Origin of the sequence: Afipia sp. DC4300-2b1 (genome assembly GCF_049895725.1) — a bacterium.
GTDB lineage: Bacteria > Pseudomonadota > Alphaproteobacteria > Rhizobiales > Xanthobacteraceae > Afipia > Afipia broomeae.
In genome coordinates, this window is sequence record NZ_JAFCSX010000001.1 from 1233064 (window position 1) to 1289338 (window position 56275).

General features: G+C 62.2%; 55 protein-coding genes (2 of these 55 running past the window's edge). 27 read left to right on the forward strand and 28 right to left on the reverse strand.

Features of this window, described 5'->3' with window-relative positions:
* Positions 1-559, forward strand: partial view of a 30S ribosomal protein S1 gene (gene rpsA, locus ACP7AL_RS06125; protein ID WP_006023246.1) — the 3' portion only. 1142 nt of this gene lie to the left of the window's left edge; only the last 559 of its 1701 coding nucleotides appear in the window; its start codon lies off the left edge, out of view; its stop codon occupies positions 557-559.
* A gap of 113 nt (positions 560-672) precedes the next feature.
* Here the strand turns inward: rpsA and ACP7AL_RS06130 are convergent, their stop codons facing one another.
* Entirely contained in the window at positions 673-1422 is a 750-nt protein-coding gene (locus tag ACP7AL_RS06130) for an RluA family pseudouridine synthase (RefSeq protein WP_425989817.1), read from the reverse strand.
* Between the two features lie 52 nt (positions 1423-1474).
* Between ACP7AL_RS06130 and ftsY the strand changes: the two genes are divergently transcribed.
* Together ftsY and ACP7AL_RS06140 are read left to right on the forward strand one after the other, a co-directional pair.
* Complete coding sequence (gene ftsY / locus ACP7AL_RS06135; RefSeq protein ID WP_425989819.1) at positions 1475-2422, forward strand: signal recognition particle-docking protein FtsY; 948 nt, start codon at positions 1475-1477, stop codon at positions 2420-2422.
* Positions 2423-2424: 2 nt separating this feature from the next.
* Entirely contained in the window at positions 2425-3036 is a 612-nt protein-coding gene (locus ACP7AL_RS06140; protein ID WP_006023243.1) for a septation protein A, read from the forward strand.
* 153 nt (positions 3037-3189) lie between these two features.
* On the opposite strand, the gene ACP7AL_RS06145 is transcribed toward ACP7AL_RS06140, so the two are convergent.
* The 6 genes from ACP7AL_RS06145 to ccmA all read right to left on the reverse strand — a co-directional run bounded on the left by ACP7AL_RS06145 (position 3190) and on the right by ccmA (position 6573).
* Positions 3190-3570, reverse strand: coding sequence for a ComEA family DNA-binding protein (locus ACP7AL_RS06145; protein ID WP_006023242.1), 381 nt, complete (start codon positions 3568-3570; stop codon positions 3190-3192).
* 125 nt (positions 3571-3695) lie between these two features.
* Positions 3696-4286 carry a DsbE family thiol:disulfide interchange protein gene (locus ACP7AL_RS06150; protein WP_006023241.1) on the reverse strand — a complete coding sequence of 197 codons (591 nt, stop codon included), beginning with the start codon at positions 4284-4286 and terminating at the stop codon, positions 3696-3698.
* On the reverse strand, positions 4283-4474 hold the full coding sequence (gene ccmD / locus ACP7AL_RS06155; RefSeq protein WP_425990037.1) for a heme exporter protein CcmD: 192 nt from the start codon (positions 4472-4474) through the stop codon (positions 4283-4285). Before ccmD ends, ACP7AL_RS06150 begins: the two co-directional genes overlap by 4 nt.
* Before the next feature lie 5 nt (positions 4475-4479).
* The gene (locus ACP7AL_RS06160) at positions 4480-5211 is read right to left on the reverse strand and encodes a heme ABC transporter permease (RefSeq protein ID WP_425989822.1); all 732 of its coding nucleotides are present in this window, start codon (positions 5209-5211) and stop codon (positions 4480-4482) included.
* A 94-nt stretch (positions 5212-5305) separates the two neighbouring features.
* Positions 5306-5974, reverse strand: a complete 669-nt coding sequence (ccmB, locus tag ACP7AL_RS06165; protein WP_425989824.1) for a heme exporter protein CcmB — start codon at positions 5972-5974, stop codon at positions 5306-5308.
* Entirely contained in the window at positions 5971-6573 is a 603-nt protein-coding gene (gene ccmA, locus ACP7AL_RS06170) for a heme ABC exporter ATP-binding protein CcmA (protein ID WP_425989825.1), read from the reverse strand. Before ccmA ends, ccmB begins: the two co-directional genes overlap by 4 nt.
* A gap of 240 nt (positions 6574-6813) precedes the next feature.
* On the opposite strand from ccmA, the gene acnA reads away from it, so the two are divergent.
* The 3 genes from acnA (at position 6814) to ACP7AL_RS06185 (ending at position 11190) form a co-directional block, all read left to right on the forward strand.
* Positions 6814-9534, forward strand: a complete 2721-nt coding sequence (acnA, locus tag ACP7AL_RS06175) for an aconitate hydratase AcnA (protein WP_425989827.1) — start codon at positions 6814-6816, stop codon at positions 9532-9534.
* 126 nt (positions 9535-9660) lie between these two features.
* A complete protein-coding gene (locus tag ACP7AL_RS06180) occupies positions 9661-10431 on the forward strand; it encodes a DUF1223 domain-containing protein (RefSeq protein ID WP_425989829.1) in 771 nt (256 codons plus the stop codon).
* Positions 10432-10821: 390 nt separating this feature from the next.
* Positions 10822-11190 (forward strand): DUF2794 domain-containing protein, encoded by a 369-nt coding sequence (locus ACP7AL_RS06185; RefSeq protein ID WP_006023234.1) that lies wholly within the window; start codon positions 10822-10824, stop codon positions 11188-11190.
* Here ACP7AL_RS06185 and ACP7AL_RS06190 read toward each other — a convergent pair whose 3' ends face one another.
* The 4 genes from ACP7AL_RS06190 to ACP7AL_RS06205 all read right to left on the reverse strand — a co-directional run bounded on the left by ACP7AL_RS06190 (position 11191) and on the right by ACP7AL_RS06205 (position 16160).
* Positions 11191-11721, reverse strand: a complete 531-nt coding sequence (locus ACP7AL_RS06190; protein WP_006023233.1) for a GNAT family N-acetyltransferase — start codon at positions 11719-11721, stop codon at positions 11191-11193.
* Between the two features lie 125 nt (positions 11722-11846).
* Positions 11847-12638, reverse strand: coding sequence for a Bax inhibitor-1/YccA family protein (locus tag ACP7AL_RS06195; protein ID WP_006023232.1), 792 nt, complete (start codon positions 12636-12638; stop codon positions 11847-11849).
* A gap of 208 nt (positions 12639-12846) precedes the next feature.
* Positions 12847-15417: an ABC transporter permease gene (locus ACP7AL_RS06200; RefSeq protein WP_425989833.1), complete on the reverse strand. Its 2571-nt coding sequence runs from the start codon at positions 15415-15417 to the stop codon at positions 12847-12849.
* Positions 15414-16160 carry an ABC transporter ATP-binding protein gene (locus tag ACP7AL_RS06205; protein ID WP_425989835.1) on the reverse strand — a complete coding sequence of 249 codons (747 nt, stop codon included), beginning with the start codon at positions 16158-16160 and terminating at the stop codon, positions 15414-15416. The genes ACP7AL_RS06200 and ACP7AL_RS06205 overlap by 4 nt, the downstream gene beginning before the upstream one ends.
* Here ACP7AL_RS06205 and ACP7AL_RS06210 point away from each other — a divergent pair.
* The 12 genes from ACP7AL_RS06210 (at position 16159) to ACP7AL_RS06265 (ending at position 29973) form a co-directional block, all read left to right on the forward strand.
* The gene (locus tag ACP7AL_RS06210) at positions 16159-16878 is read left to right on the forward strand and encodes an arylesterase (RefSeq protein ID WP_425989837.1); all 720 of its coding nucleotides are present in this window, start codon (positions 16159-16161) and stop codon (positions 16876-16878) included. The genes ACP7AL_RS06205 and ACP7AL_RS06210 overlap by 2 nt on opposite strands.
* A 106-nt stretch (positions 16879-16984) precedes the next feature.
* Positions 16985-17521, forward strand: coding sequence for an RNA 2',3'-cyclic phosphodiesterase (gene thpR, locus ACP7AL_RS06215; RefSeq protein ID WP_006023228.1), 537 nt, complete (start codon positions 16985-16987; stop codon positions 17519-17521).
* Positions 17522-17581: 60 nt separating this feature from the next.
* Entirely contained in the window at positions 17582-18766 is a 1185-nt protein-coding gene (gene zapE / locus ACP7AL_RS06220) for a cell division protein ZapE (protein ID WP_425989839.1), read from the forward strand.
* A gap of 192 nt (positions 18767-18958) precedes the next feature.
* The gene (gene mdh / locus ACP7AL_RS06225; RefSeq protein WP_425989841.1) at positions 18959-19927 is read left to right on the forward strand and encodes a malate dehydrogenase; all 969 of its coding nucleotides are present in this window, start codon (positions 18959-18961) and stop codon (positions 19925-19927) included.
* 108 nt (positions 19928-20035) lie between these two features.
* Positions 20036-21232: an ADP-forming succinate--CoA ligase subunit beta gene (gene sucC, locus ACP7AL_RS06230; RefSeq protein WP_425989843.1), complete on the forward strand. Its 1197-nt coding sequence runs from the start codon at positions 20036-20038 to the stop codon at positions 21230-21232.
* Between the two features lie 4 nt (positions 21233-21236).
* Positions 21237-22121, forward strand: coding sequence for a succinate--CoA ligase subunit alpha (sucD, locus tag ACP7AL_RS06235; protein ID WP_006023224.1), 885 nt, complete (start codon positions 21237-21239; stop codon positions 22119-22121).
* A 135-nt stretch (positions 22122-22256) separates the two neighbouring features.
* Positions 22257-25208 (forward strand): 2-oxoglutarate dehydrogenase E1 component, encoded by a 2952-nt coding sequence (locus ACP7AL_RS06240; protein WP_425989846.1) that lies wholly within the window; start codon positions 22257-22259, stop codon positions 25206-25208.
* 101 nt (positions 25209-25309) lie between these two features.
* Complete coding sequence (gene odhB / locus ACP7AL_RS06245) at positions 25310-26554, forward strand: 2-oxoglutarate dehydrogenase complex dihydrolipoyllysine-residue succinyltransferase (protein ID WP_425989847.1); 1245 nt, start codon at positions 25310-25312, stop codon at positions 26552-26554.
* 4 nt (positions 26555-26558) lie between these two features.
* Positions 26559-27200, forward strand: a complete 642-nt coding sequence (locus tag ACP7AL_RS06250) for a LysE family translocator (protein ID WP_425989849.1) — start codon at positions 26559-26561, stop codon at positions 27198-27200.
* A gap of 24 nt (positions 27201-27224) precedes the next feature.
* A complete protein-coding gene (locus ACP7AL_RS06255) occupies positions 27225-27968 on the forward strand; it encodes a glucose 1-dehydrogenase (RefSeq protein WP_425989851.1) in 744 nt (247 codons plus the stop codon).
* 29 nt (positions 27969-27997) lie between these two features.
* A complete protein-coding gene (gene lpdA, locus ACP7AL_RS06260) occupies positions 27998-29401 on the forward strand; it encodes a dihydrolipoyl dehydrogenase (protein WP_425989853.1) in 1404 nt (467 codons plus the stop codon).
* A 44-nt stretch (positions 29402-29445) separates the two neighbouring features.
* Positions 29446-29973 carry a hypothetical protein gene (locus tag ACP7AL_RS06265; RefSeq protein WP_425989855.1) on the forward strand — a complete coding sequence of 176 codons (528 nt, stop codon included), beginning with the start codon at positions 29446-29448 and terminating at the stop codon, positions 29971-29973.
* Between the two features lie 63 nt (positions 29974-30036).
* Here ACP7AL_RS06265 and ACP7AL_RS06270 read toward each other — a convergent pair whose 3' ends face one another.
* Together ACP7AL_RS06270 and ACP7AL_RS06275 are read right to left on the reverse strand one after the other, a co-directional pair.
* Complete coding sequence (locus ACP7AL_RS06270) at positions 30037-30627, reverse strand: DUF4337 domain-containing protein (protein ID WP_006023215.1); 591 nt, start codon at positions 30625-30627, stop codon at positions 30037-30039.
* A gap of 122 nt (positions 30628-30749) precedes the next feature.
* Positions 30750-31736, reverse strand: a complete 987-nt coding sequence (locus ACP7AL_RS06275; protein ID WP_425989857.1) for a tyrosine recombinase XerC — start codon at positions 31734-31736, stop codon at positions 30750-30752.
* A 99-nt stretch (positions 31737-31835) separates the two neighbouring features.
* On the opposite strand from ACP7AL_RS06275, the gene ACP7AL_RS06280 reads away from it, so the two are divergent.
* On the forward strand, positions 31836-34010 hold the full coding sequence (locus ACP7AL_RS06280) for a primosomal protein N' (protein ID WP_425989859.1): 2175 nt from the start codon (positions 31836-31838) through the stop codon (positions 34008-34010).
* Positions 34011-34099: 89 nt separating this feature from the next.
* Here the strand turns inward: ACP7AL_RS06280 and ACP7AL_RS06285 are convergent, their stop codons facing one another.
* A complete protein-coding gene (locus ACP7AL_RS06285; RefSeq protein ID WP_006023212.1) occupies positions 34100-34552 on the reverse strand; it encodes a septal ring lytic transglycosylase RlpA family protein in 453 nt (150 codons plus the stop codon).
* Positions 34553-34921: 369 nt separating this feature from the next.
* Positions 34922-35995: a methyl-accepting chemotaxis protein gene (locus tag ACP7AL_RS06290; protein WP_425989862.1), complete on the reverse strand. Its 1074-nt coding sequence runs from the start codon at positions 35993-35995 to the stop codon at positions 34922-34924.
* Positions 35996-36580: 585 nt separating this feature from the next.
* Here ACP7AL_RS06290 and ACP7AL_RS06295 point away from each other — a divergent pair.
* The 5 genes from ACP7AL_RS06295 to ACP7AL_RS06315 all read left to right on the forward strand — a co-directional run bounded on the left by ACP7AL_RS06295 (position 36581) and on the right by ACP7AL_RS06315 (position 41525).
* Entirely contained in the window at positions 36581-37141 is a 561-nt protein-coding gene (locus ACP7AL_RS06295; protein WP_006023210.1) for a F0F1 ATP synthase subunit delta, read from the forward strand.
* Positions 37141-38673 (forward strand): F0F1 ATP synthase subunit alpha, encoded by a 1533-nt coding sequence (atpA, locus tag ACP7AL_RS06300; protein WP_024920216.1) that lies wholly within the window; start codon positions 37141-37143, stop codon positions 38671-38673. Before ACP7AL_RS06295 ends, atpA begins: the two co-directional genes overlap by 1 nt.
* 89 nt (positions 38674-38762) lie before the next feature.
* Positions 38763-39638: a F0F1 ATP synthase subunit gamma gene (locus tag ACP7AL_RS06305; RefSeq protein ID WP_425989865.1), complete on the forward strand. Its 876-nt coding sequence runs from the start codon at positions 38763-38765 to the stop codon at positions 39636-39638.
* A 40-nt stretch (positions 39639-39678) separates the two neighbouring features.
* A complete protein-coding gene (gene atpD / locus ACP7AL_RS06310; protein ID WP_006023207.1) occupies positions 39679-41109 on the forward strand; it encodes a F0F1 ATP synthase subunit beta in 1431 nt (476 codons plus the stop codon).
* Positions 41110-41114: 5 nt separating this feature from the next.
* Entirely contained in the window at positions 41115-41525 is a 411-nt protein-coding gene (locus ACP7AL_RS06315; protein ID WP_024920217.1) for a F0F1 ATP synthase subunit epsilon, read from the forward strand.
* A 66-nt stretch (positions 41526-41591) separates the two neighbouring features.
* On the opposite strand, the gene ACP7AL_RS06320 is transcribed toward ACP7AL_RS06315, so the two are convergent.
* From ACP7AL_RS06320 to obgE, 10 genes are all read right to left on the reverse strand, one after another.
* Complete coding sequence (locus ACP7AL_RS06320) at positions 41592-42092, reverse strand: RNA pyrophosphohydrolase (protein WP_425989867.1); 501 nt, start codon at positions 42090-42092, stop codon at positions 41592-41594.
* A 103-nt stretch (positions 42093-42195) separates the two neighbouring features.
* Positions 42196-43389, reverse strand: coding sequence for a divergent polysaccharide deacetylase family protein (locus ACP7AL_RS06325; protein ID WP_425989869.1), 1194 nt, complete (start codon positions 43387-43389; stop codon positions 42196-42198).
* Between the two features lie 157 nt (positions 43390-43546).
* Positions 43547-44890, reverse strand: coding sequence for a S41 family peptidase (locus ACP7AL_RS06330; protein WP_425989871.1), 1344 nt, complete (start codon positions 44888-44890; stop codon positions 43547-43549).
* Positions 44887-46251: a murein hydrolase activator EnvC family protein gene (locus ACP7AL_RS06335; RefSeq protein ID WP_425989873.1), complete on the reverse strand. Its 1365-nt coding sequence runs from the start codon at positions 46249-46251 to the stop codon at positions 44887-44889. Before ACP7AL_RS06335 ends, ACP7AL_RS06330 begins: the two co-directional genes overlap by 4 nt.
* 77 nt (positions 46252-46328) lie before the next feature.
* On the reverse strand, positions 46329-46811 hold the full coding sequence (gene rlmH, locus ACP7AL_RS06340; protein WP_006023201.1) for a 23S rRNA (pseudouridine(1915)-N(3))-methyltransferase RlmH: 483 nt from the start codon (positions 46809-46811) through the stop codon (positions 46329-46331).
* A gap of 55 nt (positions 46812-46866) precedes the next feature.
* Complete coding sequence (gene rsfS, locus ACP7AL_RS06345; RefSeq protein ID WP_024920221.1) at positions 46867-47223, reverse strand: ribosome silencing factor; 357 nt, start codon at positions 47221-47223, stop codon at positions 46867-46869.
* 200 nt (positions 47224-47423) lie between these two features.
* Positions 47424-48044, reverse strand: coding sequence for a nicotinate-nucleotide adenylyltransferase (locus ACP7AL_RS06350; RefSeq protein ID WP_425990040.1), 621 nt, complete (start codon positions 48042-48044; stop codon positions 47424-47426).
* 44 nt (positions 48045-48088) lie between these two features.
* Positions 48089-49381: a glutamate-5-semialdehyde dehydrogenase gene (locus ACP7AL_RS06355; protein ID WP_425989875.1), complete on the reverse strand. Its 1293-nt coding sequence runs from the start codon at positions 49379-49381 to the stop codon at positions 48089-48091.
* Between the two features lie 160 nt (positions 49382-49541).
* The gene (gene proB / locus ACP7AL_RS06360) at positions 49542-50687 is read right to left on the reverse strand and encodes a glutamate 5-kinase (protein ID WP_006023196.1); all 1146 of its coding nucleotides are present in this window, start codon (positions 50685-50687) and stop codon (positions 49542-49544) included.
* A gap of 48 nt (positions 50688-50735) precedes the next feature.
* Entirely contained in the window at positions 50736-51812 is a 1077-nt protein-coding gene (gene obgE / locus ACP7AL_RS06365) for a GTPase ObgE (protein ID WP_006023195.1), read from the reverse strand.
* A 222-nt stretch (positions 51813-52034) separates the two neighbouring features.
* Between obgE and ACP7AL_RS06370 the strand changes: the two genes are divergently transcribed.
* The gene (locus ACP7AL_RS06370) at positions 52035-52949 is read left to right on the forward strand and encodes a DMT family transporter (protein ID WP_425989878.1); all 915 of its coding nucleotides are present in this window, start codon (positions 52035-52037) and stop codon (positions 52947-52949) included.
* Positions 52946-53872: a DMT family transporter gene (locus tag ACP7AL_RS06375; protein WP_425989880.1), complete on the forward strand. Its 927-nt coding sequence runs from the start codon at positions 52946-52948 to the stop codon at positions 53870-53872. The genes ACP7AL_RS06370 and ACP7AL_RS06375 overlap by 4 nt, the downstream gene beginning before the upstream one ends.
* A 45-nt stretch (positions 53873-53917) precedes the next feature.
* Here the strand turns inward: ACP7AL_RS06375 and ACP7AL_RS06380 are convergent, their stop codons facing one another.
* The 3 genes from ACP7AL_RS06380 to rplU all read right to left on the reverse strand — a co-directional run bounded on the left by ACP7AL_RS06380 (position 53918) and on the right by rplU (position 55457).
* Positions 53918-54505, reverse strand: a complete 588-nt coding sequence (locus ACP7AL_RS06380) for a GNAT family N-acetyltransferase (protein WP_006023192.1) — start codon at positions 54503-54505, stop codon at positions 53918-53920.
* A 134-nt stretch (positions 54506-54639) separates the two neighbouring features.
* Positions 54640-54909 carry a 50S ribosomal protein L27 gene (rpmA, locus tag ACP7AL_RS06385; protein ID WP_006023191.1) on the reverse strand — a complete coding sequence of 90 codons (270 nt, stop codon included), beginning with the start codon at positions 54907-54909 and terminating at the stop codon, positions 54640-54642.
* 56 nt (positions 54910-54965) lie between these two features.
* Positions 54966-55457: a 50S ribosomal protein L21 gene (gene rplU, locus ACP7AL_RS06390; RefSeq protein ID WP_006023190.1), complete on the reverse strand. Its 492-nt coding sequence runs from the start codon at positions 55455-55457 to the stop codon at positions 54966-54968.
* 375 nt (positions 55458-55832) lie between these two features.
* Between rplU and ACP7AL_RS06395 the strand changes: the two genes are divergently transcribed.
* Positions 55833-56275 carry the 5' end (the start) of an ROK family protein gene (locus ACP7AL_RS06395; protein ID WP_425989883.1) on the forward strand. 634 nt of this gene lie beyond the right edge of the window, so the window shows 443 of its 1077 coding nt (coding positions 1-443); its start codon is at positions 55833-55835; the stop codon falls past the right edge of the window.

Sequence of the window (56275 nt, forward strand, 5' to 3'; positions counted from 1 at the left end):
CAAGAACAAGACCGAGTTCGGTCTGTTCCTCGGCCTCGACGGCGAAGTGGACGGCATGGTCCATCTGTCCGACCTCGACTGGAAACAGCCGGGCGAGCAGGTCATCGACAACTTCAAGAAGGGCGACATGGTCAAGGCCGTGGTGCTCGACGTCGATGTCGAGAAGGAGCGTATCTCTCTCGGCGTGAAGCAGCTTGAGGGCGACCCGTTCGCAGAACCAGGCGACGTCAAGAAGGGCGCCGTCGTGACCTGCGAGATCATCGAGGTGAAGGAAGCCGGTATCGAAGTTCAGATCACCGGCACCGACTTCACCACCTTCATCAAGCGTTCTGAACTCGCCCGCGATCGCGGCGACCAGCGCGCCGAGCGCTTCGCAGTTGGCGAAAAGGTTGACGCCCGCGTCATCCAGTTCGACAAGAAGGCGCGCAAGGTGCAGGTCTCGATCAAGGCGCTTGAAGTCGCTGAAGAGAAGGAAGCCATCGCGCAGTACGGATCTTCGGATTCGGGTGCGACGCTGGGCGACATTCTCGGCAACGCGCTCAAGAAGCGCGACAAGTAAGATCGCGAGCGCGTCTCGCGGCTGCTGAAACAACGAAGGGCTCCGGAATTTCCGGAGCCCTTTTTGTTTGTTCTTCGTCATTGCGAGGAGCGCAGCGACGAAGCAATCCAGCTTTATTCAAGAATGGATTGCTTCGCTTCGCTCGCAATGACGGGAGGCGCCGCTTCCTCGCCATTCCATCCGCAGGCCTTGAGCCGCTCATGCAGATGCGCTGGCACCGGCGCGACCACGCGCACCGGCGCCTTGTTCTTCGACAGTGGAATCACGATCTCGCGCGCGTGAAGATGCAGCGACGGTTCGCCGAAGCGCGGCCCGTTGCCGTAGATGTTGTCGCCGACGATCGGCCAGCCGCTCGCGGCGCAATGCACGCGCAGTTGATGCGTGCGCCCGGTGATAGGTTCCATGGCAAGCCAGGTCAGGCCGTCGCCACGACCCATGACCTTCCACGTCGTCCTCGATGGCAGCCCATTCGGGTCCGGCTTTTGCCACCAGCCGCGTTCAGCGTCCAAACGTCCCAGTGGAATATCGATTTCGCCTTCGTTTGCATCGGGGCTACCTTCGACAACGGCCCAATAGGTCTTGTCGATCTTGCCGTGCTTGAACAGCAGGCCGAGCGATGCGGTCGCCTTGCGATGGCGTCCCAGCACGAGGCAGCCCGACGTATCGCGGTCGAGCCGGTGAGCCAGCACCGGCGGGCGCGGGAGGCCGTAGCGCAGGGCATCGAACGAGGCTTCGAGATTGGGGCCGCCTTTCGGGCCCTTGTGCACGGCGATCCCGGCCGGCTTGTCGATCACCAGCATCAAGCCGTCGCGGTGAAGCACGCGGGCCTGTATTTCTTCCGGTGTCGGTTGCGGCGTATCCATTGGTATCGAGCGACTTTCGTTTGTAGCCTGAACCGGGTAACACACCCTCCTCATGAGTGACAGTCCGCAGGATCAACCGAAACAAAGCTGGTGGAAGCGGCTTTCCGCCGGCCTCAAGCGCACGTCGAGTTCGCTCGGCACGGCGGTGGCCGATCTCGTCACCAAGCGCAAGCTCGACCGCGCCATGCTCGATGACATCGAGGATGTGCTGCTGCGCGCCGATCTTGGAACCGAGGTTGCAGCGCGCATCTCGGAGGCCGTGGGCAAGGGACGCTACGACAAGTCGGTGTCGGCGGAAGACGTGACCAATATTGTCGGTGCCGAGGTCGAGAAAGTTCTCGCGCCTGTTGCCAAGCCGCTGGTGATCGACGCCGCGCAGAAGCCGTTCGTCATTCTCGTGGTTGGGGTCAACGGCTCCGGCAAGACCACGACCATCGGCAAGCTCGCCGCAAAGCTCACCGCGGAAGGCCGCAAGGTGATGCTGGCCGCGGGCGATACCTTCCGCGCTGCGGCCATCGAGCAGTTGAATGTGTGGGGCGAGCGCAACAAGGTTCCGGTGGTAGCCCGCGCGCAGGGCTCGGATTCGGCAAGCCTTGCGTTCGAGGCCGTGGAAGCCGCGAAAGCGCAGGACATCGATGTGCTGCTGATCGATACCGCCGGACGGTTGCAGAACAAGACCGAACTGATGGTCGAGCTTGAAAAAGTCCGGCGCGTGATCGGCAAGGTCGACGCCTCTGCGCCGCATGCCGTGCTGCTGGTGCTCGATGCGACGGTCGGTCAGAACGCGCTGTCGCAGGTCGACGCATTCCACAAAGCCGCGGGCGTCACGGGTCTGGTCATGACCAAGCTGGATGGCACTGCGCGCGGCGGCATCCTTGTGGCGCTGTCGGACAAGTACAAGCTGCCGGTGCATTTCATCGGCGTCGGCGAAGGGATCGACGATCTCGCGCCGTTCACCGCGCGCGATTTCGCCCGCGCGATTGCAGGACAGGACAACTGACCATGGCCGTCTCGGACAAACCCGCGCCGCATCCGCTGTTCAAGCTCGCGACCGAACTCGGCCCGCTGGTGATTTTCTTCGGAGCCAACGCGAAGTTCGGGCTGTTCGTCGCCACCGGTGCATTCATGGTTGCGATCGTCGCGGCGATTGCCGCGTCCTACATTGTCACAAAGCATGTGCCGTTGATGGCAATCGTCACAGCCGTCATCGTGCTGGTGTTCGGCGGGCTGACGCTGTTCTTCCACGACGAAATGTTCATCAAGGTCAAGCCGACCATCATCTATGCGCTGTTTGCCGCCACGCTTGGGATCGGATTGTTGATGGGCCGTTCCTTCATCGCGATCATGTTCGACCAGATGTTCAACCTCACGCCACCCGGCTGGCGGCTGTTGACCATCCGATGGATGTTTTTCTTTGCGGGCATGGCGGTGCTGAACGAGATTATCTGGCGCACCCAAAGCACGGATTTCTGGGTGTCGTTCAAGGCGTTCGGCGTGATCCCGATCACCGCGATCTTTGCCATGGCGCAGACGCCACTGATCAAGCGCTTCAGCATCGCGCCTGCGACCGACGAGGCCAGCGACATCGAGCGCGGCGATATTACGAAGGGTTAGTATAATCCGTCATTGCGAAGAGCGTCAGCGACGAAGCAATCCAGCTTTGTTTCCAAGAGTGGATTGCTTCGCTTCGCTTGCAATGATGAAAAAGAAAAACGCACCGGCATTGCCGCCGGTGCGTTTCGCTGGATCGTGTCACGAAGAGCAGGATTACTTCTGCTTCGCGATGATCTTGTCCTTGATTTCGGCGTAGGTCTTCTCAGGCACGATCTTCTTCTGCACGAGTTCGTCCTTGCCCTTGTACGGGCGGCCCTTGATGATCGCGGCCGAGTAAGCGTCGCCGATGCCCTTGAGCGCCTTCAGTTCATCCGCGCTTGCCGAATTGATGTCGAGCAGGTCGGCCTTCGGGGCTGCCTTGGTTTCCTTTGCAGCCGGAGCCATCTTGTCGGCCTTCGGTGCGGGAGCCATTTTCGCGGGCGCCATCTTGTCGGACCCGGCCGGCTGGGTCGCCTGCGAGAACGACGGCGAGGACGCGAGCAGGCCGAGCGCAAGGGTCGCGGCAGTCAATGAAGCAAGTTTCATATAACGCATGGGTGTCCCTCCAGGACAGTGATTGAAACACGCATAGCGTATGTTCGAATTCGTGGCTGCGCCATGGCTCCAAAATGAACGGCAGATAAAAGCGCAAGATTATTTTCGGTGGCTGCCGACCCCAATCAGGGTCTGGCGCGCAGTGCTTTCTCGATCTCTGCCTTCAGCAACCGCTCGAAATTCTCCGGCGTCACCGGTCCAATCAGCTTGTAGGAAATGGTCCCGTCGCGGCCGATCACGAACGTCTCCGGCACGCCGTAGACGCCCCATTCGATCGACGCCCGGCCATTGGCGTCGACGCCGACGGCATTGAACGGGTTGCCGTAGCGCCCGAGGAAGCGCCGGGCGTTGTCCTGCGCATCCTTGTAGTTGATGCCGATCATGCGGATGCGCTTGTCCTGCGCGAGCTGCAGCAGCAGCGGCGCTTCATCGTGGCATGGCACGCACCACGAGGCCCAGACATTGACGACACTGACCTGTCCCTTGAACGCCGCGGGATCGAGGCCCGGCACCTGTGCGTCGCCGGCGATCAGCCCTTCGAGCGGAGGGAGACTTGTCTGCGGCGCGGGGCGGCCAATCAAAGCCGATGGAATCCGTGCGGGATCGCCCGACCCGAGCCTGAACCAGAACAGCCCGGCCAGCACGACGAAGGCGACCAGCGGCAGCGCCACGAGCCATGAGCGGGATTGCCGCCGCTTTGCGCCCTCATTGCTCACGATGGTTTGCCGGGCGGTTGCGCCGAGCGGCGGGTGATGCCGCTGGCTTCGAGTTGACGCAACGTCTGCGTCTGGCGCCGGAAGTCGAGCGCGATCCAGACGATGAGGGCCACGACCACGAACGCGACCAGCGCATAGGACGTGACGATGAAGGAGGCGTATGGACCGAGCGACGTGAGAAGGGACATCGTGGTCACGCCGCCTGCCGGCTGGCTTGCATCATCTGCAAGGTGCGCACCCGCCGCCGCAGCACTTCATTGCGCATCGCCGCCAGATGCAGCGTCAGGAACAGCAGTGAAAAGGCGACGGCCATGATCAGCAGCGGGATCAGAAACACGCGGTCCATGCTCGGACCTCCGGCGCGGATCACCGACGCCCCCTGGTGCAGCGTGTTCCACCAGTCGACGGAAAACTTGATGATCGGAATATTGATCGCGCCGACCAGCGTGAGGATCGCGGCGGCACGCGCCGCGCGCGAGGGGTCTTCTACCGCACGCCACAGCGCCATGATGCCGAGATACATCAGGAACAGGATCAATACCGAAGTGAGCCGCGCGTCCCATTCCCAGTAGGTGCCCCACATCGGACGGCCCCACAGCGAGCCGGTGACCAGCGCGAGAAATGTAAAAGCTGCGCCAATCGGAGCGGCAGCCTTCGCGGCAACATCCGCCAGCGGATGCCGCCACACCAGTGTGCCGAGCGCGGCCACGCTCATGACGCCCCAGACGAACATTGACAGCCACGCGTTCGGCACGTGGATGAACATGATCTTCACCGTCGCGCCCTGCTGGTAATCGTCAGGCGCCATGGCTGATTGATAAAGGCCTATTGCGAGCAGGACCGCGGTCGCTGCGGCCAGCCAGGGCAGCACGCGCTCGGTCAATGCGAGGAACCGTGTGGGATTGGCGAGGTCGATGATGCTCATGGCGTTCCTGATAATCGTGACAAGCGCGGCAGGCAATGCGCGCAAGTGTTACCGCAGCGCAGTTCCGCGAGAGTTGATCGGGCGCAACATCGCATCAGTCGAGGCCCTGCCGCAGGCTGGCCGCGGCGGCGAACGGGCCAACCACAAGGCTGACCAGCGACAGCGCGCACAGGATCGAGAACGGCGTGCCGAATGCACCAGGTTTGTCGATGGCCGCATTCGAGGCCGCGACGCCGAAAATCAGCACCGGTATCGACAGCGGCAACACCACCACCGCAAGCAGCAATCCGCCGCGCCGCAGGGTCACGGCGAGCGCAGCACCGATCATGCCGGTAAATGTCAGCGCGGGTGTTCCGACCAGCAGCGTCAGCGCGACCGCGAATGTGGCATCGGCGTCAAGATTGAGCAGGATGCCGATGATCGGCGTCGCCACGATCAGCGGCACGCCGGCCGCCAGCCAATGCGCCAGCGCCTTCGCCGCGCAGCTCAATTCCAGCGGTGTGCGGCTCATCACGATCAGATCGAGCGACCCGTCGTCCTGATCGGCGGTGAACAGCCGATCCAGTGTCAGCAGGCTTGCCAGCATTGCGCCGAGCCAGAGAATGGCGGGGCCGATGCGCTTGAGCAAAGCCAGATCGGGGCCGAGGGCGAACGGCATCACCACCACGACCGAGACGAAAAACAGCACGCCGATCAGCGCGCCGCCGCCGGCGCGCAGCGCAACGGCGATGTCCCGGCGAACGAGTGCAGCCAGAGCGCTCACGCGTCACCGCCGATCCGCAATTCGTGCGTGGGAATGCCGAGCGGTCCATGGGTTGCGGCGAGAATGATGCCGCCGCTGCGCAAATGAGCGCCCATCAGATCGGCAACCATGGCCTGACCGGGGGTGTCGAGCGCGGAGGTTGGCTCGTCCAGCAGCCAGACGGGGCGATTGACCGCGATCAGCCGGGCAATCGACAGGCGGCGTCGCTGTCCGGCCGACAGAAATGCTGACGGCAGATGGGCGGCATGGCCGAGGCCGACGGCCTCGAGGCTGGCGGTGCCATCGATGGCCTCGCCGCCGAGGAAATTCCGCCAGAAATCGAGATTTTCCAGCACCGTAAGAGACGGCTTCAGCGCGTCGCTGTGGCCGAGGTAATGCGCCTGCTCAGGCAGCCTCAACTCTGCCTCGCCCCCCTCCAGCGTCATCGCACCGCCTGCGGCCGGAAGCAGCCCCGCGATGATCCGCAGCAGCGACGACTTGCCGGCTCCGTTGATTCCGGTCACCGCCAGCGCCTGCCCCGCAGGAACCTCAAAATCGAGACCGGAAAAGATGCTTCGCCCGCCCCTGACGCATTCCAGACCCTGACCTGTAAGCCTCATAATGGGGTGACCGATGGCTTGTGACAGGGTGCTGCGGTTCCAGTCGTGGCAGGCATGAGAAGCGGACAATCCATAGCGGGTGTGGTGGACAGACTGGAAAGATTCTATAAAACCGGAACTTGGTGCAGCACACAATCAGCCGCCGGAAACAGCACGGTTCAACCCTGATTCCCTCGCTCTTGACGGTGTCCCGATACCTTTTGCCGGGTGTCTCTAACTTTTTGAACTGGGATCGTTCACATGCCCTCACTCGACAGCTTTAAGTGCCAGAAAACCCTCAAGGTCGGCGCCAAGACGTACGTGTATTACAGCCTGCCTGCCGCTGAAAAGAACGGCCTCAAGGGCATTTCGAAGCTGCCGTACTCGATGAAGGTGCTGCTCGAGAACATGCTGCGAAACGAAGACGGCCGCACTGTCACCAAGGCGGACATCGTCGCGTTCTCGAAGTGGGCGAGCAAGAAGACCCTCGAACACGAAATCGCATTCCGCCCCGCCCGCGTGCTGATGCAGGACTTCACCGGCGTGCCTGCGGTGGTCGATCTCGCCGCCATGCGCAACGCAATGAAGTCGCTCGGCGGTGATGCGGAAAAGATCAACCCGCTGGTCCCCGTCGATCTCGTGATCGATCACTCGGTGATCGTGAACTTCTTCGGTGACAACAAGGCCTTCGGCAAGAACGTCGCGGAAGAGTACAAGCAGAACCAGGAACGTTACGAATTCCTGAAGTGGGGCCAGAAGGCGTTCTCGAATTTCTCCGTTGTGCCGCCCGGCACCGGCATCTGCCATCAGGTCAATCTCGAATATCTGGCCCAGACGGTCTGGACCAAGAAGGAGAAGATGACCGTCGGCAAGAAGACCGCCACCTTTGAAGTTGCCTATCCGGATTCGCTGGTCGGCACCGACTCGCACACCACCATGGTCAACGGTCTTGCGGTTCTCGGCTGGGGCGTCGGCGGCATTGAAGCCGAAGCCTGCATGCTCGGCCAGCCGCTCTCCATGCTGCTGCCGGATGTGGTCGGCTTCAAGCTCGAAGGCCAGCTCAAGGAAGGCGTCACCGCGACCGACCTCGTTCTCACCGTCACCCAGATGCTGCGCAAGCTCGGCGTGGTCGGCAAGTTCGTCGAGTTTTTCGGCGCCGGCCTCGATCATCTCTCGGTTGCCGACAAGGCCACCATCGCGAACATGGCGCCGGAATATGGCGCGACCTGCGGCTTCTTCCCGGTCGACAAGGCCGCGCTCGATTATCTCAAGACCTCGGGCCGTGCTTCGGCGCGCGTCGCCCTGGTTGAAAAGTATGCCAAGGCGCAGGGCCTGTTCCGCACATCGAAGTCGCCGGATCCAGTGTTCACCGAGCTGCTGACTCTCAATCTCGCCGATGTGGTGCCCTCGCTTGCCGGTCCGAAGCGTCCGGAAGGCCGTGTCGCGCTGCCGACGGTTGCCAGCCTTTTCGACGATGCACTGACCAACGAATACAAGAAGCCGACGGATCACAATGCGCGCTTCCCGGTCGATGGCCGCAAGGAAAATCTGGGCCACGGCGATGTGGTGATCGCCGCTATCACCTCCTGCACCAACACCTCCAACCCCAGCGTGCTGATCGCTGCGGGTCTTCTGGCGCGGAAGGCCGCTGCAAAGGGTCTCAAGGCGAAGCCATGGGTGAAGACCTCGCTTGCGCCGGGCAGCCAGGTGGTTGCCGGGTATCTCGCGGATTCCGGTCTGCAAAAGGATCTCGACAAGGTCGGCTTCAACCTTGTCGGCTTCGGCTGCACCACCTGCATCGGAAATTCCGGCCCGCTGCCGGAAGAGATATCAAAGGCTATCAATGACAACGGCATTGTTGCCGCGGCCGTGCTCTCGGGCAATCGTAACTTCGAAGGCCGCGTCTCGCCCGACGTGCAGGCGAACTATCTCGCCTCGCCGCCGCTGGTTGTCGCGCATGCACTGGCTGGCACGGTGACGAAGAATCTCGAGGTCGAGCCGATCGGCACCGGCAAGGACGGCAAGCCCGTTTATCTGAAAGACATCTGGCCCACCACGAAGGAGATCAATGCCTTCATCAAGAAGTACGTCACTTCGACGATTTTCAAGAAGAAGTATGCCGATGTGTTCAAGGGCGACGCCAACTGGCGCAAGATCAAGACCGTGACCAGCGACACCTATGCCTGGAACATGAGTTCGACCTATGTGCAGAACCCGCCGTACTTCGAGGGCATGAAGATGGAGCCCGAGCCTATCAAGGACGTGCTCGATGCGCGCATCCTTGCGATGTTCGGCGACAAGATCACCACCGACCACATCTCTCCGGCCGGTTCGATCAAGCTAACCTCGCCCGCCGGCAAGTATCTGTCCGAGCATCAGGTGCGGCCCGCCGACTTCAACCAGTACGGTACGCGCCGCGGCAACCACGAAGTGATGATGCGCGGCACTTTCGCCAACATCCGTATCAAGAACTTCATGTTGAAGGGGGCCGACGGCAACGTCCCTGAAGGCGGTCTGACCAAGCACTGGCCCGACGGCGAGCAGATGTCGATCTACGATGCCGCGATGAAGTATCAGGCCGAGCAGGTGCCGCTCGTGGTGTTCGCCGGCGCCGAATACGGCAACGGCTCGTCGCGCGACTGGGCGGCCAAGGGCACGCGCCTGCTTGGCGTGCGCGCCGTGATCACCCAGAGCTTCGAGCGCATCCATCGCTCGAACCTCGTCGGTATGGGCGTGCTCCCGCTGACGTTCGAGCAGGGCGAGTCGTGGCAGTCGATCGGTTTGAAGGGCGACGAGAAGGTCACGATTCGCGGCCTTCAGGGTGATCTCAAGCCGCGTCAGAAGTTAACGGCGGAGATCGTGTCTTCGGACGGCTCGCAGAAGCAAGTGTCGCTGCTTTGCCGTATCGATACGCTCGATGAGCTTGAATACTACCGGAATGGCGGCATTCTCCAGTACGTGCTGCGCAATCTGGCCGCGTAATGTGCGGTCTGGAAACGCATCCGTGAACAGCCTCACCGCGAAGTGAGTAGCGAGCTACCAGGGGGCGGCCTATCAAGGGGCCGCCTTCTTGGTGAGGAGGCATCATGCATCGTGGGGGCAGACGGGATGTCTGATTTGCCAGTTTCGATACCGACAAGGGCCGGTGCAATCGCCTCGCGGCTGTCGCGTACGCTGGGCGTTTGCGCGATCTTTACCGTCATCACACCGGTATGCGCAGATCCGCGCGCAGTCGTTGAACTCTTCACCTCGCAGGGATGTTCGTCTTGTCCGCCCGCGGACAAGGTGCTCGGTGAGCTGGCGCAGGATCCCTCTGTGATCGCGCTCAGTTTGCCGATCGATTATTGGGATTATCTCGGCTGGAAGGACACGCTGGCGGATTCGCGGTTCAGCGCGCGTCAGAAAGCCTACTCGCATGCACGCGGCGACCGCGGCGTCTACACGCCACAGGCCGTCGTCAACGGCACGACAAACGTTCTTGGCAGCGATCGCGCGGCAATCGAGAACGCCACGAAGAGGACGCAGAACAACGACGGCGTGATGTCGGTCCCTGTGACGATGACGCTGTCTGGCGGACAGATCAAGGTATCGGTGGCGGAAGGTAGCGGCAGGAGCGGCGAGATCTGGATTTGCGCCGTGTCGAAAGCGGTTCCGATCACCATCTCACGCGGTGAGAATCGCGGACAGCAGATCACGTATCACAACGTGGTGCGTAACGTGCTGAAGGTCGGTGACTGGAACGGCAAGGCGGGCAGTTGGTCCGTACCGCTCGAAAACATCACGCGCGATGGCGTCGATGCCGCAGCGGTCTACATTCAGGACGGCAATCGCGACAAGCCCGGCCCGATGCTCGGTGCGGCCTTTACGTCGCTGAACTGATTCAAAAAATTTTGGATGATGCGCTGCCGGCAGCGATTGCTCGCGGCTGCACGGTCGTCTCTCAACGAGATCGCCAAAACAAAAACGGCCAGCTTGCGCCGGCCGAAGGATTGGGGATCCAGTTTACTGCGAAGAGTTAGACCCGATCCTGACGACCCCGGGGGGCTGGGGGCTGAGGAATCCGGTGCCGAAAGGACCGGGTCAACGCAGTTTCCTTTTGATCGCAGCCCAGCACGGCGGGGGATGGGCCGAATTCGGGCGGCATTATGATTTTGCCTGACGTCCGCGTGATGCCTTTGCTCCTGAAACGGACAGCGGATACGCCTGAAATCAGACTTGCAGGCGTGGCCAGACGGGGCGATCATGTCACCTGCGTGACAGGAGGCGCCGATGAGTTCAATGTCGGGCGATATCGATCCGAGCGAGAGCAGGGGGCTGGAGCGCAGCACTGCGCCGCTCCCGCCCCAGACCGTAACGTTCAATCGCGTCGAACTTAATCGCATTCTCAATCTCTACGGACGCATGGTCGCCGACGGTGAGTGGCGCGACTATGCGATTGATTTTCTGAAAGACCGCGCGGTGTTTTCGATTTTTCGCCGCGCGTCGGAGGTCCCGATCTACCGGATCGAAAAGGACCCGCGGCTCGCCCGCAAGCAGGGTGCGTACAGCGTGATTGCCGCCAGCGGACAGATTCTGCGCCGCGGCCATGAGCTTGATCGCGTTCTGCTGGTGATCGATCGCAAGCTCGCGCTGGTTTGATTAATCTTTTGGCGTCGTCTCGCCGCCCTCGCCCAGGGCGCGCTGCATCATCACCGTGTCGAGCCAGCGGCCGAACTTGAACCCGACGCTCGGGTGCGTGCCGATCATTTCGAATCCGGCGCGGGCATGGACGCCAATCGAGGCGGCGTTGGCGGAATCCCCGATCACCGCGATCATCTGCCGGTAGCCGCGATCTTCGCACGCGGCAATCAGGTCCTGCATCAGCCGCGTGCCGATGCGACGTCCCTGCGCCGCAGGATCGAGATACACGGAGTTTTCGACTGTGAACCGATAGGCCGGACGGGGCCGGTAGGGTCCGGCATAGGCATAGCCGACGACGATGTCTTCCATGACCGCCACCAGATACGGGAAGCCGGCCGCCGCCAGTGCTTCGTAGCGTCGTGTCATTTCGGCAAGATCAGGCGGGTCGAGTTCGAAAGTCGCGGTGCCGTGGAGAACCGCATGCCGATAGATCGCCGTGATCGCGGGGAGGTCGGTGACGGCGGCGGGCCGGATATGAAGCTGGGGCATGTCGATCGCAGAGAATGGTGCCGGAGCGGTGAAGCCCCGCAGTCCTATCAGCGAAGGACCGCAAAACAAAAGCCCCGGCTTTTGGCCGGGGCTTTCAAGAGTTCACTGATCAGCCACGATTAGATCTAATCGCGCTGTCCAAGGAGCTGCAGCAGCAGCGTGAACAGGTTGATGAAGTTGAGGTAGAGCGACAGTGCGCCGGTGATTGCCGCTCGCTCCGCCACGTCGCCACCCTGGCTGGCGTAGCCGTAGATGTAATCGTTCTTCAGGCGCTGGGTGTCCCAGGCGGTGAGGCCGGCGAACACCAGCACGCCGATCACCGAGACGATGAACTGCAACATCGTGCTAGCGATGAACAGGTTCACCAGGCTGGCGAGGATGATGCCGAACAGGCCCATCATCAGGAACGATCCCATCCCGGTCAGGTCACGTTTGGTGGTGTAGCCGTAGAGGCTCAGCGCACCGAACGAGGCCGCCGTGATGAAGAACACCCGCACGATCGAGGTGTGCGTGTAGACCAGGAAGATCGACGACAGCGAGATGCCCATCAGCGCCGCGAATACCCAGAACAGAAGCTGAGCGGTTGCGGGCTTCAGGCGGTTGATGCCGAACGAAATGGCGAACACCATCACGAGCGGCGCGAGGATGAACACCCACTTCAACGGGCTGACAAACATCGCGACGCCGAATGACGTCAGGTACTGCTTGCCGATCCGGCCGGCGGCTGCAGAAGCGTCGGGCGTGACGGCGCCCATGTACACGCCGAGAGCGGCAAGGCCAGTGATGGCCAGGCCGATCGCCATGTAGTTGTAGATCTTAAGCATGTACGAGCGCAGACCGGCATCGACGGTCGCGGCGTCAACGCGCCCGGCGGCCCGGCCGAAAGGTGACGTATAGTTGCGGTCCAAGTCCGACATGGTCGAAACCCCATGGTTGTCTGGCGAAAGCGAAGGGTCTGCGCCGCCAGCTATAAGTTTGTCCCAGAACCCCGATTATGAGCCCATCCCTGGATGGTATCAATTCGGATTCTGAACCCGCTCGGTATGTGGGAAACTAACACACTCGACGCAAGCATGGGCGCGCGGCTGAATGTCGCAAAACCCGCTATTTCGCTGCTACAAATTGTCATAAGTTTCGCAGCACGGTAGCGGGTTTTTGGTTAAGCGCGAGTAATGTTCCAGCCAGCCCGAGCCCCACGGTGACGGCAAGCGCCGCCAGCACCACAACGGCGGCGCTGCCCGCCTGCCAGACGAAGCTCAGGGTCATCAGCCGGGTCACGATCTGCCAGGCTGCGATCGATCCGGCCGCTACTCCGAACACCGCCGTGGCCAGGCCGATCAGCAGATATTCCAGCGCATAGGCCCCCAGCAGCCGCGCCCGGGTGGCGCCGAGCGTCTTGAGAATCACTGCGTCATAGACCCGATGCCGATGCCCTGCGGCGAGCGCGCCGCCCAGCACGAGGATGGCCGATACGAGGGTCACCGAACTGGCGCCCCGGATCGCCAGCACGAGATTGGTCACGACCTTTCCAATTGAATCGAGTGCCTCGCGCACCCGGACGCTGGTCACCATCGGAAACGCGGCAGCGACCTCCTTGATGAGCTTCGCATCGCTTGCGGGTGTGGAGGTGGCCTCCGTCAGGGTCGCGATATCGGTATGGGGTGCGCCGGCGAAGGCTTTCGGCGAATAGACCAGGACGAAATTGATGCCGAGACTTTGCCAGTCCACTGTCCGGAGATTGCTGATCTTCGCGGTAATGTCGCGGCCGAGCACGTTTACGGTGATGTCGTCGCCGACCTTGATGCCGAGACCGTCGGCGATCTTCTTTTCCAGCGAGACCAGCGGCGGGCCGCTGTAGTTTTCGTCCCACCAGGTGCCTTCGACGACTTTCGAGCCGCGTGGCACTTCGCCGGTGTAGGTCAGGCCGCGGTCGCTTTGCAGCACCCATGCGGCATCGTTCGAGGGCTTGAGGTCTTCGGCCTTGATCCCCTTGGCGGCGACGATGCGTCCGCGCAGCATCGGCACGGTTTCCACGTTGGCTTGCGGGGCTCTCTGTTTCAGGAAGTCGCCAAAGCGGGTGGCCTCCGCGGTGGGAATATCGATGAAATAGAACGAGGGCGCGTGCTCGGGCAGCGCCGCCATGAACTGCCGCCGCAGGTTGCCGTCGATCTGGGTGATTGTGACCAGCACAGCGAGGCCGAGTCCGAGCGACATCACGACCGAGGGCGTCAGAGCGCCGGGGCGATGAATGTTGGCGATGGCAAGCCGCAGCATCGTCAAGCGCGGACGCGGCAGATTTTTTGCCAGCGTCATCAGCAGCGACGCGATGACGCGCAGCACGGCGAACACTGCGACCGACGAGACGACGAACACGGTGGCAACACGCTTGTCGTAGGCGAGGCCGATCGCAACCGACACCAGTGTCGCGATGACCGCAGCCATCAGCACGAGATAGCGCCGCCGCGGCCAATGGAATTCCGATGTCACGCCTTCGCGGAACAGCGCGGCGACCGGCACGTCATGGACACGGCCGAGCGGCCATAGTCCGAATGCGAGCGCGGTCAGGAGGCCGTAGAGAAACGACAATGCCAGTTCGCCGATATGGAATGTCGCTTCCACCGGAAGCGGCAGGATCTTTCCGAACACGCCGACGATGATGAAGGGAAGCGCCGCGCCGATGGCGAGGCCGATCAGCGATCCAAGGATCGCCAGCACCATCACCTGCGTCAGGTAAATCGTGAACACCTCGCGGCCGGTGGCGCCGAGGGCCTTGAAAGTCGCGATCACATCGCGCCGCTCATCGAGATGGCTCTTGATCGCATTGGCGACGCCGACGCCGCCGACCAGCAGAGCCGCGAGTCCGACCAGGGTGAGGAACTGCGTGAAACGGGTGATGCTGCGCTCGAGCTGCGGCGAGGCATTGCCGCGGCTGCGGACCTCCCAGCCGGCTTCCGGGAGGACTTTCTGCGCTTCGTCGATCAGGGATTGCGTTGCACGATCGTCGACCGAGGTATCCGGGAGCTTCACGCGATAGGTCCAGCGCACCAGCGTGCCGGGTTGCAACAGACCGGTGGCGCGCAGCGCGTCTTCGCTGATCAGGAATCGGGGACCGAGGCCGACGCCGCCCGAGAGTTTGTCCGGCTCGGCTTCCACGACGCTGCGAATGTCGAACGTGGCGTTGCCGACAGTCACCCGGTCGCCGACCTTGAGGCCAAGCCGCGCCAGCATGATGGCGTCGGCGCCGGCACCGAATGCGCCGTCACGCTGCGCCAGCAATTCGCTCATCGGCATGTTCGGCGCGAGGGTCACGTCGCCGAGCATCGGATAGTTCGCATCGACTGCTTTCAGATCGACCAGTGCGAACTCGCCTTTGGCCGAGCGCGCCATCCCGCGCATGATCGCCGCGACCGAAATCTTGCCGCGCGCATCAAGGAAAGCGCGTTCCTCCCTGGAGGCCTCGCGCTGAATGAGTGCGAAGGAAACGTCGCCGCCGAGCAGCGTGCGGCCCTGATGGTCCAGTCCTTCGCTGAGGCTTCCGGCCACCGATCCAACGCCGGCAATCGCCATCACGCCGAGCGCAATGCAGGCCACGAAAACGTAAAAGCCGCGCAGGCCGCTTCGCAATTCGCGCAGCGCATAACGGATCGCCAGTGCCAGGGAGCCGCTGCGCGGTGCGGTGTCCGCGATTTCGCTCATCGCGATGCCGTCTCGATCCAGTGCCGGTCTGTGGCTGGTCCGTCGATGCGGCCCGAGCGCAATCGCACCACACGGTCGCAGCGCTGCGCCAGCGCGGCGTCGTGTGTCACCAGAACGAGGGTCATGCTGCGCTCGAGATGCTTGGCGAACAGAAGATCGACGATCTGTTTGCCGGTGGACTCGTCCAGATTGCCGGTGGGTTCGTCGGCCACCAGGATGGCGGGATCGGGCGCCATCGCGCGCGCCAGTGCGACACGCTGCTGTTCGCCACCCGAGAGCTGCGAGGGATAGTGGTGCAGTCTCTCGCCGAGACCGACGCCTGCAAGTTCCTGCGCGGCACGCGCATTCGCGTCGGCGCGGCCTGCGAGTTCAAGCGGCACCGCGACGTTCTCAAGCGCGGTCATGGTCGGGATCAGATGAAACGACTGGAACACAATGCCGACATGGCGGCCACGGAATCGTGCGAGGCCGTCTTCGTCGAGGGCATTGAACGAGACGCCGTTGACCACCACCTCTCCGCTGTCAGGACGTTCAAGCCCCGCCATCACCATCAGGAGTGTGGACTTGCCCGATCCCGACGGTCCGATCAGCCCGACGGCTTCACCGGGCGCGACCCGTAGGTCGACATCCTTGAGGATGTGAACGCGTGCGGCCCCGCTGCCTAATGAGAGATTGACGTTGGAAATGGAAATGGTGTCCGGTTCGAGACCGGCGCGCTTTGAGGGTTCAATGAGACTGTCCATGGATCATTCATATGGGGGTTTCGGCGGCGCGGTCGAGAGGCTCTTGCGTGTGTTCATCGTCGCAGCAACGGGGGCAATGATGGCGATGTCGGGGCCGGCCTCGGCTCAAACGGCTTCTGTCCAACCAGATGTCAAAGATGTGAAGCCGATCAGGCTTGCCGTTCTGGGCGATTCCCTGACCGCGGGCTTTGGCCTTCCGGCCTCGGCGGCGTTTCCGGTGCGGTTGCAGAAAGCCCTGAGCGAGAAGGGCATCGCCACCGACATCCATAACGCGGGCGTGTCCGGCGACACCACGACCGGCGGGCTCGCCCGGCTCGACTGGTCGATTCCGCCCGGCACGGAAGCTGTGATCGTGGAGCTCGGCGCCAACGACGCGCTGCGCGGCGTCGATCCCAAAGTGGCGCGCGGTGCGCTCGACGACATCCTGACGAAACTCAAGGCGCGCAACATTGCCGTCTTGTTGTGCGGAATGTATGCGCCGCCAAACTACGGCGCGGAGTACACAGCAAAGTTCAACAGCATTTATCCCGAACTCGCCGAGAGCCATAAAGTCCCGCTGTATCCGTTCTTTCTCGATGGCGTGGCCACCGAGGCGAAGCTGACGCAGCCGGACGGACTGCATCCGACAGCGGCGGGTGTCGACGTGGTGGTGGAGCGGATTTTGCCGACGGTGGAGGCTTTTCTGAAGGACCGTGCGTCGCAACTGGGCAAGCCCTGAGGAATTATCGTTCGATCACGCGATGGTCGCTTCGCACTGTCATCGTGCTGCGGTAAAAAAGACCTCAGGTGATTCGTGATCCTCTTTTGCATCGAGGAGATTCGTGATGCCGCGCTTGTTCACCGGGCTGGAAATCCCCCCGGATATCGGCCAGACGCTCTCGAGCTTACGCGGGGGTCTGCCAGGCGCCCGCTGGATCGATCCCGAAAACTATCACGTCACGCTACGCTTCATCGGCGATATCGATGGCCCCGCGGCCAACGAGATCGCTTCGACGCTTGAGCGGATCAACCGCAAGCCGTTCGAGGTCGCGTTGCAGGGCCTGTCGAGCTTCGGCGGCAAGAAACCGCGGGCGGTCGTGGCATCGGTTGTACCAAGCCGCCCCCTGATGGAGTTGCAGGCGGAACTGGAGCGGCTGATGCAGCGGTTCGGTTTCGACCCAGAGGGCCGCAAATTCATCCCCCATGTCACGCTCGCGCGGCTGCGCGACGCCTCCAATCAGGACGTAGCGGACTATCTTTCGGTGCGCGGCTATTTCCCGACCCGCAGTTTCATGGCCTCCCGGTTCGTGCTGTTCTCGTCACGGGCGTCGGTGGGCGGTGGGCCATACGTCGTCGAGGATGCCTATGCGCTGAGCGCATAGAGAGCTTTCGGCACCTTTGTAGTCTTGCATTTTCCGTGTCGTTCTGGCCGGTAGCGGGCCATGAACGCTCCGACTCCCGCCACGTTCCGCCGGCACTATCAGGCTCTGGTTGCCGCTGGCACCATCGAAGCCGATCCGGCGCAGGCGCAGGCTGTGGAGGCCTTCTCCGCGCTCGAAGCGAGACTGGCGGGCTACCGTCCGGGCCGTGGCGGAGGGCTGCTGCAGCGCCTGTTCGCCGACAAGGATGCGGTCCCGTTGCGGGGTCTCTACATCCATGGCGAGGTCGGGCGCGGCAAGACCATGCTGATGGACCTGTTCTTCAACGACAGTCCGGTCGCGCACAAGCGCCGCGCGCACTTTCACGAATTCATGGCCGATGTTCATGAGCGGATACACGGTTTCCGCCAGAAGATCTCGCGTCAGGAAATTGCCGACACCGATCCGGTGCGGCTGACCGCGCAATCGATTTTCGAGGAAGCGTGGCTGCTATGCTTCGACGAATTTCACGTCACCGACATCGCCGACGCCATGATCCTCGGGCGCCTGTTCAGCCGGCTGTTTGAACTGGGGACCGTGGTCGTGGCGACATCGAATGTCGCGCCCGACGATCTCTACAAGGGCGGTTTGAACCGCGCGTTGTTTCTGCCGTTTATCGCGCAACTGACGGATCGTATGGAGGTGCTGCGGCTCGATGCGCGCACCGATTTCCGCCTGGAAAAACTCGCCGGCATCAAGATGTGGCTGGTACCTGCCGATGCGAGCGCTGACGCCGCGCTCGACAAGGCGTGGACCAAACTCACCGGCGGCGCCGCGGATCATCCGCGCGACATCACCATCAAGGGTCACGTGCTGCACGTTCCGCATTCGGCGCACGGCGTCGCGCGATTTACGTTCGCGGACCTGTGCGAGAAGCCGCTTGGCGCATCGGATTATCTGCGCCTTGCGCATGATTATCACACGCTGATCATCGACCGGATTCCGGCGATGCAGTACCCGCAGCGCAATTACGCCAAGCGCTTTATCACGCTGATCGACACGCTATACGACAATGCCGTGAAACTGATGGCGTCGGCGGAGACCGATCCCCTGTCGCTTTACACCGCGACCGAGGGGGTCGAGGCCAACGAATTCAAACGTACCTCGTCACGGCTAATTGAGATGGGCTCGGAATCCTACCTCGCGCTGCCTCATGGCCGCAGCGACTCGTCCGCCAGCGGTTCGACAACCGGCCTGGTCGAGACCTGAAAAGGGTTCGCTTTATGTTTCGGCTCAAGACCTTTCGAAAGCCCAACAAGAAAGCAGCCGATATTGCCCTCGTATTGGGCGGTGGTGCGCGATTGAGCGAACGGCGACTTGAACGCTTGCCGCGAAAGGTCTAACCAGCCTCCCAGAGTTTTCCCACCCTCTATACCGTCGACATCAAAGGACAGATTTCCCATGGCGCGTGACAAGATTGCTTTGATTGGTTCAGGTCAGATCGGCGGCACGCTCGCCCACCTCGTCGGGCTCAAGGAGCTGGGTGACGTGGTGATGTTCGACATCGCCGAAGGCATCCCCCAGGGCAAGTCGCTCGACATCGCACAGTCCTCGCCGGTTGACGGCTTCGACGCCCACTTCACCGGCGCGAACTCATACGAGGCGATCGAAGGCGCCAGCGTGGTGATCGTCACCGCCGGCGTGCCGCGCAAGCCCGGCATGAGCCGCGATGATCTTCTCAGCATCAATCTGAAGGTCATGGAGCAGGTCGGCGCCGGCATCAAGAAGTATGCCCCCGACGCGTTCGTGATCTGCATCACCAACCCGCTCGACGCGATGGTCTGGGCGCTTCAGAAGGCCTGCGGCCTGCCGCAGAAGAAGGTCGTCGGCATGGCCGGCGTACTGGACTCCGCGCGTTTCCGCTATTTCCTCGCCGACGAGTTCAACGTTTCGGTCGAAGACGTCACCGCCTTCGTGCTCGGCGGCCACGGCGACACCATGGTGCCGCTGACCAAGTACTCCACAGTCGCCGGCATTCCGCTGCCTGATCTTGTGAAGATGGGCTGGACTTCGCAGGCCCGTATCGACGAGATCGTCGACCGCACCCGCAACGGCGGCGCGGAAATCGTCAACCTGCTCAAGACCGGATCGGCGTTCTATGCGCCGGCTGCGTCCGCCATCGCGATGGCTGAAAGCTATCTGCGCGACAAGAAGCGCGTGCTGCCCTGTGCTGCCTATCTCAACGGCGAATACGGTGTGAAGGACATGTATGTCGGCGTTCCGGTTGTCATCGGATCGAAGGGTGTCGAGCGTATCGTCGAGATCGAGCTGACCGGCAAGGACCGCGAAGGTTTCGACAAGTCGGTCGGCGCCGTGCAGGGTCTTGTTGACGCCTGCAAGAAGATCGCGCCGGATTTGCTCGGCAAGTAAGGCAGCACACTGTCATCAGCGTGTGATCCGCAGATCGTTGCTTCGGGTCACGCGCTGAAATTTCTTCCTTCTCTTCTTCGATCCCTTCTTTGATCTCTGGGGCCATTCATGAATATCCACGAATATCAAGCCAAGGCGGTGCTGAAGGAATTCGGTGTGCCGGTATCGCGCGGCGTGCCGATTCTCAAGGCGTCGGAAGCGGAAGCTGCAGCCAAGGAGCTTGGCGGTCCGTTGTGGGTGGTGAAGAGCCAGATTCATGCCGGCGGCCGCGGCAAGGGAAAATTCAAGGAAGCGTCGGCCGGCGACAAGGGCGGCGTGCGTCTCGCCAAGTCGGTCGATGAGGCCAAGGAATTCTCCCAGCAGATGCTCGGCGCAACGCTGGTGACCATCCAGACCGGCCCGTCCGGCAAGCAGGTCAACCGCCTTTATCTCGAAGACGGCTCGGACATCGAGAAGGAATTCTATCTGTCGCTGCTGGTCGATCGCGAAACGTCGCGGGTGGCGTTCGTGGTGTCCACCGAAGGCGGCATGGACATCGAGAAGGTTGCGCACGATACGCCCGACAAGATCGTGACATTCTCGGTCGATCCCGCCACCGGCATCATGGGCCATCACGGCCGCACCGTGGCGCAGGCGCTCGGCCTCAAGGGCGATCTCGCCAAGCAGGCGGAAAAGCTGGTGGTGCAGCTCTACACGGCGTTCCTCGCCAAGGACATGGAGATGCTGGAGATCAATCCGCTGATCGTCTCCAAGCAGGGCGAGCTGAAGTGTCTCGACGCCAAGATGTCGTTCGATTCCAATTCGCTTTATCGTCATCCGGACATCGTCGCGCTGCGCGACACCACGGAAGAGGACGCCAAGGAAATCGAAGCGTCGAAGTATGACCTTGCCTATATCGCGCTCGACGGCACCATCGGCTGCATGGTGAACGGCGCGGGCCTGGCGATGGCCACCCTCGACATCATCAAGCTGTATGGTGAAAGCCCGGCGAACTTCCTCGACGTCGGCGGCGGCGCGTCGGAAGAGAAAGTCACGGCGGCGTTCAAGATCATCACCGCCGATCCGAACGTGAAGGGCATTCTGGTCAACATCTTCGGCGGCATCATGAAGTGCGACGTCATCGCGCGCGGCGTCATCGCCGCGGTGAAGACGGTTGGCCTTCAGGTGCCTCTGGTGGTGCGTCTCGAAGGCACCAATGTCGAGGAAGGCAAGAAGATCATCAACGAGTCCGGCCTCAACGTTCTGTCCGCCAATGATCTCGACGACGCCGCGCAGAAGATCGTCAACGCCGTGAAGGGAAAGTAAGCCGATGTCCGTCCTGATCGACAAGAACACCAAGGTCATCTGCCAGGGCTTCACCGGCAAGAACGGCACCTTCCATTCCGAAGGCGCGATCGCCTACGGCACCAAGATGGTCGGCGGCACCTCGCCGGGCAAAGGCGGCACAACGCATCTCGGTCTGCCGGTGTTCGACACCGTCTCTGAAGCGCGCGAGAAGACCGGCGCCGACGCGTCAGTGATCTATGTCCCGCCGCCGGGCGCGGCTGACGCGATCTGCGAAGCGATCGATGCGGAAGTGCCGCTGATCGTCTGCATCACCGAAGGCATTCCGGTGCTCGACATGGTGCGCGTGAAGCGCTCCCTGTCAGGCTCGAAGTCGCGGCTGATCGGGCCGAACTGCCCGGGCGTTGTCACCGCCGGCGAATCCAAGATCGGCATCATGCCCGCCAACATCTTCAAGCCTGGCAATGTCGGCATCGTCTCGCGCTCCGGCACGCTGACCTATGAAGCGGTGTTTCAGACCACCCAGGCCGGACTCGGCCAGACCTCGGCTGTCGGCATCGGCGGCGATCCGGTCAAGGGCACCGAATTCATCGACGTGCTCGAGCTGTTCCTGGCGGACGAGAAGACCAAGTCGATCATCATGATCGGCGAAATCGGCGGCTCCGCCGAAGAAGACGCCGCGCAGTTCCTCAAGGACGAGGCCAAGCGCGGCCGGTCGAAACCGATGGTCGGATTTATCGCGGGCCGCACCGCACCTCCGGGCCGACGCATGGGCCATGCCGGCGCCATCGTCTCCGGCGGCAAGGGCGATGCCGAATCCAAGATCGCAGCCATGGAAGCTGCCGGGATTACGGTCTCTCCATCGCCTGCGCGGCTTGGAACGACTCTTCTCGAAAGGTTGAAAGCCTAGTTCAGTCCTTGGTTCTTTTCAGCGCGAAGTTTTGCCCTAAATAGGGTAAAAGGTGCGGCCCATATACGATGCCGATACCAAATCGGGCGATTTCTCCCGATTTCCCCGCGCGATAGCAATCATCAGGACGCAATCATGTCTCGCCAGGACGCGAATGCCAATTTCGCTCTCACTTCCTTCCTCGACGGCGCCAACGCCACCTACATCGACGACCTCTACGCCCGCTACGAGAAGGACCCGTCCTCGGTCGATCCGGACTGGGTGGAATTCTTCAAAAGCCTGAAGGACCAGCCATCGGACGTTGTGAAGAACGCGCAGGGCCCGTCCTGGGAAAAAGCCAACTGGCCGGCCACCCCAAATGACGATCTGACCTCTGCCCTCGATGGCAACTGGGCGCGGGTCGAGAAGGTGGTTGGCGACAAGATCGCAGCCAAGGCGCAGGCCACCGGCAGCAACCTGACTTCGGCGGATATTCATCAGGCGACGCGCGATTCGGTCCGCGCGCTGATGCTGATTCGCGCCTACCGCATGCGCGGTCACTTCCATGCCAATCTCGATCCGCTCGGTATTGAGGGCCAGAAGGATCACGAAGAACTCGATCCGCGTTCCTACGGATTCACCGACGCCGATTTCGATCGCAAGATTTTCCTCGATCACGTGCTCGGCCTCGAGACTGCAACGCTGCGCGAGATCGTCGCGATCTGTCAGCGCACCTACTGCCAGACGCTAGGCGTCGAATTCATGCATATATCGAATCCGGCGCAGAAGAGCTGGATTCAGGAGCGCATCGAAGGCCCGGACAAGGAAATCAGCTTCACCCGCGAAGGCCGCCGCGCCATTCTGATGAAGCTAATCGAAACCGAAGGTTTTGAGAAGTTCTGCGACATCAAGTTCACCGGCACCAAGCGCTTCGGTCTCGATGGCGGCGAATCGCTGATTCCTGCGCTCGAACAGATCATCAAGCGCGGCGGCAATCTTGGCGTCCGCGATATCGTGGTCGGCATGCCGCATCGCGGCCGTCTCAACGTGCTCACCCAGGTGATGGGCAAGCCGCATCGGGCGCTGTTCCACGAGTTCAAGGGCGGTTCGGCCAATCCGGATGAAGTCGAAGGCTCAGGCGATGTGAAGTATCACCTCGGCGCCTCCTCGGACCGCGAGTTCGACGGCAATAAGATTCACCTGTCGCTGACCGCAAATCCTTCCCACCTCGAAATCGTCGATCCGGTGGTGCTCGGCAAGGCGCGCGCCAAGGAAGACCAGAACGGCGATCCGCCGGATCAGCGTATTTCGGTGCTGCCGCTGCTGATGCACGGCGATGCGGCCTTCGCCGGTCAGGGCGTGGTCGCCGAGTGTTTCGCGCTGTCGGACCTGAAGGGCTATCGCACCGGCGGTTCGATCCACTTCATCGTCAACAACCAGATCGGCTTCACCACCTATCCGCGTTACTCGCGCTCGTCGCCGTATCCGTCCGACGTCGCCAAGATGATCGACGCGCCGATCTTCCATGTGAACGGCGACGATCCCGAAGCGGTGGTGTTCGCGGCCAAGATCGCGATTGAATTCAGGCAGAAGTTCCACAAGCCTGTCGTCATCGACATGTTCTGCTATCGCCGCCACGGTCACAACGAGGGCGACGAGCCGGGGTTCACCAACCCGGTGATGTACAAGAAGATTGCGACCCACCCCACCACGCTCGATCTTTATGCCAAGCGGCTGATTGCAGATGGCGTCATAACCGAAGGCGAAGTCGAGAAGGCCAAGGCCGACTGGCGTGCGCGTCTCGACGCGGAGCTTGAGGCCGGTTCAGGCTACAAGCCGAACAAGGCCGACTGGCTCGACGGCAAGTGGGCCGGCTTCAAGTCGGCTGAGGTCGGCGAAGATCCGCGCCGCGGCAATACCGGCATTGCGATCGATGAACTCAAGGACATCGGCCGCAAGATCACCAAGGTGCCGGACGGTTTCCGCATTCACCGCACTGTTCAGCGCTACCTCGAAAATCGTCTGAAGACGATCGAGAACGGCGAGGGCATCGACTGGGCGACCGCTGAAGCACTGGCGTTCTGCACGCTGCTCAAGGAAGGTCATCGTGTGCGTCTCTCGGGGCAGGATTCCGAGCGCGGCACGTTCTCGCAGCGGCACTCGGTGCTGTTCGATCAGGAAGATGAAAGCCGTTACACGCCGTTCAATCATCTCGGCGAAAATCAGGGTCACTACGAGGTCATCAACTCGCTGTTGTCCGAAGAAGCGGTGCTCGGCTTTGAATACGGTTACTCGCTCGCCGAGCCGAATGCGCTCACGATTTGGGAGGCGCAGTTCGGCGACTTCGCCAACGGTGCGCAGGTCGTGTTCGACCAGTTTATCTCGTCGGCCGAACGCAAGTGGCTTCGTATGTCCGGTCTCGTCTGCCTCCTGCCTCACGGCTACGAGGGCCAGGGACCGGAGCATTCTTCGGCACGTCTGGAGCGCTTCCTGCAGATGTGCGCCGAGGACAACATGCAGGTCACCAACCTCACGACGCCTGCGAACTACTTCCACGCCTTGCGCCGTCAGCTCAAGCGTGAGATCCGCAAGCCGCTGATCATCATGACCCCGAAGTCGCTGCTGCGTAACAAGCGCGCGGTGTCGAAGCTCGAGGAGTTCGCGACGAACACCTCGTTCCATCGCATCCTGCTGGACGATGCAGAGGCGGGCGGCGAATTCAAGCTCGCTGAAGACGGCAAGATCCGCCGCGTCGTCATCTGCTCGGGCAAGGTCTATTACGATCTGCTCGAAGAGCGTGAGAAGCGCGGCACCGACGACATCTACCTGCTGCGCATCGAGCAGCTCTATCCCGTGCCGCTCAAGGCGCTGGTGCAGGTGCTCGAACGTTTCAAGAAAGCCGAAGTGGTCTGGTGCCAGGAAGAACCCCGCAACATGGGCGGCTGGCATTTCATCGAGCCGTATCTCGAGTGGGTGCTCAACCAGGTCGGCTCGGCGCACAAGCGCCCGCGCTATGCCGGGCGCGCTGCCGCGGCCGCAACTGCTACCGGTTTGATGTCGAAGCATCTCCAGCAATTGAAAGCATTGCTCGAGGAAGCTCTCGGTTGATCCATTGGATGCCCGCATATCGCGGGCATTTCCATCCAGTACGATTTGATTTGAGGCGCTGACGGCACAGGAAGCCGTTCACGACGCAAGGGGAAAGAGAAATGGCTGAAATTCGCGTTCCGACATTGGGCGAGTCCGTCACCGAGGCCACTATCGGCCGCTGGTTCAAGAAGGCCGGCGATGCTGTCGCTGTCGACGAACCCTTGGTCGAGCTCGAAACCGACAAGGTCACCATCGAAGTGCCGGCGCCGTTCGCGGGCACCCTCGATGAAATTATCGCCAAGGACGGTGAGACCGTCGCAGTCGGCGCGCTGCTTGGACAGATCACGGCAGGCGCAGGCGGCGCCAAGCCCGCCGCGGCTCCGGCCAAGGCTGCTGAGCCGCCGAAGGCTGCCGCGCCCGCCGCCGCCGCGCCTGCGCCCGCACAGAAATCCCCACCCGCCGACGCGCCGCAGGCACCGTCGGTGCGCAAGCTCTCCGCTGAATCCGGGATCGATGCCTCGACCGTTCCGGGCTCCGGCAAGGATGGCCGCGTGACCAAGGGCGACATGCTGGCCGCGATCGAAAAGGCCGCCTCACTGGCGACGCCGCTCAATCAGCCCGCCGCCGCCGTGCAGGTGCGCGCACCGTCGCCTGCCGACGATGCCGCGCGTGAAGAGCGCGTGAAGATGACGCGTCTGCGCCAGACCATCGCGCGCCGCCTCAAGGAGGTGCAGAACACCGCGGCCATGCTCACGACCTTCAATGAGGTCGACATGACCAACGTCATGGCCCTGCGTGCGCACTACAAGGATGCGTTCGAAAAGAAGCATGGCGCCAAGCTCGGCTTCATGGGCTTCTTCACCAAGGCTGTCGTGCAGGCGCTCAAGGACGTGCCCGCCGTCAACGCGGAGATCGACGGTACCGACCTGATCTACAAGAATTACTATCACATCGGCGTCGCGGTCGGCACCGACAAGGGCCTCGTCGTGCCGGTGGTGCGCGATTGCGACCACAAGTCGATCGCTGAGATCGAAAAGAGCATTGCTGACTACGGCCGGCGCGCCCGCGACGGCCAGCTCAAGATCGAAGAGATGCAAGGCGGCACTTTCACGATCACCAATGGCGGCATCTATGGTTCGCTGATGTCGACGCCGATCCTGAACGCGCCGCAGTCCGGCATTCTCGGCATGCACAAGATTCAGGAGCGGCCCGTCGCCATCGGCGGAAAGGTCGAAATCCGCCCGATGATGTATCTCGCGGTCTCCTACGACCACCGGGTCATCGACGGCAAGGAAGCCGTGACCTTCCTCGTTCGCGTCAAGGAAAACCTCGAGGATCCGGCGCGCCTCGTGCTGGATCTGTAAGCCGATGGATCTGCCGCCCGAATTCCTCGCGTTGTTCGGTGTGTTCGTGTTGGCGGCAATCGCGCCGGGCGCGGACTTCGCCTGCGTCCTTCGCGAGAGCGTGAGTTTTGGGCGGCGGGCGGGAATCGCGTCGGCCATCGGTGTCGGGTCAGCGATCATGGTCCATGTCGCCTATACCGTGACCGGTGTGGGCCTGATCGTTGCGCAGTCGGTCCTGATCTTCACCATCGTGAAGTGGTGCGGGGCGGCTTATCTGGTTTATCTCGGCGTTCGGTCGTTGACGGCGAGCCGCCGCTCACCTCAAACGCTCGACAGGACTGCCACCGCTCCCACAGGCAGCGCGCGCAATATCGCCACGTCGTACGGCGTGGGTTTCCTCACCAATCTTCTGAACCCCAAGGCGACGCTGTTTTTCGTCTCGCTGTTTGCCACGATCGTTTCGCACGAGACGCCTGTGATGACGCAGTTCGCGTACGGAGCCGCACTGGCCGTATTTCTTGCGGTGTGGTTCAGCTTTGTCGCGGTGTTCTTAACGACGCGCTCGATGCGCGCGGGTTATGAGCGGATCGGACACTGGATCGACCGTGCGACGGGGCTGGTTCTGATCGGACTGGGTGTTCGAATCGCTCTTCAAAAAGCAAACTGACGTTCGTGCGAGGGATTGGTTCTAATGGATAGCGTCGCCATCGTCACCGGAGGAAGCCGCGGCATCGGCCGCGCGACTTCGCTGGCTGCGGCGAAGCGCGGCTACAAGGTCGTGGTCGGCTATGCCAGCAACAAGGCCGCTGCTGACGAGGTCGTCGGGAAGATTGAAGCCAGCAACGGCAAGGCCATCGCGGTGAAATGCGACGTCGGCGATGAGGCCGACATTCTCGATCTCTTCAGGCAGGCGGACGCGTTCGGCAAGCTCGGCGCACTGGTGAACAATGCCGGCGTGGTCGATGCGACGGCGCGCGTCGATGAAATGTCCGCGGCACGTCTGACCCGCATGATGAATGTCAATGTCGTCGGCAGCATTCTGTGCGCGCGCGAGGCGGTGAAGCGGATGTCCAGCAAGCACGGCGGCAGCGGCGGTGTGATCGTCAATCTCTCGTCCGTGGCCGCGACGCTGGGCTCTCCGGCGCAGTATGTCGACTACGCCGCCTCGAAGGGCGCGATCGATACGTTCACGGTCGGACTCGCGCGTGAAGTCAGCGCCGAGGGCATTCGCGTCAACGGCATCCGCCCGGGGCTGATCGATACCGAAATCCACGCCAGCGGCGGCGAGCCGGATCGCGCGCACCGGCTGGCCCATACGATACCGATGAAGCGCGTCGGTACCGCGGACGAGATCGCCAATGCCGTTATCTGGCTGATGTCGGACGAGGCGTCATATGTCACAGGCACAATCGTCGATGTTTCCGGCGGCCGATAATTTTCACTTCCGAGTACAGGACAATTCTCATGGCTTCTTATGATCTCATCGTTATCGGCACCGGTCCCGGCGGTTACGTCTGTGCGATCCGCGCGGCGCAGCTCGGCATGAAGGTCGCGGTGATCGAGAAGCGCGCGACCTTCGGCGGCACCTGCCTCAACATCGGCTGCATTCCGTCCAAGGCGCTGCTGCAGGCCTCGGAGCGTTTCGAAGAAGTCACGCACATGCTGCCGAAGATGGGCGTCAATGTCGGCAAGCCGAAGCTCGATTTGCCGACCATGATGAAGTTCAAGACAGACGGCGTCGACGGCAATACCAAGGGTGTCGCCTTCCTGTTCAAGAAGAACAAGATCGACCCCTATGAAGGCACCGGCAAGATTCTGGGCGCTGGCAAGGTCGAAGTCACCGGCAACGACGGCAAGACGCAGGTGCTGGAGACGAAGAACATCGTCATCGCCACCGGCTCCGATGTCGCGAAGCTCAAGGGCGTCGAGATCGACGAAAAGCGCATCGTATCTTCCACCGGCGCTCTGGTGCTTGAGAAGGTGCCGGAGAAGCTGCTGGTGATCGGCGCCGGCGTGATCGGGCTCGAACTCGGCTCGGTGTGGCGTCGCCTTGGCGCGCAGGTCACCGTCGTCGAATTCCTCGACCGGATTCTTCCCGGCATGGACGGCGAGGTCGCCAAGTCGTTCCAGCGCATTCTGGAAAAGCAGGGCGTTGCGTTCAAGCTCGGCGCCAAGGTCACCGGTGTCGATACGTCCGGCAAGGTGCTCAAGGTCAGCGTTGAGCCGGCCGCGGGCGGCGCGGCGGAAGTGATCGATGCCGATGTCGTGCTGCTGGCGATCGGGCGCACGCCTTACACCGAAGGCCTGGGGCTCAAGGAAGCGGGCGTCGAGCTCGATCAGCGCGGCCGCGTGCAGACCGACGGTCACTTCCAGACGAACGTGAAGGGCATCTATGCCATCGGCGACGTGATCGCCGGACCGATGCTGGCGCACAAGGCCGAAGACGAGGGCATTGCCATCGCTGAAATTCTCGCGGGGCAGGCCGGTCACACCAATTACGGTGTCATCCCGAGCGTGATCTACACGTTCCCGGAGGTCGCGTCCGTCGGCAAGACGGAGGAAGAGTTGAAGCAGGCCGGCATCGCCTACAATGTCGGCAAGTTTCCCTTCACCGCGAACGCCCGCACCAAGGTCAACCAGACGACGGACGGCTTCGTGAAGATCCTCGCGGACGCAAAGACCGATCGCGTTTACGGCTGCCACATCGTCGGCGCCGAAGCCGGTGAAATGATTCACGAAGCCGCGGTGCTGATGGAGTTCGGCGGTTCCGCGGAAGATCTCGCGCGCACCTGCCACGCGCATCCGACGCGCTCGGAAGCGGTCAAGGAAGCCGCGCTTGCGGTCGGGAAGCGCGCTATCCATATGTGATGGTGGACCGGCATTCAGCCGGTCATGAGGGATGAGAATCCATCATGCGCCGGCTGCTTCGTCCGCTCTGGGTTCTGCTCGCGCTGATCTTCCTGGTCGAAGCGTGGCTGTGGGATCGCGTCGAGCCGGTTATTGCGCGCGTTGTCGCGCTGATTCCGCTGCCTCGGCTCAAGGCATGGCTTGCCGATCTTATCGAGCATTTGTCGCCGGGCCTGACGCTGATCGTGTTCGCGGTGCCGGTCATCGTTCTGTTCCCGCTCAATTTCGTCGCGGCATGGCTGCTGGCGCACAAATACTTTGTTTGCGCGACCACGCTGATTGTTTTTCAGAAGGTTCTTGGCGTCGGCATCGTCGCGTTCGTGTTCGATGTGACGCGCGAGAAACTGTTGCAGATGGCCTGGTTCCACAGGCTCTATGAGCTTGTGCTCGATCTGCGCTTGCGGGCGCTGGCTATCATCGCGCCGTTCAAGCTCGCCATTCAGCACTGGATAAGGCACGTTCGCCGCCGCGTTTCACCCGGCTTCATCGCACGTCTGCGCCGGCGGATACAGGCGTCGCGTTCGTCGTCGTGAGGCGATTCGCAATGTGACGGCCCACACGTCCCGTCGCACCGAGAACCAGGCACTGCATCGGTGCTACATCAGGTGTACGGCATGCGGTGCGAACAGGCCGATTGCGGTGAAGGCAAGTCCGGCGATTGCAAGCAGACCTGAAACCCACGCCAGTGCGACCATGCCGGTGATGATGGTCGCCGAAGCGAGCACGATTCCGATCTGGAATGCAGCGGAAGCCACCTCGTAGTGGTGATAACGCGCCATGGCGAGGTCGCGGGCATGCTCGGCCTCCTTGGCGCGAGCGGCGAGCTGTTCGGATCCCTCGCCGGTTTCCGGCTCGGAACGATAGCGCGCGGCGGTCTTGGTCCAATCGTCGATCTGCTTGGCCAGCGCGGCCTTCTGGGCTTCGTCGCCGGACAGGCCGAGGCTCAGCTTGGCATGCTCTGACACCGACTGCACCACCGTGCGGCGGATGCTTTTTGCCTGGAAAAAGGCCCACAGGTTCGAGGCTTCGACGTTCTTGCTGATGGATTCGGTCTGGGCGCCCTTGCCGAGGGTTTCGGACAGCGCGAGGAAAAGCGCGATCACGGCGATCAGCAATGCGATCTTCTTGTTGGAGCCGGAGGCGTGCTCGGCGTGCTCCGCGTGCTCCATGCTTTCATGTGCGCCCATATTCGGTATCCCTCCCGGTCAAAACGAGCGCAACGATTGACCGAACTGCGGTCCGCGCGCAAGGGGATCGTTATGAGCTGGCAGGACAAATCTGGCGCGACAAATTTGTGTCAGGTCATCACCTAGGCTCTTGGGTGAGCCGTCTTGTAGACGTCGAGCAACCGGTCGGCATCGACGCCGGTGTAGATCTGCGTGGTCGAGAGCGACGAGTGGCCGAGCAATTCCTGGATCGCGCGCAGGTCGCCGCCGCGTGTCAGCAGATGGGTAGCGAAGGAGTGTCGCAGCGCATGGGGTGTCGCGCTGTCGGGCAGTCCGAGTGCGCCGCGCAGCCGCTCCATCGTCAACTGGATGATGCGTGGTGAGAGAGGGCCGCCGCGTGCGCCGACGAAGATCGCGCCATCCTGTGCAATCATGTGCGGGCACATCGCGACATAGTCCTGCACGAGTGCAAGCACATTTTGCAACACGGGCACCATGCGGGTCTTGTTGCCCTTGCCGGTGACGACGATCACATCGCCTTTGCCCGGCAACGGCACGTCGCGCCGCTTGAGCCCGAGCGCTTCGGAGATGCGCAGGCCCGATCCGTAGAGCAGCGCCATTACCGCAGCGTCACGCGCCCAGATCCATGGTTCGCGGTTTTCGCCGGCGCGGATGTCCGCGTTGGTCATCTGCCGCGCCGATGTCATCTGGATTGGTTTCGGCAAGCTCTTGCCGATCTTCGGCGCGCGGATCGCGGACAACGCGCCGACCTTGCCCTTGCCTTCGCGTTCGAGAAAGCGTCCGAATGAGCGCAGGCCGGCCAGTGCGCGCATTAAAGATCGTCCGCCAATATCGTCGGCCCGCCGTGACGACATGAACGCGCGCACGTCCGTGGCTTCGATTCCCGCAAATTGCTTGAGCGTGACAAGGCCGCCCCAGTGCTCGCTCAGAAAGGTGAGGCATTGGCGCAGGTCGCGCGCATAGGCTTCCAGCGTTTTGGGCGACAGCCGCCGTTCGGCACGCAAATGGGACAGCCATCGCGTGATTTCGGCCAGCAGATCGGGAGCGGCGCAGGTGAGCTGCGCGCCTTGCGGGCTGGCTTCGGTTGCGGGGACGGCTTTGACCATCATATGTCTCGCGATACCCATATCTGAGATACCTGCGCTTGACAGGAATCGGTTTATCGCACCCTTTTCCTTATTCACCCCTTAATCCGGACCCCTTTGGCCATGGCAAGACGAGTTGTCGACGTCCTCGTCCCTGTGGCCCTGAACCAGACCTATTCCTATCGCGTTCCCGACGGCGTCGAGCTGAATCCCGGCGACGTGGTGAGTGTTCCGCTGGGGGCGCGCGATGTCACGGCGGTGGTCTGGGCGGACAATCCCAACCCCGATCCCCGGCTGCACAATCGCCTGAAGGAGACCGGCGAAAAGCTCGACGTGCCGCCGCTCAAGCCCGAGCTGCGCAGCTTTGTCGACTGGGTCGCCAACTACACGCTGTCCGCGCGCGGCATGGTGCTGCGGATGACGCTGCGCATGGGCGAGCATCTCGGGCCCGAGCGCGTGCGCATGGGCGTGCGGCTGGTCGGCGCGCCACCGCAACGTATGACGGTCGCGCGGCGCCGTCTGATCGACGTGCTGTCGGACGGATTGCTGCATTCGAAATCCGATGCAGTCAGGGAAGCCGGCGTGAGCGCCGGCGTGATCGACGGCCTTGTCGACGAAGGCACGCTGGTTATCGAGCCGCTGCCGCGCGATCTGGCGCCGCCATCTCCGGACCCCTCGTTCGCTGAACCGGATTTTTCTCCGGAGCAACGCATCGCAGCGGACGCGATGAAAGAGCTCGTATCGAAGGACGAGTTTCAGGTCGCGTTGCTTGACGGCGTGACCGGTTCGGGCAAGACCGAAGTCTATTTCGAGGCGGTCGCCGAAAATATCAGGCGCGGCCGGCAGACGATGATCCTGATGCCGGAGATCGCACTGACCGGCCAATTCCTCGATCGGTTCAGCGCGCGCTTCGGGGTGCGGCCGATCGAATGGCATTCGGAACTGACGCCGCGCACCCGCGCGCGCAACTGGGCTGCGGTCGCGGCGGGTGATGCACCGGTGGTGGTGGGTGCGCGCTCCGCGCTGTTTCTGCCTTACGCTAATCTTGGTCTTATCATCGTCGATGAAGAACACGACCAGGCTTACAAGCAGGACGAAGGCGCGCACTATCACGCGCGCGACATGGCGGTGGTGCGCGGTTCCATCGCGAAAATTCCGGTGGTGCTGTGTTCGGCGACGCCCTCGGTTGAGTCCGAAGTCAACGCACGCAAGGGCCGCTATCGCCGCGTTGCGTTGCCATCGCGGTTCGGTGGTCAGCACATGCCGCAGATCGAGGCCATCGATCTCAAACGCGAAGGGCCTGCGCGCGGGCGGTTCATTTCACCGCGTTTGGCAGAAGAAATTAAAATCGCAATCGAGCGTAGGGAACAGGCGCTGCTGTTCCTGAACCGCCGCGGCTATGCACCGCTGACGTTGTGCCGCGCCTGCGGACATCGCTTCGCCTGCACCATCTGCGATGCGTGGCTGGTGGATCACCGGTTTCGTCAGCGCCTGGTCTGCCATCACTGCGGCTTCTCGATGCCGCGGCCTCATCAGTGCCCGCACTGCGGCGCCGAGGAATCCCTCGCCGCCATCGGTCCCGGCGTCGAGCGTTTGCAGGAGGAAGCTGCGAATCTTTTTCCGGACGCGCGCACCATGGTGCTGTCGAGCGATCTCATCACCGACATCGAGACCATGCGCTCGGAACTGAACGAGATCGCGGAAGGGCGTGTCGATATTATTATCGGCACGCAACTGGTGGCAAAGGGACATAACTTCCCGCGTCTCAATCTCGTTGGCGTCGTCGATGCGGATCTGGGTCTTGGCAACGGCGATCCGCGCGCCGCCGAGCGCACGTTTCAACTGCTCAATCAGGTGATCGGCCGCGCCGGGCGGGAGCAAGGCCGGGGTGTTGGGTATTTGCAGACCCATCAGCCGGAACATCCGGTGATGAAGGCGCTGGTCGCGTCGGATCGCGAGGCATTTTATGCCAGCGAGATCGACGCCCGCGAGCGTGCGCTGTATCCGCCGTTCGGGCGATTGGCGTCGCTGATCATTTCGGCAGGTGATCGTCCGACCGCGGAAGGTTTCGCGCGCAAACTTGCATCAGCTGCGCCGCTTGACGAGCGCGTCCAGGTGCTTGGCCCCGCCGAAGCCCCGCTCGCCGTCATCAAGGGCCGTTACCGGTTTCGGATTCTGGTGAAGTCGGTGCGCAGCATCGATCTCTCCGCCTATATGCGGGAGTGGCTGGCGGCAGGTCCGAAGACCAAGGGCAATCTCAAGCTCGAGATCGACATCGATCCGCAGAGCTTCTTGTAAGCCCCCATGAAAAAGGCCGGTGCAACTGGCACCGGCCTTTTCAACTCAACGTCACGCTACTCAAAGCAACACTGTACTCAACGCAACGCTTACTGAACTTCTGCGACCACGTGTCCGACACCGCGACCGGTGAGACCGACGGCCTGAGCCGCGCCCTTCGACAGATCGAGCACCCGGCCCTTGATGAACGGGCCGCGGTCATTGACCGTGACGACCACACTGCGGCCGCCATGGGTGACCTTGAGCTTGGTCCCGAACGGCAAGGTGCGATGGGCGGCGGTCATGGCGTTCTGGTTGAAGCGCTGGCCCGAGGCAGTCTTGCTGCCGGACTCGTTGCCGTAATAGGAGGCCTTGCCGGAAAAGCTGCGGCCGGAACTGATTGAGGCGTTGGCGTCGCGCCAAGACTTTTCATGAGAAGATTTGCGATGGCCGGCTTCGCTGGCTGAGGCTGTGAGCGCCAGCATGCCGACGGCGATCAAAGCGATGGAGGCATTCCGATTCTTCACGGGTTGCCCCGGCACGCGCTTGATAGCGTCGATCATATAGTTGTCCCTCGTTCTGGTATATCCATCCGACGTCTGGCTAAATCGAGCCAGCGTTTACGTGGCCGGATGGATCATCCCATAATGAGGCATAAGCGCGGCGAGAGATTTTGTTCCTTAAATCCTTGCGTATTCGTCTGATACGTAGAAATAGCCTTCTTCATTATTCCATTACTGAAGATATAGAAGCGTATAAGTAACATATACTTTTCAATACTGCAGAGTTCACAAAATTGTAGCCTAGCTGAAGTAAACGCAAAATTGCCCAAATGGTTTCCCGCATGCACATTTTGCAATGCTGCATGCGTAAAACGGGCGGCTTGTTAATTTTGGAGCTTCATCGCCGGTGAGCGGGCTTTCCGGGCGAATTCAGTCAGGCCGGCGCACAATCACGCCGTGCCAGCCGAGGCCGCGATAGGTCTCGTAGCCGGGGGTGGCGTGGAACGCGACGGTCGTGCCATCGGACCGGGTGTAAAACCCGTGCGACTGGTTCCCGGTCTCGATCTGAAAATGCTGGTCCAGGGTGCTTGTCCCCTCCGAGGACGCGATGACCCTGCGATGTGCGTCCACCAGCAGCACGGCGGTCCTGGTCTTCTCTTCCGGTTCGATGCGGACACCGCGGACAATGGTCTCGGCCTGGGGCGCCCAGTCGAAGTGAATCGCCAGAACGCCGAGGGGAGCGCCATGGCTTTCGCCTCCGGTCCGCACGGATGCCGCATAGGTCGCGACCTGCGCGCCTTTCAGGCCGGGGGCGACGCTGATGTCGCCGACAGCATACTCGTCACCGGACGTCAGCCGAGAGGCCTGCACGAACCATGGCTCCTGCGAGACATCGAGCCCCGCGACCGAATAGCGATCCGGCCGTCCATTCGCGAGCACCTTGCCGTGCAGATCGCAGAGCCAGAGATCAAGATAAACCGTATATGCATTGAGGATCACGCCGAGCCGCTTGGACGCATAGTCGGCCGATTGCGGCGTCACGTTCGCCGCGCAATCGACGACGGCGCTGTCGGTGGCCCACCACCGCACATCGCAGGTTCGCTCATAAAGATTGCGATCGATAATCTCGATGGCATTCAGCGCAAGATCGACCATGCGCGTTCCCATCGCTGCATTGGCCATGGACTGGGTGTGAGCGCTCAATGAATCGATCTGCGCCGTAAGCTCTTTTTGCAATTGCTCGGAAATCAGCCCGACATTGGCGGCGATTTCGCGCACCTCGGCTGCGACCACGGAGAATCCGCGGCCATGAGTGCCGGCGCGGGCACTTTCGATCATCGCATTCAATGCGAGCATGCGAAGCGAACCGGTGACGCGCTGGATGCCGCTGATCTTGTCGGCCGCGCTGGTTCGCAGGTCGTTGGTCAGTTCAATGAGTTCGGAAATGGAAACGGGGTTTTCGCCGGCGCGCGGGCCGGCTGATATTGTTTTTGGAAGCGGCATTGCTCACCACGTATTGCTTCACGAGCCGAAGCCGTGACGGGCCGGCGCCATTGCCGGTCCGAATCGCTTTTTGCGATGCGCAATGATGACGGATCCTCATATAAGTACAATCGCGCATTCAATAAATTACTCATTAATTCCAATTGGTTAGCTGAGTTTCGTGCTGCTTTTCTATGCTTTAGGACTCAAAATTGGGCAACCGGCGGCAATCCCGGCTGCACGGGGCTCGGGCGCAATGAGAGCGTCAATATCTGAGGACAAGGCACAGGCGTTGCGGCGGCCGGGTGGAGCGCTCTTTAGCAAGCTCAAACGCTCAGGAATTCTGTCCGCGCCCATCAACGAGTGTGACGCGAGGCGTGCGACAAACCGGCGCCACCAAAAATGCGTTCGCAATCGCCGTCATGTTGCACCTGCGCGCGCCCTATGTTAGCAAAACCGCGATTTTGGGCTGCTGGGTAGATCGCTCCGGCCAGAAATCGAAGTCCCGCTTGAATTCCAAGGACTTGGATCGCTTGGTGTCGTGCCTGACGCCGTTCTCCAGCGATGGTCGTTTCCTTGGTCATTCGATAGCTAGAAGAGATTTTTGTGGCAGCTGAAGATCCCTCAGTATCTGGCGTGTCCGGCCGTTATGCGACGGCCTTGTTTGAACTGGCGCGCGACCAGAAGTCGGTCGATGCCGTGAAGGCTGACCTCGACAAGTTCTCCGCCCTGCTTGCCGACAGCCCCGATCTTTTGCGGCTTGTGCGCAGCCCGGTGTTTACCGCCGATGCGCAGGCCAAGGCGCTTGGCGCCGTGCTGGACAAGGCCGGCATCAGCGGCGTCGCCGCGAATTTCCTGAAAGTCCTGACTGCCAATCGCCGGCTGTTCGCCGTGGCCGATGTCATCAGGGCTTTCCGCGCGCTGGTCGCCAAATTCAAGGGCGAGGCCACCGCGGAAGTCACCGTCGCCGAGCCGCTCAGCGATACCAATCTCGACGCTCTCAAGGCCGCACTGAAATCAGTGTCGGGCAAGGACGTCGATCTCAACGTGAAGATCGATCCGTCAATCATCGGCGGGCTTGTCGTTAAGCTCGGCAGCCGCATGGTCGATAGCTCGCTTCGCACCAAACTCAATTCGATCAAGCACGCGATGAAAGAGGCAGGCTGATGGACATCCGCGCCGCGGAAATTTCCGCAATCCTCAAGGACCAGATCAAGAATTTCGGCCAGGAAGCCGAAGTCTCTGAAGTCGGTCAGGTTCTCTCGGTCGGCGACGGCATTGCCCGCGTCTATGGTCTGGACAACGTCCAGGCCGGTGAAATGGTCGAGTTCGAGAACGGCACGCGCGGCATGGCGCTGAACCTTGAAAGCGACAACGTCGGTATCGTTATTTTCGGCGCCGACCGCGAGATCAAGGAAGGCCAGACCGTCAAGCGCACCCGCGCCATCGTCGATGCGCCGGTCGGCAAGGGGCTTCTCGGCCGCGTCGTCGACGCGCTCGGCAACCCGATCGACGGCAAGGGCCCGATCCAGGCGACGGAGCGCAAGCGCGTTGACGTCAAGGCGCCCGGCATCATTCCACGCAAGTCGGTGCACGAACCGATGGCCACCGGCCTCAAGGCGATCGACGCCCTGATCCCCGTCGGCCGCGGCCAGCGCGAGCTGATCATCGGCGACCGTCAGACCGGCAAGACCGCGATCGCGCTCGACACCATTCTCAACCAGAAGCCACTCAACGTTGCCGGCGCTCCGGAAGGCCAGAAGCTGTATTGCGTGTATGTCGCGATCGGCCAGAAGCGCTCCACCGTCGCACAGTTCGTGAAGGTGCTCGAAGAGCAGGGCGCGCTGGAATACTCCATCGTCGTCGCCGCGACCGCGTCGGACCCCGCGCCGATGCAGTACCTCGCGCCGTTCACCGGCTGCACCATGGGCGAGTACTTCCGCGACAACGGTATGCACGCCGTTATCATCTATGACGACTTGTCCAAGCAGGCCGTCGCCTACCGCCAGATGTCGCTGCTGCTGCGCCGTCCGCCGGGCCGCGAAGCTTATCCGGGCGACGTGTTCTACCTGCACTCCCGTCTGCTCGAGCGCGCTGCGAAGCTCAACGACGATCACGGCAACGGCTCGCTGACCGCGCTACCGGTCATCGAGACCCAGGCCAACGACGTGTCGGCCTACATTCCGACCAACGTGATTTCGATCACCGATGGCCAGATCTTCCTTGAAACCGATCTGTTCTTCCAGGGCATCCGTCCTGCGGTGAACGTCGGTCTGTCGGTGTCGCGCGTCGGATCGTCGGCGCAGACCAAGGCGATGAAGAAGGTCGCCGGCAAGATCAAGGGCGAACTCGCGCAGTACCGCGAAATGGCGGCCTTCGCGCAGTTCGGCTCCGACCTCGACGCGTCGACCCAGCGTCTGCTGGCGCGCGGTTCGCGCCTGACCGAACTTCTGAAGCAGCCGCAGTTCTCGCCGCTGAAGATGGAAGAGCAGGTCGTGGTGATCTACGCCGGCGTCAACGGTTACCTCGACGCTATTCCGGTCGCCAAGGTGCGTGAGTTCGAAGAAGGCCTGCTGTCGCTGCTGCGCGGCAAGCACGTTGATCTTCTCAACGCGATTCGCGACTCGAAGGATCTGTCCGACGATAGCGCCGGCAAGCTCAAGGCCGCGGTCGAAGGCTTCGCCAAGACGTTCGCTTAAGAAATCATCGCCGCGCCGATCCTTGTCGTGCGCGGCGAATTCGGGGTTGCGATCCGGCGTTCGGCTGGATCGTCAGGGTGAGATAAAGAATGGCGTCTCTCAAGGACATGCGTGTCCGCATCGCCTCCACCAAGGCGACGCAGAAGATCACCAAGGCCATGCAGATGGTTGCGGCGTCGAAATTGCGCCGTGCCCAGACCGCGGCCGAAGCGGCGCGTCCCTATGCCGAGCGCATGGACGCCGTGATCAGCAATATTGCGGGCGCAGCTTCCGGCTCGGGTTCTGCGCCGGCGCTGCTGACCGGCACCGGCAACTACAAGGTCCACCTGCTGCTGGTCTGCACCGGCGAGCGTGGTCTCTCCGGCGCGTTCAACTCGTCCATCGTGCGCCTGGCGCGCGAGCGCGCGCTGTCGCTGATGAACCAGGGCAAGGACGTCAAGTTCTTCTGCGTCGGCCGCAAGGGCTATGAGCAGCTCCGCCGTCAGTTCGACAAGCAGATCGTCGAGCATGTCGAGCTGCGCTCGGTGAAGGTGCTCGGCTTCAAGAATGCCGAGGACATCGCCAAGCAGGTGATCGCGATGTTCGAGGCGGGCGACTTCGATGTCTGCACGCTGTTCTATTCGCGCTTCAAGTCGGTGATCGCTCAGGTCCCGACCGCGCAGCAGATCATTCCGCTGGTGCTCGAGGAAAAGGAAACCTCCGGCGCGGCCGCGATCTACGACTACGAGCCTGCCGAAGACGAAATTCTTTCGAGCCTGCTGCCGCGCAATCTCGCGGTGCAGATTTTCCGCGCGCTGCTCGAAAACAACGCGTCGTTCTACGGCGCGCAGATGAGCGCGATGGACAACGCGACCCGCAACGCCGGCGACATGATCCGCAAGCAGACGCTGATCTATAACCGCACCCGCCAGGCGATGATTACCAAGGAACTGATCGAAATCATCTCCGGCGCCGAAGCCATCTGAGCCGACCGCCGCACAGACCGAGTTTTAAGGAGACTATCCCATGGCATCACCCGCCAATCAGACCGGACGCATTTCGCAGGTTATCGGCGCCGTCGTCGACGTGAAGTTCGACGGCTATCTGCCGGCCATTCTCAACGCCATCGAAACCACCAACCAGGGCAACCGTCTGGTGCTCGAGGTCGCGCAGCATCTCGGTGAATCCACCGTGCGCGCGATCGCGATGGACACCACCGAAGGTCTGGTCCGCGGCCAGGAAGTGAAAGACACCGGCGCGCCGATCAAGGTGCCGGTGGGTGCCGGCACGCTGGGCCGCATCATGAACGTCGTCGGCGAGCCGGTCGACGAGCAGGGCCCGATCAAGGCCGAAGGCGACCGCGCCATCCATCAGGAAGCGCCGCTCTACACCGACCAGTCGACCGAAGCTGAAATTCTCGTCACCGGCATCAAGGTTGTCGATCTGCTGGCGCCTTACGCCAAGGGCGGCAAGATCGGCCTGTTCGGCGGCGCCGGCGTCGGCAAGACCGTGCTGATTCAGGAGCTGATCAACAACGTCGCGAAGGCGCACGGCGGTTACTCGGTGTTCGCAGGCGTCGGCGAGCGGACCCGTGAAGGCAACGACCTCTATCACGAGTTCATCGAATCGGGCGTGAACAAGAAGGGCGGCGGCGAAGGCTCGAAGTGCGCCCTCGTGTACGGCCAGATGAACGAGCCTCCGGGCGCGCGCGCCCGCGTCGGCCTCACCGGCCTGACCGTCGCAGAACACTTCCGCGATCAGGGCCAGGACGTGCTGTTCTTCGTCGACAACATCTTCCGCTTCACCCAGGCAGGTTCGGAAGTGTCCGCTCTGCTCGGCCGTATTCCTTCGGCGGTGGGTTATCAGCCGACGCTCGCCACCGACATGGGCGCGCTGCAGGAGCGCATCACCACCACCAACAAGGGTTCGATCACCTCGGTGCAGGCCATTTACGTTCCGGCCGACGACTTGACCGACCCGGCGCCGGCAACCTCGTTCGCCCACTTGGACGCAACGACCGTGTTGAACCGTGCGATCTCTGAAAAGGGTATTTATCCGGCGGTGGACCCGCTCGACTCGACCTCGCGTATGCTCTCGCCGTTGATCGTCGGCGAAGATCACTACCAGACCGCGCGTCTCGTCCAGCAGGTGCTGCAGCGCTACAAGTCGCTGCAGGACATCATCGCCATTCTGGGCATGGATGAACTGTCTGAAGAGGACAAGCTGACCGTGGCTCGCGCCCGCAAGGTCGAGCGCTTCCTGTCGCAGCCGTTCCACGTCGCTGAAATCTTCACCGGCTCGCCGGGCAAGTTCGTCGATCTCGCCGATACCATCAAGGGCTTCAAGGATCTCTGCAACGGCAAGTACGATCACCTGCCGGAAGCCGCGTTCTACATGGTCGGCACCATCGAAGAAGCCGTTGAGAAGGGCAAGAAGCTCGCAGCGGAAGCGGCGTAATCACGATGGCGACCTTCCACTTCAATCTCGTGTCGCCTGAACGAATCGCCTTCTCGGGCGAAGTCGAGCAGGTCGATATTCCCGGCGTCGAGGGCGATCTCGGCGTGATGGCCGGGCATTCGCCGCTGGTCACGACGATCCGTCCTGGCGTCATGACGATTACCGCTGGCGGCAAGCACGAGAAGGTCATCGTGCTCGGCGGCCTTGCGGAAATCTCCGACAAGGGCCTCACGGTTCTTGCAGACACCGCGACGGCGGTGGCTGAGCTGGACCTGGCGGCTTTCGCCGACAGCATCGCTCAGATGGAAGAGGATCTGAAGGAGAAGGAAGGCACGGTCCTCGATCAGGCGATCGAGCGGCTCGATCACTTCAAGACCATTCAGCGGCAGGTCGTCAATTCAACCGCGATGCATTGAACGTCAGGTTGATCGGAAACGTAAAAAAGCCCTGCAGCGCAGGGCTTTTTTGATTCGGACGACAGATTACTTTCCCGCAAATTTCGTGAATTCCTGAACCACGCGCTCATAAACCGGGCGCTTGAACGGCACGATCAGCTCGGGAAGATTCTTCATCGGCTCCCAGCGCCAGTCGATGAACTCCGCCTTGTGACCGGCGGGTGATGCGACATTGATCTCGCTGTCCTTGCCGGTGAAACGCATCGCGTACCACTTCTGCTTCTGGCCGCGGAAGCGGCCCTTCCAGGCCCGTCCGGCCACCGTGCGCGGAATGTCGTAAGTGAGCCATTCGGAAACTTCGCCAAGCTTTTCGACCGATCGGGCGTTGGTCTCTTCGTAGAGCTCGCGCTTGGCGGCGGCCCAGGTATCTTCGCCACTATCGACGCCGCCTTGCGGCATCTGCCAGACATGAGTCTGGTCGACATGTTCCGGGCCGCTGATGCGGCGGCCGATGAATACAAGCCCTTCTGGGTTGATCAGGGTAATCCCGACGCAGGTCCGGTAGGGCAGATCGTCGTAACGCGCCATACTGCTAAAGCCTTTGATCCCCGACCGGTATCAGCACCAATCGCGCCTTGTTCTCTTGTTTGCGTGACCATGCCGGGCGATCAGTTCCGATCACGGCGGCCACTTAGCTTGATTTTGGTTTCAGCATGGCCGTTGTCAACGGCACCAGCGCGATACCGCGGCCCTCCAGTTGTTTTGCCCAGGTTCCGATGCGCTCGATTGAAATCGGCAGCGCCGATGCGACCCCCACGGCTGCTCCACGTTCTTTCGCCAGTGTTTCCAGCCGCGCCAGCGCGCGGTCAATCTCCGCCGGCGTCGGCACGGTGTCGATGCCGACATCGGCTTTCGCGTAGGGCATCGACTGGCCTTCCGCGATCACGCCAGCGACGCTGCGCGGCGCGCTGCCGTCGTCGAGCCAGGCGAGGCCGCGCTTTGCGGCTTCCTTGACGATCGGCTGCATCGCCGTATCGGTTGCGACAAAACGCGATCCCATGAAATTGGCGATGCCGACGTAGCCCTGAAACCGGCTCATATGCCAGGCGAGGCGGTCAACGTTCTGCTCGGCGGACAGTGTCGTCAGCAGTGTCTGCGGGCCGGGATCGTTATCCGGATAATCGAACGGCTCCATCGGAACCTGCAACAGAACCTCGTGCTTCTGTGCGCGGGCGCGTTCCACCAGCTTGCCGGGGTCTGAGCCGTAGGGTGTGAAAGCGAGCGTCACGGCACCGGGAAGCTTGGTGATGGCATCGGCGGTTTTCGCGGCGCCGACGCCGAGGCCGGAGATAACGATCGCGACGACGGGTTTCTTCGCGGCGACGGCGCGCTCGGCGTCGCCGCCTGCCGCATAGGCGCGGAAGGATTTCAGCCCATCGGCGACGACCGGGATCATGCCGTAGCGCGAGCTTTCCAGCAGCTTCGGATTGACGCCCGCGATCATGGCCGGCGGCGCATCTGCCGCCGCTGGGGTCTCCGCACCGCCCCCCACAATCACGCTTTGCCGGGCGCCGCTGGAGCCGTCGATGATGGTCACGGTCTGCTGTCCTGCGGCGGGTTCCTTAGCGGCTTCCTTGGGTGCTGTGGGGTTAGCGCTGGCCGGGTTCGCGGCGGTCTCTGCGGGCAGCTTGGCGGGATCGTAGGACACCTTCGCCAGCGGCTCGCCGCCCATCGGATTCTGGTTGAAAATCGCGAAGCCGAGAAAGACCACCAGAAACAGCCCGAACAGCCCCGCAATCGCCTGCGGTGCCGTGAACGGAAGCCGGTATCGCCGCTTGCGCGGCCGGTCCTGTCCGAGCGGGGCGCTCAGATCGTCGGTGGTCACTGCCCTCAACCCTCGCGAATCAATCGCCGAATCCTATCACGGCCCCGGTGCGGCGGGCCGCAAAGGCTTGGGTTCCGCAGCGATCAGACGGCGGACAGCCAGCAAAAAGGGCGGCCCCGAAGGCCGCCCTGATCGAATTGGGATGTTCGCGTGCGCTTTAGTTCGCGGCCTTGTTGGTGGCCTTGTCGGTCGGAGCAGGAGCCGAGGTGGTCTGCTTGATGCCGTGCAGGAGGTCCGCAGCCATCTTCAGCGCCTTGTCGTCCTTCGCATCCGGCGGCACGTAGGATTGCGATCCGGTCTCTTCCTGACCTTCGGCCTTGAGATGGCCGCGCAGCGAGGCTTCGCCCTTGGTGTCGGTCTTCGACTTCAGATCCTCCGGCACATCCTGCAGGACTTCGATATCCGGGATGATGCCCTTGGCCTGAATGGACTTGCCCGACGGCGTGAAGTAACGCGCAGTGGTCAGCCGCAGCGCGCCGTTACCGGAGCCGAGCGGAATGATGGTCTGCACCGATCCCTTGCCGAACGAGCGGGTGCCGAGCAGGGTCGCGCGCTTGTGGTCCTGCAGCGCACCGGCAACGATTTCCGACGCCGATGCTGAGCCGCCGTTGATCAGCACGATCACCGGCTTGCCCTTGGCGAGATCGCCGGGCTTGGCGGTGCGGCGCTGGGTTTCCTCGGCGTTGCGGCCCCGGGTCGAGACGATTTCGCCGCGATCGAGGAATGCGTCGGACACCGACACGGCTTCTTCAAGCAGGCCGCCCGGGTTGTTGCGCAGGTCGAGAATGTAGCCCTTGAGCTTGTCCGAACCGATCTGCGTGGTCAGGTTCGCCATCTCGCGCTTCAGGCCTTCGGTGGTCTGCTCGTTGAAGGTGGTCACGCGAATATAGGCGATATCGTCGCTCTCGACGCGCGCGCGCACCGAACGCACGCGAATGTTGTCGCGCGTCAGCGTGATATCAAGCGGCTTGTCCTGACCCTTGCGAATGATCTTGAGCTTGATCTTGGTGTTGACCGGACCGCGCATCTTCTCGACGGCCTGGTTCAGGGTCAGGCCCTGCACCGCTTCATCGTCGAGTTGAGAAATGATGTCGTTGGCCATGATGCCGGCCTTGGAGGCCGGCGTCTCGTCGATCGGCGACACAACCTTGATAAGGCCATCCTCCATCGTAACTTCGATGCCGAGGCCGCCGAATTCGCCGCGCGTCTGTACCTGCATGTCGCGGAAGCTCTTCGCGTCCATGTAGCTCGAGTGCGGATCAAGGCCGGTGAGCATGCCGCTGATCGCGGTCTCGACCAGCTTGCTGTCGTCCGGCTTCTCGACATAGTCGCTGCGGACGCGCTCGAATACATCGCCGAACAGATTGAGCTGACGGTATGTGTCTGACGACGCGGCGCGCGCCGTCGATCCCACCAGAGCCGAGCGCGGCTGGGTGAGAAGGAGTGTTGCCGCTGCGCCTGCTGCGACGCTGAGGAGAACCAGGGAAGTCTTGCGCATCATCCGCGAACCTTTTGGCCTTCACTTGCGGCCCACCATGGACCAGAATCGATTGGAGCGCCGTCTTTACGGAACTCGATGTAGAGCACAGGCTGGCTGGACGCAGCCGCCAGAATTGACGCGACCTGAGACGTGGTCCCCATCGTCGCGACCGGTTCTCCAGTTAGAACAAACTGCCCGATCGTGACCGAAATACGTTCCATACCGGCGATAAGCACATGATACCCACCGCCCGCATTGAGGATCAAGAGTTGTCCGTAGCTCCGGAACGGGCCGGAGTAAACAACCCAGCCATCACAAGGTGTTGTCACCTGCGCGCCGGGCCGGGTGGCGATGGAAATGCCCTTTTCCTGGCCTCCGGTGCCGTCAGAACCGCCAAAATTGCGGATCCGGGTGCCGTTAACCGGAATTCGCAATAAGCCCTTTGCGGAACCGAAAGCTATGGCCGGGCTCAGCCGCCCCGGGTCCTTCAAGGCCCCGAGATCGGGCTTGCCGTTGAGAGAGGCCGGCATGCCTTTCAATTCGGCCGTCGCGGCGGCCTTTGCGGCCGCTTTGACATCCTGCTCCATCTTGGCGATCAGGTCCTGAAGGTTTTCGGTTTGCCTGGACAGCGCGATCGCGCGCTGCCGCTCAGCTTCCATATCCTTTTCGGCCTCGGTCTGTGTCTTTTGCCGTTCCTGCACCAGTGCCGCGAGCCGTGTGCGATCGTCATTCAGCTTGTCACGATCGCTGGCGAGCCGGTCGCGCTCTTCCGAAATATTTTTGCGCAAGCTGACCAGTTCGCCCAGATCGCTGGCAAGCTTGGCCGCGCGTGCGCGCATCTCCGGGACCACAGCGCCGAGCAACATCGCGGTGCGCAGCGACTGCAGCGCGTCTTCGGGTCTTACAAATAGCGCCGGCGGTGCGCGGCGTCCGGCGCGCTGGAGGGCGGCGAGCACCTCGGAAATTTCATCGCGGCGCGATTCGAGTGAGGCGCGAATCTGAAGCTCGCGCGCATCGAGCGGGCGCAGCCGGCCTTCGGTGTCGGCCATCTTGCCTTCAACGTCGCGCACCTGCGAGGCAATGCCGATCAGTTGCTGGTTGAGTTTGGAGCGGTCCTGACCGATGGCGGCAATGTCGGCCTTGAGCTTCTTCTCAAGTTCGGCGGCTTTCCTCTGCTGCTCGCGCGCAGCTTCCAGCTCCTGGGTACGCTGCTTGATTGCTTCAGGATCGGGCGCGGCAACCTGTTTGGTTGTGCCCTGCGCGAAGGCCGGCGCGATGCCTGCGATATGCAAAGTGGACGCCACCAGCGACAACGGCAAAACCGCTCCGCGCGTCAGCCGGCGCAGTGTTGGCGAGCTTGCATAACCTGTCGCGTCAGTCACGTGCGGTTGGGTCTTTCATGCGCGTATTTCGCAAAAGTCGGCACCGGTTTTGCGAACAGAATACACGCCAGGTTATACTATGGGCGATGATATGGGTGGCCGGATAAAATCGTCGCGGCCCGGTAAATCTGTTCCAGCAGCATGACGCGCACCATCTGGTGCGGCCAGGTCGCCTTGCCAAACGCAACGCTCAGTTTCACCTTGCGCCGCAATTCGGGCGAAAGTCCGTCCGCCCCGCCGATTAAAAAAACAGCGGTTGGAACCGATTCGTCGCGCCAGCGGCCAAGATGGCGCGCGAATGTTGCGCTGTCGATGGTTTCGCCGCGTTCGTCGAGCGCAATGATGGACGATTTGTCAGGAATCAGTGCCGAGATCGCCGCCGCCTCATCCGCCATGCGAGCGGCGGCGTCACGCGCGCGGCTTTCCGGAATTTCATGGATCTCGAGGCTGCGAAATCCGAGCTTGCGGCCGATGTCGTCGAACCGCTCGCGGTAGCGTTCGGCGAGCTCCCGTTCCGGGCCTTGCTTCAGGCGGCCAATGGCGATCACGACGATGCGCATGGCGCGCAAACTAACATGCGCGCAAGCACATGAACACGCACAGGCTCACCGCGTCTCAGCGGGCCCTTGCCGCCGGTTTGTCCGAGGTCCACATCTTTTCGAGATTGTAGAACTCGCGGACTTCCGGCCTGAACACATGAACGATCACGTCGCCGGAATCGATCAGCACCCAATCGCAGTTGGGCAATCCCTCGATATGAGGGGCTGCGATTCCGCTTTCCTTGAGGCCTTTCGCGACATTCTCCGCGATCGCGCCGACATGGCGGTTGGCCCGCCCGGAGGTCACAATCATGTAGTCGGTGATGGAGGATTTGCCGCGGAGGTCGATGGTGATCGTTTCTTCCGCCTTCATGTCGTCAAGGCGGGAGAGGATCAGGCTCAGCGTCTCGTCGGCGTCAGGTCGCGCCTTCAAGACGGGGGCAGGCGTCGCTTCAGCAAGAGGCTTCGACAAGGCTGCCTTGGACAATACAGATGTGGTCAGGGACCATTCCTTTCACTGTATCGCGAGCGCCGAATCCTGGCGCCCACTGTCATCATACGCATGTGGGGTTAATGGTTTCAATCTTCCAGATATCGAGCCGATAATTTGCGCTTTGCTGTTGCCGGAAAACGTCATCGCGAACTGGCGTCCTTCCAGCTTCCGTCCGGGTTCCGCAGCCGGGTCGAGGACAGGCTGGATTTCAGGCCGGTGAGGAATGTCCAGGCCGGCGCCCGTCGGCTCGCAAGTGTTCCCGCGCTTCGCTCGTCGACGCGATACGGCATCAGCGTCTGTGCGGCGGTGGAGGAAAGGGCGCGGAAGCTGTCAGGCGGGCGGTCGACCACGGCGATTGGAACCATGCTGGCGATGTGCTGCCAGTTTTCCCAGCGGTTGAACTGCGCGAGATTGTCAGCGCCCATGATCCATACAAAGCGTACACCGGAGCAGCGGCGCCGCAGATACGAAATCGTATCAGCAGTGTAGCGGGTACCGATGACGGTTTCGAGACAACTGACAGCGATGCGCGGATGGTTCGCGACCTTCTGCGCGGCGATCACGCGTTCGCGCAGCGCGTGCAGCGAGCCGTTGTTCTTGAGCGGATTGCCGGGCGACACCAGCCACCAGATGCGGTCGAGCCGCAGCCGTTTCATCGCGAACAGGCTGATGGCGCGATGCGCCTCGTGCGGTGGATTAAACGATCCGCCGAGCAGGCCGATCCGCATGCCGTCGGCATGAGGCGGAAGGGCGCGGGGCAAAGAGATTGCAGCGTTCTTGGGCACGTCGCTCACGGGCGCGCAAGTCACGGACGTGTCTGTCCCGTGCCGTGAACGCGATACTTGAAGCTGGTCAGTTGCTCGGCGCCGACCGGGCCGCGTGCGTGGAATTTTCCGGTGGCGATTCCGATTTCCGCGCCGAAGCCGAATTCGCCGCCGTCGGCGAACTGCGTCGAGGCATTATGCAGCACGATGGCGGAATCCACCTCGTTGAGGAATTTCTCGGCAGCCTTCGCGTCTTCGGTGACAATGGCGTCGGTGTGATGCGAGCCGTAGCGCTCGATATGTGCGATGGCGTCGTCGAGGCCGTTCACGAGTTTCGCCGAAATGATGGCGTCTTCGTATTCGGTGGCCCAGTCTTCGTCGGACACGGGTTTCACGCGTGCATCGGCGCGCTGAATGTCTGCGTCGCCGCGCACCTCGCAACCGGCGTCGAGCAGCATCGTCACCAGCGGCTTGAGCTGCGTGTTCGCAGCGGCCTTGTCGATCAACAGTGTTTCGGCTGCGCCGCAGACACCGGGACGGCGCATCTTGGCATTGAGCACAACGGTCTTCGCCATGTCGGGCGATGCCGCCTTGTCGACATAGACGTGATTGACGCCTTCGAGATGGGCGAATACGGGCACGCGTGCTTCGTCCTGCACGCGGGCGACGAGATTCTTGCCGCCGCGCGGCACGATCACATCAATCGCGCCATTGAGGCCGCCGAGCATCAGGCCGACTGCCGCACGGTCGCGGGTCGGCACCAGCGAAATTGATTGTTCGGGAAGTCCGGCCTTGCGCAGGCCCTCCACGAGGCATTGATGGATTGCACGGCACGACCGGAAACTGTCCGAGCCGCCGCGCAGAATGACGGCGTTGCCGGACTTGAGGCACAACGCGCCGGCGTCGGCCGCGACATTGGGGCGGCTCTCGAAGATCACGCCGACGACGCCGAGCGGCACGCGCACGCGTTCGATGGTCATCCCGTTGGGCCGTGTCCAGCTTTCGGTGACAATGCCGACGGGATCGGGAATCGCCCGCACCACATCGATGCCGTCGGCCATCGCCTTGATGCGCGCCTCATTGAGCGCGAGACGATCCACGAACGCGCTGCTCATTCCACCGGCTTTCGCCTCGGCGACGTCTTCAGCGTTGGCGGTCAGAATCTCTTTGGCATTGGCGCGAATGGCTGCGGCCATGGCAGCCAGCGCAGCGTCCTTCTGCTCGCCTGGGGCAAGCGCCAGCGTGCGCGCGGCGCGGGAGGCGCCGGCGCCGAGATCGGCCATCAGCGCGGTCAGGTCAGGTGCGCCATCAAGAGCTTTGAGCGGAGCGGACATGGTGGTCTATGTGGGGTTGAATGCGGGTTAAGGCTATGCCCTAGCACAGAAATTCGGACCCGGCGAGCCGCCGGGAACATGGCTGCCCGGCGGGATAGGCCAATGGCCGAGGGACAGCACGCTAGGCCATTGGCCGTGCTGGGGCTTTACCCGAGCGTCGTTACTTGGCGCTGTCGGTGCCGCGCGGGCCGCCAACCACGAGGTCGTCGCGATGGATCATTTCCGCACGCCCGCTGATGCCGAGGATTTGTGCTGCGTCCGAGGACGAGCGGCCCTTGATCCTGTCTGCATCCTCAGCGTCGTAGGCGATCAGGCCGCGGCCGATCTCATGGGTATCGGGGCCGCGCACCACCACGGCGTCGCCGCGTGCGAACTGCCCTTCGACCCGGATCACGCCGGCCGGCAGCAGGCTCTTGCCGGCGCGGAGTGCCGCGACGGCCCCAGCGTCGATGGTGAGCGTTCCCTTCGGCTCGAGCGAACCGGCGATCCAGCGCTTGCGCGCGGTGACGGGATTGGCCGGGGTGAGAAACCACGTGCATGGCCCGCCGTCGGCGATGGCCTGCAACGGATGCTCGATCTTGCCCGATGCGATCAGCATGTGCGTGCCGGCGGAGGTTGCGATCTTCGCGGCCTCGATCTTGGTACGCATGCCGCCGCGCGACAGTTCGGACTCGGCCGCGCCGGCCATCGCCTCGATATCGGCAGTGACGGATTCGACGACAGGAATCAGTTTCGCGTTCGGATTGGCCGAGGGCGGCGCAGTGTAGAGACCGTCGATGTCCGAGAGCAGGATGAGAAGATCTGCGCTGGTCATGGTGGCGACGCGTGCGGCGAGACGGTCGTTGTCGCCATAACGGATTTCGTTGGTGGCGACGGTGTCGTTCTCGTTGATCACAGGCACCGCGCGCCACTCGAGAAGTTTCGAGATGGTCGAGCGCGCATTGAGATAACGCCGCCGCTCCTCGGTGTCCTGCAACGTGACCAGAATCTGTCCGGCGCCAATGCCGTAATGGCCGAGCACGCCGGACCAGATGCGCGCGAGTTCGATCTGGCCGACGGCCGCGGCGGCCTGGCTTTCCTCAAGCTTGAGCAGGCCGCTCGGCAGCTTCAGGCGGCTCCGCCCGAGCGCGATCGACCCCGACGAGACGACCAGCACATCCTTGCCGGCCTGATGCAGCTTGGAGATGTCGGCGGCGAGCGCGGCCAGCCATGACGCGCGGACTTCGCCGGCGCTGGAATCGATCAGCAGCGACGATCCGACCTTGACGACGATGCGGCGAAAATTCTTGAGTTCGGGATTCGACATCGGAAAATCAGCGTGTGATGGGCTTAAGTTGAATTGCGAATGAGAGCGTCAGCGGCCGAGCGGTGTCCAGCCTGACGGCTGCTCCGGCTCCGGGTCCGCCGGGCTCTCAGTCGCCTTCTTCGCTTTCGCCGATACCGGCGCTTCGCCGATCACGGACAACAGCGCGCGCAATGCTTCCGGCACGCCTTCGCGCGACACGCTCGAGAGCAGCAGCGGCGTCTTCTTAGCCGCCCGCTTCAGCCGCGCCTTCTGGTCCTTGAGATGCTCAGGCGTGACCGCATCAATCTTGCTCAGCGCAACGATCTCGATCTTGTCGGCGAGATTCGCGTCATACGCTTCCAGTTCCGTGCGCACGGTCTTGTACTCTTTGCCCGCATGTTCCGATGTCGCATCCACCAGATGCAGCAGCACACGGCAGCGCTCGACGTGACCGAGGAATCTGTCGCCGAGGCCGGCACCTTCATGCGCGCCCTCGATCAGTCCCGGAATGTCGGCCAGCACGAATTCGCGCCCGTCGATGCCGACGACGCCCAGCTGCGGATGCAGGGTGGTGAACGGATAGTCTGCGATCTTCGGCTTCGCCGCGCTGACGACGGAGAGAAACGTGGATTTACCGGCGTTGGGCAATCCGACCAGACCGGCGTCCGCGATCAGTTTCAGCCGCAGCCAGATCCAGCGCTCCTCGCCCGGCAGGCCGGGATTGGCATTGCGCGGCGCACGGTTCGTCGAGGTCTTGAAATGCGCGTTGCCGAAACCGCCATTGCCGCCCTTCGCCAGTACGAACGTCTCGCCGACCTCGGTGAAGTCATGGATCAGCGTCTCGCGGTCCTCGTCGAAGATCTGTGTGCCGAGCGGCACCTTCATCACGATGTTCTTGCCGTTGGCGCCATGGCGGTCCGAGCCCATGCCATTCACGCCCTTCGGCGCCTTGAAGTGCTGCTGGTAACGATAGTCGATCAGCGTATTAAGGCCGTCGGCGACCTCGACGATGACGTCGCCGCCGCGTCCGCCGTTGCCGCCCGATGGGCCGCCGAACTCGATGAACTTCTCGCGACGAAATGCCACGCAGCCGTTTCCGCCGTCGCCGGAGCGGATGTAGACCTTGGCTTCGTCGAGAAATTTCATCGTTTTTCCATTGCGCCGTAATCTGCAAAAGGCCCGGTTTGCCGCGTCCAATCGCGTCCCGGGATATGCGGCAATGTATGCGCCATGGGTGCGCGAGCGGCAACCGATTCATGCGTAATATCGCACCAAAGGCTGCATTTGCGGCGGTTGCCGTAAACGTCCCGGCCTCCTAAACAACCCGTCCAGCCGCATTTTGGTCCCAATCACGCCCGGCGACGCAGCATGTTCGCGAAAATCTCGTCAGACGCCGGCAACCGCTCGGCCGCGCTCGCGGGCATCGCGCTGATGCTGCTGGCGGTCTGGATGTTTTCGTTCGGCGACGCCATCGGCAAGTTCATTGTCGCGACCTATTCAGTCGGCCAGCTTCTGCTGCTGCGTGCGGTAGCGAGTCTCGTGCTGCTGTCGCCGGTGATCTGGCGCCACCGCAACGCCTTCCGGACCATTCAGAGGCCCGGACTGCAAGTCATCCGGGTGGCGCTTTCGACACTGGAGGTTGCGGCGTTTTTCGCCGCGTCGGTCTATCTGCCGCTTGCGGATGTCATCACCTACTATCTTGCGGCGCCGATCTTTGTGACCGCTGCCTCCGCGATCTTCCTCGGCGAGAAGGTCGGCTGGCGGCGCTGGAGCGCCATCGTCGTTGGCTTCATTGGCGTCGTCATCGCGCTGCGTCCGTCCACGCAGGCGTTCAGCTGGCCGGCGATGATTGCGCTGGCGGGCAGTTCATCCTTCGCAGCGCTCATGATCATCACGCGTTCGCTGCGCGGCACGCCCAATGTCGTGCTGACAACGGCGCAGTTCTGCGGAACGCTTCTGTTCGGCGTGATCGTGGCGCCGTTTGGCTGGATCACGCCGAGCCTGCCGGATCTCAGTCTTTTCGCATTGGCGGGCTGCATTTCCATTGTGGCCGCGCTCGGCGTCAACCGCTCGCTCAAGCTCGCTCCCGCAAGCGTGGTCGTCCCCTACCAGTACACGATGATCATTTGGGCCGTGATCTTCGGCTACGTCGTGTTCGGCGATGTGCCCTCCATCGCGATGCTGGTGGGTGCTGCGGTCATCATCCTGGCCGGGCTCTATATTTTCCTGCGCGAACGCGACCTCGTTCGCGAGGAGCCGGTCGTGGTGCCTCCGCCCGGATGAGCTTTTCATTGCAAAGCCTGCGAGGGGCCGCGCCGCGATCATCCACGCTGGCGGGCATTTTGTTCATGCTCGCGGCCATAACGATATTTTCTCTGGTGAATGTCTTCAGCAAGGTGATGGTTGCGACGTATCCGCCGGCGCAGCTCTTCTTCATACGCGGATTTGCCGCCATCGCGACGCTGATGCCATTTCTCGCACGCGACAATTTCGCGGCCGTACGCCACGTGCCGCGGCCCGGCTTGCAGGTGCTGCGCATGGCGATGTCCGTCGCCGACGGCATGCTGTTCTTCACGGCGATCAAGTATATCCCGCTGGCGGATGCCACCACCTGCTATCTGGCAGCGCCGATTTTCGTCACGGCATTCTCCGCGATTTTTCTGCGCGAGCAGGTCGGCTGGCGGCGCTGGACCGCCGTTGTCGTGGGATTTGTGGGGGTCATCATCGCGCTGCGCCCCACTGGCGCAGCCGTTTCGTGGCCGGCCTTGATCGCGCTGGCCGGCTGTCTGTGCCAGTCTGTATTCATGATCGTCACGCGTTACGTGCGCGGTACGTCGAGCTTCTTTCTCGCCGTGACCCAGGTTGTGGGCTCGTTTGTCTTTGGCGGAATCGTATCGGCGTTCATCTTCCTTCCGCCGACATGGCTGATCGTTGTCCTGCTATTGATCAGTGGCACAGTGAATGTTGTTGCCGTGCTCTGCCTCAATCGGTCGCTGATCCTGGCGCCGGCCAGTGTTGTGGCGCCGTTTCAGTACACGATGATCGTATGGGCGGTTGTGCTTGGATTTCTGGTGTTCGGTGACGTGCCATCGTTGAACACCATAATAGGGGCGACCATCGTCGCCTGTGCAGGGATCTATATCTTCCTGCGCGAGCGCGCGGTCATGCATCGCGAGCCTGAGCCCAATCCGCCCACGGCGGTTTAGTGCATGATCCTCCCGGCGCTCCGGAGAGGATCATGCCTTGTCGGCTCACCGCCGCGTTGAGTTGTGCCAGTTCTTGATCGACGACCACACGGCGCGCTCGAGCTTGAAGCGATCGACCGGTGTCGAAGATCCGAGCGCCAGGAAGCGGTGCAGTTCGACGCCGGTCCACTGGAAGCCGCACTTCTCCAGCACGTGACGCGAGGCCGGGTTCAGCACGCGCGCGCCAGCCAGCAGTTCGTCGATGGCAAATTCCTCGAAGGCGTAATCGATCACGGCGCGCGCGGCTTCCGTGGCAAAGCCCTTGCCCCAGTGATCGACGCCAAAACAGTAACCCAGTTCCGGCGCGTTCTCGTCTTCCCAACTCACGCCGACAAGCCCGATCGCGGTACGCTCGCGCTCGACAAGGAAAACGGTATCGACAGTGCCTGCGACGGTGTTCACGAAGCTGATGGCATCGTCCAGCGAGTAGGGATGCGGCACGCGGCGCAAATTAACGGCCACACGCTTGTCACCGACGACATGCGCAATGGCTTTTACGTCCGCGAGCGTCGGCTGACGCAACACCAGCCGATCGGTCTCGAGGACGACGGCTCTTGATTCCAGCAAGATGGGCGTTGGCTTTTCCAGCAACATGACAAGGCTCCTTCATGTGCCCGTCCCCAACGGGCGCAAACGAAAAGGGGAGGCCGGTTTACCCGTCTCCCCTTTCGAGCCTTCTGGCGCTCTGCCGGTTCAACGAGACCCGGCAGACGCGATGTGTCTACCGTTTATTCAGCCGCTTCCGCCATCGGAATAACCGAGACGAAAGTGCGGCCGTTGGCTTTGGCGCGGAATTCGACCTTGCCTTCGATCTTGGCGAAAAGGGTATGGTCCGTGCCCATGCCCACGTTAAGGCCGGGATGCCAGGTCGTGCCGCGCTGACGGGCAATGATGTTGCCCGGAATCACGTGCTCGCCGCCGAACGCCTTGACGCCAAGGCGCTTGCCAGCTGAGTCGCGTCCGTTGCGCGAAGAACCGCCTGCTTTTTTGTGAGCCATCGCTCCGTCTCCAAACTTGTGTCTAGTGTATAGACCGATTCCTTGACGGAATCATTTCACTCTTTGTCGCTCTTTGCCTTCGGTGCTGCCTTCTTGGCGGGGGCCTTTGCGGCAGCTTTCGGAGCTGCCTTTTTGGCCGGAGCCTTCTTCGCAGCCTTGGCGGGAGCATCACCCTCGGCGGATGGTGCTTCGACCTTCTTTTCCTTCTTCGGGCGCGGGCCGACGCTCGGGGCCTTGCCGTCGGTCAGAATCTCGGTGACGCGGATCACCGTGATTTCATCGCGATAGCCGCGCTTGCGCTTCGAATTCTTGCGGCGGCGCTTCTTGAAGGAAATCACCTTCGGGCCGCGCTTGTGGTCGAGCACTTCGGCCGCCACGGATGCGCCGCTAACGAACGGAGCTCCGAGAACCGGCGTATCGCCGCCCACCACCATTACTTCGCCAAGTTGCACGATCGTTCCGACATCGCCGGCGATCTTGCCAATCTCGAGCACATCATCCGGAACGACACGGAACTGCCGGCCGCCGGTTTTGATGACTGCGAACATCGTTTTTTTCCTTCGTGTTCGATTCCGATGCTCGGATGAAATCCGGCCCGGCTTCTTATTCAGTCGCTATGGGTTCACCGCGATCATCATGTGATCATCGCGAAATCTCTGCGCGATCGGGGCTGCTCTCGTATCGGAGCGGTCCGGCCGGTTGCACAAAAACAAACGGCGCGAGAAATCCCGCGCCGGGTTGCGGGTGTTATAGCCTCAGAAGACCACGAGTCAAGAAAAAGCAGCCCGAAAATGGGCCTTTTCTGAGCTATTCGGCTCGATTTTCCGGTGTTTTGGGCCTCCGCGAGCGCTGCGGCAACCCGACCCCGAAACAATCCGGTTCCCCGGTGGTTATACCTCGCAACAGTTAAGGGGCTTCCGGATATGGCTGAAGACACGCTGACGACCGCCGGCATTGGTAAACATGGGGCGGCGCGCCTGCCGTCCGTGGACATCGACAGCTACAATATCGAACTCAAGGACGAGGATGGATTTCTGGGTGACCGCGCCAGCAAGGGGGCGTTTCAGGACATCCTCGACAAATGGCGTAAGCCCTTGAAGAAGAACGGCGGCGATCCGTTCGGCGGCAAGGCCTCCGAAGATATCAGCAAAAAGCAACTCGACGAGATTCTCGGCGGCGATGACGCCGAGGCGGCCGCGCTGGTGCATAGCGCCATCGAGGAATTTGCGCAGGAACTGGCTTACGTCACGGGGCGCTTCCTAAAAACCAAAGCCTGGGACAAGACCGAGGCGATCATCGTTGGCGGCGGCTTCCGGCAAAGCCGGATCGGCGAACTGTCGATCGCGCGCGCCGACATCATTCTCAA

Coding starts and splice junctions, on each gene's coding strand:
- ACP7AL_RS06130 (WP_425989817.1), bottom strand. CDS start 1,422: ATGGATACGCCGCAACCGACACCGGAAGAAATACAGGCCCGCGTGCTT.
- ftsY (WP_425989819.1), top strand. CDS start 1,475: ATGAGTGACAGTCCGCAGGATCAACCGAAACAAAGCTGGTGGAAGCGG.
- ACP7AL_RS06140 (WP_006023243.1), top strand. CDS start 2,425: ATGGCCGTCTCGGACAAACCCGCGCCGCATCCGCTGTTCAAGCTCGCG.
- ACP7AL_RS06145 (WP_006023242.1), bottom strand. CDS start 3,570: ATGCGTTATATGAAACTTGCTTCATTGACTGCCGCGACCCTTGCGCTC.
- ccmD (WP_425990037.1), bottom strand. CDS start 4,474: ATGTCCCTTCTCACGTCGCTCGGTCCATACGCCTCCTTCATCGTCACG.
- ACP7AL_RS06160 (WP_425989822.1), bottom strand. CDS start 5,211: ATGAGCATCATCGACCTCGCCAATCCCACACGGTTCCTCGCATTGACC.
- ccmA (WP_425989825.1), bottom strand. CDS start 6,573: ATGAGGCTTACAGGTCAGGGTCTGGAATGCGTCAGGGGCGGGCGAAGC.
- acnA (WP_425989827.1), top strand. CDS start 6,814: ATGCCCTCACTCGACAGCTTTAAGTGCCAGAAAACCCTCAAGGTCGGC.
- ACP7AL_RS06180 (WP_425989829.1), top strand. CDS start 9,661: ATGTCTGATTTGCCAGTTTCGATACCGACAAGGGCCGGTGCAATCGCC.
- ACP7AL_RS06185 (WP_006023234.1), top strand. CDS start 10,822: ATGAGTTCAATGTCGGGCGATATCGATCCGAGCGAGAGCAGGGGGCTG.
- ACP7AL_RS06190 (WP_006023233.1), bottom strand. CDS start 11,721: ATGCCCCAGCTTCATATCCGGCCCGCCGCCGTCACCGACCTCCCCGCG.
- ACP7AL_RS06195 (WP_006023232.1), bottom strand. CDS start 12,638: ATGTCGGACTTGGACCGCAACTATACGTCACCTTTCGGCCGGGCCGCC.
- ACP7AL_RS06200 (WP_425989833.1), bottom strand. CDS start 15,417: ATGAGCGAAATCGCGGACACCGCACCGCGCAGCGGCTCCCTGGCACTG.
- ACP7AL_RS06210 (WP_425989837.1), top strand. CDS start 16,159: ATGGATCATTCATATGGGGGTTTCGGCGGCGCGGTCGAGAGGCTCTTG.
- ACP7AL_RS06205 (WP_425989835.1), bottom strand. CDS start 16,160: ATGGACAGTCTCATTGAACCCTCAAAGCGCGCCGGTCTCGAACCGGAC.
- thpR (WP_006023228.1), top strand. CDS start 16,985: ATGCCGCGCTTGTTCACCGGGCTGGAAATCCCCCCGGATATCGGCCAG.
- zapE (WP_425989839.1), top strand. CDS start 17,582: ATGAACGCTCCGACTCCCGCCACGTTCCGCCGGCACTATCAGGCTCTG.
- mdh (WP_425989841.1), top strand. CDS start 18,959: ATGGCGCGTGACAAGATTGCTTTGATTGGTTCAGGTCAGATCGGCGGC.
- sucC (WP_425989843.1), top strand. CDS start 20,036: ATGAATATCCACGAATATCAAGCCAAGGCGGTGCTGAAGGAATTCGGT.
- sucD (WP_006023224.1), top strand. CDS start 21,237: ATGTCCGTCCTGATCGACAAGAACACCAAGGTCATCTGCCAGGGCTTC.
- ACP7AL_RS06240 (WP_425989846.1), top strand. CDS start 22,257: ATGTCTCGCCAGGACGCGAATGCCAATTTCGCTCTCACTTCCTTCCTC.
- odhB (WP_425989847.1), top strand. CDS start 25,310: ATGGCTGAAATTCGCGTTCCGACATTGGGCGAGTCCGTCACCGAGGCC.
- ACP7AL_RS06250 (WP_425989849.1), top strand. CDS start 26,559: ATGGATCTGCCGCCCGAATTCCTCGCGTTGTTCGGTGTGTTCGTGTTG.
- ACP7AL_RS06255 (WP_425989851.1), top strand. CDS start 27,225: ATGGATAGCGTCGCCATCGTCACCGGAGGAAGCCGCGGCATCGGCCGC.
- lpdA (WP_425989853.1), top strand. CDS start 27,998: ATGGCTTCTTATGATCTCATCGTTATCGGCACCGGTCCCGGCGGTTAC.
- ACP7AL_RS06265 (WP_425989855.1), top strand. CDS start 29,446: ATGCGCCGGCTGCTTCGTCCGCTCTGGGTTCTGCTCGCGCTGATCTTC.
- ACP7AL_RS06270 (WP_006023215.1), bottom strand. CDS start 30,627: ATGGGCGCACATGAAAGCATGGAGCACGCGGAGCACGCCGAGCACGCC.
- ACP7AL_RS06275 (WP_425989857.1), bottom strand. CDS start 31,736: ATGATGGTCAAAGCCGTCCCCGCAACCGAAGCCAGCCCGCAAGGCGCG.
- ACP7AL_RS06280 (WP_425989859.1), top strand. CDS start 31,836: ATGGCAAGACGAGTTGTCGACGTCCTCGTCCCTGTGGCCCTGAACCAG.
- ACP7AL_RS06285 (WP_006023212.1), bottom strand. CDS start 34,552: ATGATCGACGCTATCAAGCGCGTGCCGGGGCAACCCGTGAAGAATCGG.
- ACP7AL_RS06290 (WP_425989862.1), bottom strand. CDS start 35,995: ATGCCGCTTCCAAAAACAATATCAGCCGGCCCGCGCGCCGGCGAAAAC.
- atpA (WP_024920216.1), top strand. CDS start 37,141: ATGGACATCCGCGCCGCGGAAATTTCCGCAATCCTCAAGGACCAGATC.
- ACP7AL_RS06305 (WP_425989865.1), top strand. CDS start 38,763: ATGGCGTCTCTCAAGGACATGCGTGTCCGCATCGCCTCCACCAAGGCG.
- atpD (WP_006023207.1), top strand. CDS start 39,679: ATGGCATCACCCGCCAATCAGACCGGACGCATTTCGCAGGTTATCGGC.
- ACP7AL_RS06315 (WP_024920217.1), top strand. CDS start 41,115: ATGGCGACCTTCCACTTCAATCTCGTGTCGCCTGAACGAATCGCCTTC.
- ACP7AL_RS06320 (WP_425989867.1), bottom strand. CDS start 42,092: ATGGCGCGTTACGACGATCTGCCCTACCGGACCTGCGTCGGGATTACC.
- ACP7AL_RS06330 (WP_425989871.1), bottom strand. CDS start 44,890: ATGATGCGCAAGACTTCCCTGGTTCTCCTCAGCGTCGCAGCAGGCGCA.
- rlmH (WP_006023201.1), bottom strand. CDS start 46,811: ATGCGCATCGTCGTGATCGCCATTGGCCGCCTGAAGCAAGGCCCGGAA.
- ACP7AL_RS06355 (WP_425989875.1), bottom strand. CDS start 49,381: ATGTCCGCTCCGCTCAAAGCTCTTGATGGCGCACCTGACCTGACCGCG.
- proB (WP_006023196.1), bottom strand. CDS start 50,687: ATGTCGAATCCCGAACTCAAGAATTTTCGCCGCATCGTCGTCAAGGTC.
- obgE (WP_006023195.1), bottom strand. CDS start 51,812: ATGAAATTTCTCGACGAAGCCAAGGTCTACATCCGCTCCGGCGACGGC.
- ACP7AL_RS06370 (WP_425989878.1), top strand. CDS start 52,035: ATGTTCGCGAAAATCTCGTCAGACGCCGGCAACCGCTCGGCCGCGCTC.
- ACP7AL_RS06375 (WP_425989880.1), top strand. CDS start 52,946: ATGAGCTTTTCATTGCAAAGCCTGCGAGGGGCCGCGCCGCGATCATCC.
- ACP7AL_RS06380 (WP_006023192.1), bottom strand. CDS start 54,505: ATGTTGCTGGAAAAGCCAACGCCCATCTTGCTGGAATCAAGAGCCGTC.
- rpmA (WP_006023191.1), bottom strand. CDS start 54,909: ATGGCTCACAAAAAAGCAGGCGGTTCTTCGCGCAACGGACGCGACTCA.
- rplU (WP_006023190.1), bottom strand. CDS start 55,457: ATGTTCGCAGTCATCAAAACCGGCGGCCGGCAGTTCCGTGTCGTTCCG.